The organism is Kitasatospora xanthocidica (assembly GCF_014656195.1).
Lineage (GTDB): Bacteria > Actinomycetota > Actinomycetes > Streptomycetales > Streptomycetaceae > Kitasatospora > Kitasatospora xanthocidica.
This window is the reverse complement of the sequence record NZ_BNBY01000028.1, coordinates 1-57,671: the sequence shown is the minus strand read 5'-3', so window position 1 is coordinate 57,671 and position 57,671 is coordinate 1. Positions and strand designations below refer to the sequence as shown.

Here is a 57,671-nt window from a genome sequence, read left to right as displayed (position 1 = left end):
CGACACCGAGGGCAACGAGATCAACTTCGACGACGAGGACGAGACGGCCGAGACCGTCGAGGCCCCCGCCGCCGAGGCCGCCGAGGAGAAGACCGAGGCCTGAGCCCCGGCAGCCCCCTGAGGCACACAGCGGGCCCGGACGCCGTCATGGTGTCCGGGCCCGCTGTCTTCCCGCCCGCGGGCCGTCGCGACCCTGCGCTCACAGCGAACAGTTCTGCGTGAGGGATTCTGCGGCCCGGCCTGCGCGTTAGGGTCCTTGGACAGCGACAATCACGACGTGATACCCGGAAGCTGTGCGACATCGTGACGGCCGTCGAGCGACCGTCCAAAACGACTGAGCAGGTGGCTAAGTGACGTTCCCGCAGATGCAGATGCCTGGCCCGATGGCGCCGCACGCCGCCGCTGGTGACGTGCTCGGCGGCCTTGGCGACCAGGTCTACAACCGGCTGCTGAACGAGCGGATCATCTTCCTCGGCCAGCAGGTCGACGACGACATCGCCAACAAGATCACCGCGCAGCTGCTGCTGCTGGCCGCGGACCCGGAAAAGGACATCTTCCTCTACATCAACTCCCCGGGCGGCTCGATCTCGGCCGGCATGGCGATCTACGACACCATGCAGTACATCAAGAACGACGTCGTCACCATCGCGATGGGCATGGCCGCCTCGATGGGCCAGTTCCTGCTGACGGCCGGCGCCAAGGGCAAGCGCTTCTCGCTGCCGAACGCCAACATCCTGATGCACCAGCCCTCCGCGGGCCTGGGCGGCTCCGCCACCGACATCCGCATCCAGGCCGAGCAGCTGCTCCGCACCAAGAAGCGGATGTCCGAGCTGATCGCCTTCCACAGCGGCCAGTCCTTCGAGCAGATCACCCGGGACTCCGACCGCGACCGCTGGTTCAGCCCGGAGGAGGCCCTGGAGTACGGCCTCATCGACGCGATCATGCACAGCGCCGCGGACGTCCCCGGCGGCGGCGGCACGGGCGCCTGAGCCTCGGCCCGGCCCACGAGACCACAGCCACAACGCCCCGGAGGACCAGAATCCCCATGAACATCCCCAGCCTGTCGTCCGCCCAGGCCCGCGTCGAGGACATGCGCGCGGAGGGCCGCTACATCGTCCCGCGCTTCGTCGAGCGCACCACGCAGGGCATCCGCGAGTACGACCCGTACGCCAAGCTGTTCGAGGAGCGCATCATCTTCCTCGGCTCCCAGGTGGACGACGTCTCGGCGAACGACATCATGGCCCAGCTGCTGTGCCTGGAGTCGATGGACCCGGACCGCGAGATCCAGATGTACATCAACTCGCCCGGCGGCTCGTTCACGGCCCTGACGGCCATCTACGACACCATGCAGTACGTGAAGCCGGACATCACCACGGTCTGCATGGGCCAGGCGGCCTCCGCCGCGGCCGTGCTGCTCGCCGCCGGCACCCCCGGCAAGCGGATGGCGCTGCCGAACGCCCGGATCCTGATCCACCAGCCGTACACCGAGACCGGCCGCGGCCAGGTGTCCGACCTGGAGATCCAGGCCAAGGAGATCTTCCGGATGCGCGAGCAGCTGGAGCAGATGCTCTCCAAGCACTCCAACAAGTCGGTGGAGCAGGTCCGCGAGGACATCGAGCGCGACAAGATCCTCACCGCCGAGGAGGCCGCCGAGTACGGCCTGATCGACCAGATCATCTCCACCCGCAAGACCTCGCTGACCTCCTGAGGCCGGCTCCCTCCGGGTCCGCGGGCGGGCACGGAGGACCCGTCGGGGCGGGGCACGCACCCCTGGTGCGAGTCCCGCCCCGACCCGTCGGCGGCGCCGTGCCACGGCATCTGTTCGGTATCAATTCGCCCAGGGCGTAGGGCAGACCCGGCGAAGAGGACGGAATCAAGGGCCCGGCAGAGTACCGTCGGATAGCGAGACCGAGCGCCGTCGGCGTTGACGGTCCACAGCACCAGGCCCCGGAACCCCTGCGGGGCCCCTGGCGAAGGGGAAGCACCTCGTGGCACGCATCGGAGACGGTGGCGACCTGCTCAAGTGCTCGTTCTGCGGCAAGTCGCAGAAGCAGGTGAAGAAGCTGATCGCCGGCCCAGGCGTGTACATCTGCGACGAGTGCATCGACCTGTGCAACGAGATCATCGAGGAGGAACTCGCCGAGACCTCCGAGGTGCGCTTCGAGGAACTCCCGAAGCCGCGCGAGATCTACGAGTTCCTGGACCAGTACGTCGTCGGCCAGGACCTCGCCAAGAAGGCGCTGTCGGTGGCCGTCTACAACCACTACAAGCGGGTCCAGGCCGGCGAGGCGGGCCGCAGCGGCGGCAACGGCCGCGAGGACGCCATCGAGCTGGCCAAGTCCAACATCCTGCTGCTGGGCCCCACCGGCTCCGGCAAGACGCTGCTGGCGCAGACCCTGGCCCGGATGCTCAACGTGCCGTTCGCGATCGCGGACGCCACCGCGCTGACCGAGGCCGGCTACGTCGGCGAGGACGTCGAGAACATCCTGCTCAAGCTGATCCAGGCGGCCGACTACGACGTCAAGAAGGCCGAGACCGGGATCATCTACATCGACGAGATCGACAAGGTCGCGCGCAAGAGCGAGAACCCGTCGATCACCCGGGACGTCTCCGGCGAGGGCGTGCAGCAGGCCCTGCTGAAGATCCTGGAGGGCACCACCGCGTCGGTGCCGCCGCAGGGCGGGCGCAAGCACCCGCACCAGGAGTTCATCCAGATCGACACCACCAACGTGCTGTTCATCGTCGGCGGCGCGTTCGCCGGCCTGGAGCGGATCATCGAGGGCCGCGCGGGTGCCAAGGGCATCGGCTTCGGCGCCAACATCCGCTCCAAGCGGGAGTCGGACGCCAGCGACCACTTCCGCCAGGTGATGCCCGAGGACCTGGTGAAGTTCGGCATGATCCCCGAGTTCATCGGCCGTCTGCCGGTGATCACCAGCGTGCACAACCTGGACCGCGAGGCGCTGCTGCAGATCCTCACCGAGCCGCGCAACGCGCTGGTCAAGCAGTACCGCAAGCTCTTCGAACTCGACGGCGTGGAGCTGGAGTTCTCCCGGGACGCGCTGGAGGCGATCGCCGACCAGGCGATCCTGCGCGGCACCGGTGCGCGCGGTCTGCGGGCCATCATGGAGGAGGTGCTGATGTCCGTGATGTACGAGGTCCCCTCGCGCCAGGACGTCGCCCGCGTGGTGGTCACCGGGGACGTCGTCTCCAAGCACGCCATCCCCACCCTGGTCCCGCGCGACATGATCAAGCGCGAGCGCCGCGACAAGAGCGCCTGACCGAGGCCGTTCCGCGAGAGGGGCCCCGCACCGGATCCGGTGCGGGGCCCCTCTCGCGTGCGCGCGCCGTCCGGCGCGGGCGCTACTTGGCGACGACCATGGCGTCGCGGATCGTCCGGGTCTTGGCGGCCGCCTGCTCCGCGGTGAGCGCCTGGCCGCCGCCACCGCTCAGGCTGACCTTGGTGAAGGAGACCCGGCCGGTGGTGGACTTGTCCGCCCACACGCAGATCGTCGGGCCGGGCTTGCCGAGCATGGTCGAGGTGCCGCAGGAGAGCTTCGCCCCGGAGTTGTTGGCGTCCTGCGCCGGGAAGTCGGCCATCGACGTGGACAGGCCGTCGCCGTCCTTCTTGGAGTCCTCGATGATCTGCGCGGGGTCGTTGAGGTTGCCGTAGACGCCGACCACCGAGAAGGTGTCCATCGGGTCCGAGCTCTTGCTGTAGCTGGCCACCAGGACCTGCAGGTCGGTGCCGAACTTGGACGCCCCGGGCTTGCTCATGTCGGCGGCCTGCTCCTTGGCCGACTTCTGGACGTAGCCGTCGGCCAGGGTCTGCGGGGCGGTGATCTTGTACTGGCCGCCCTTGTCGCCGCCGAGGAACTTCCACGCGGCGAAGCCGCCGCCGCCCAGCACCAGCGCGCCGATCACCAGGCCGACGACCAGGCCGCCCTTGCCCTTCCGCGGCGGCTGCGGGTAACCCGGCTGCCCGTACGGCGCCTGCGGCGGCACCCCGTACGGCTGCTGGGGCGCGCCGTAGGGCTGCTGCGGCGGGTAGCCGTACTGGGGCTGCGGGGCGCCGTAGGGCTGCTGCGGGGGCTGGCCGTACGGCGGCTGGCCACCGTAAGGCTGCTGCGGCTGTCCCTGCGGATACTGCTGTCCCTGGCCGTACATCTGCGTCTGTGCTCCCCCGCCGCACCCGCGGCCTGTCTCGGTGTGGAGTCGTTCCGTGTACGCCCGGTCAACCGGACGAACGCCCGGGCACGGTACCGCACGGCACCCGTCCGGGGCCCGTTCGGGCGCGGCGGGTCCACGGACCGAAAGCGGTTCGTGACCCGCCCCCACGGTTACGTAAACTGTGCGTCGTGACCGACACGACGAACCAGCGCCCCGTGAGCACCACCGGGGACGACGCGGCGACCCTCCCGACGACCTACACCCCAGCGGACGTAGAGGGCGAGCTGTACGAGCGCTGGGTAGAGCGTGGCTACTTCACCGCGGACGCCAAGAGCGACAAGCCCCCGTTCACCATCGTCATCCCGCCGCCGAACGTCACCGGCAGCCTGCACCTGGGCCACGCCTTCGAGCACACGCTGATCGACGCCCTGGTCCGCCGCAAGCGCATGCAGGGCTTCGAGGCCCTGTGGCAGCCCGGCATGGACCACGCCGGCATCGCCACCCAGAACGTGGTCGAGCGCGAGCTCGCCAAGGAGGGCAAGTCCCGCCACGACCTGGGCCGCGAGGCCTTCGTCGAGCGCGTCTGGAAGTGGAAGGCGGAGTCCGGCGGCCAGATCTCCGGCCAGATGCGGCGCCTGGGCGACGGCGTCGACTGGTCCCGCGAGCGCTTCACGATGGACGAGGGCCTGTCCCAGGCCGTCCAGACCATCTTCAAGAAGCTCTACGACGACGAGCTGATCTACCGCGCCGAGCGCATCATCAACTGGTGCCCGCGCTGCCTGACCGCCATCTCGGACATCGAGGTGGAGTACCAGGACGACGACGGCGAGCTGGTCTCGATCCGCTACGGCGAGGGCGAGAACTCCATCGTCGTGGCCACCACCCGCGCCGAGACGATGCTGGGCGACACCGCGGTCGCCGTCCACCCGGAGGACGAGCGCTACAAGCACCTGGTCGGCACCGAGATCGAGCTGCCGCTGACCGGCCGCCGGATCCCGATCGTCGCCGACACCCACGTCGATCCGGAGTTCGGCACCGGCGCCGTCAAGGTGACGCCCGCGCACGACCCGAACGACTTCGAGATCGGCCAGCGGCACGACCTGCCGAACATCGCCGTCATGGACGAGCACGCCGTCATCACCGTGCACGGCCCCTTCCTCGGCCTGGACCGCCTGGAGGCCCGCTCGGCGATCGTCGCCGCGCTGCGCGCCGAGGGCCGGATCGTCGCCGAGAAGCGCCCGTACACCCACTCGGTGGGCCACTGCTCGCGCTGCAAGACCACCATCGAGCCGCGGCTGTCCATGCAGTGGTGGGTCAAGGTCGGCCCGCTCGCCCAGGCCGCCGGTGACGCGGTCCGCGACGGCAAGGTCAAGATCCACCCGCAGGAGATGGAGAAGCGGTACTTCGACTGGGTCGACAACCTGCACGACTGGTGCATCTCGCGCCAGCTGTGGTGGGGCCACCGCATCCCGGTCTGGTACGGCCCGAACGGCGAGATCGTCTGCGTCGGCCCCGACGAGCAGCCGCCGACGGGCGAGGGCTGGCACCAGGACACCGACGTCCTGGACACCTGGTTCTCCTCCGGCCTGTGGCCGTTCTCCACGCTCGGCTGGCCGGAGCAGACCGAGAGCCTCGCGAAGTTCTACCCGAACTCCGTCCTGGTCACCGGCTACGACATCCTGTTCTTCTGGGTCGCCCGGATGATGATGTTCGGCCTCTACGCGATGGACGGCACCCCGCCGTTCCACACCATCGCGCTGCACGGCATGGTCCGTGACCAGAACGGCAAGAAGATGTCGAAGTCCTTCGGCAACGTGGTCAACCCGCTGGACTGGATGGACAAGTACGGCTCCGACGCGCTGCGCTTCACCCTGGCGCGCGGTGCCAACCCGGGCGTCGACGTGCCGATCGGCGAGGACTGGGTCCAGGCGGCGCGCAACTTCGCCAACAAGATCTGGAACGCCACCCGCTTCGCGCTGATGAACGGCGCCACCGTCGAGGGCCCGCTGCCCGCGCCGGAGGAGCTGACCGCGAGCGACCGCTGGATCCTGTCGCGCCTCAACAGCACCGTCGCCGAGGTGGACGGGCTGTACGAGGACTACCAGTTCTCCAAGCTCTCCGAGGCGCTGTACCACTTCGCCTGGGACGAGGTCTTCGACTGGTACGTCGAGCTCTCCAAGACCACCCTGGCCAAGGGCGGCCCGCAGGCCGACGCCGCGCGCCGGGTGCTCGGCGAGGTCCTGGACGTCACCCTGCGCCTGCTGCACCCGATCGTCCCCTTCGTCACCGAGACGCTGTGGACCACGCTGACCGGTGCCGAGTCGGTGGTCATCGCCGACTGGCCGCAGGACAGCGGCTTCCGCGACGCCGCGGCCGAGGCGGAGATCGCCACGCTGCAGCAGGTCGTCACCGAGGTCCGCCGGTTCCGCACGGACCAGGGCCTCAAGCCGGGCCAGCGCGTCCCGGCCCAGCTGGACCTGGACGGCACCACGCTGGCCGCCCACGAGGACGCGATCCGCTCGCTGCTGCGGCTGACCGCCCCCGAGGAGGGCTTCGCGGCCACCGCCTCGCTGCCGGTCGCCGGCGCCACCGTGGCGCTGGACCTCTCCGGCACCATCGACGTCGCGGCGGAGCGCAAGCGCCTCGCCAAGGACCTCGCGGCCGCCGAGAAGGAGAAGGCCCAGACCACCGCCAAGCTCGGCAACGAGGCGTTCCTCGCCAAGGCGCCGGACGAGGTGGTCGCCAAGATCAAGACGCGGCAGGAGGCCGCCGAGGCCGACATCGCCCGGATCACCGCCCAGCTCGCGGCGCTGCCGCAGGGCTGAGCCGCCACCGGCCCGTGAGGGGCCGCACTCCGCGACACGCGGGGTGCGGCCCCTTCGGCGTTTCGCGCCCCGTGCTCCCGGTTCCGCCTCGGGGGCGCTTTCGTTACGCCTAATAGCGCAGCAACATTGCTCCCTTCCGGCGAATATTCATCCTGGACCGGGTGAGGTCCTATTCCGAGCGAATTGATTCCGGTCTTGCCCGCGCGCGTTCGCCGAAGTTTGCAGGTCGGATGTGTACGGTGTGCACGGAGTTTCCGAAGGACGTTTCTTCCGAGCGTTCCTGCGGGGTGTTCCTGATGGGCGACGGACGGGAGGGCACGGCGTGGTGGTGACCGAGGAGTTGGCCGACGAACTGCCTGCCGAGATGGTCGAGGAGGCCAAGGCCAGGGCGGCGACCCTGCTGCTCGCCTTCCGGCACGGGAACCAGCTCGCGTTCGACCACGAGCTGGACCTGTTGTTCGCCGAGCGCGCCGAACGCGAGGTGACCACGCTGCTCGCCTGGATCGCCGCCGAGGCCGTCCGCAAGGCGTACGCGCCCGAGGTCGGCGACCGGGTGCTGCGGGCGATGGCCCGGCGCGCCCCGGCCGACACCGGCGCGGTCGCGGTGGACGAGGAGAGCGCGAACGCCGCCCGGCTGATCGAGGCGGTGGCGGCCGGCGAGGTGGGCGAGGTCCGCGGCCTGGTCGCCTCGACGGCCGACACCACCTTCCTGCTGGGCGGTCTGCTGCAGGGCGTGGCGATGATGCTGCCGCTGCTGCCGGAGGGCGAACTCGCCGAGATCACCGCCGAGTTGCGCCGTCGGCACGGCGCCGCCGCGCATGTGCCGGAGGCCCGGGCCGGGGTCTGAGCTCCGACCTGTTGATAACTCAAGTCCCCTTCGGGAAAAGCGACTTGCCCCACACGGTGGAGTGGATCGGTCCCGCGGTCAGGACACGCCTAGGCGGCGAGCGGCCGTGCCTCGGCGTCGGCGGGCTCGGCGAGCGCGGCGGTCAGCGCGGCGATCCGGGCCGAGGCCAGGCCGTCGCCGTACGGGCTAGGGGTGGCCGCCAGCCGGGCGAGGCGTTCGGGGGTGTCGGTGAGCCAGTCGCGGGCCAGCCCGCCCAGCTCCTCGCCCGGGCCCACCAGCGCGGCGAAGCCGGCCGCCACGGCCTCCGGGCGCTCGGTGGAGCGGCGCACCACCAGCAGCGGACGGCCGAGCACGGTGCACTCCTCCTGCACGCCGCCGGAGTCGGAGACCAGCAGCGCCGCGTGGCTCGCCAGGCCCAGGAAGTCGCCGTAGCCGACCGGCCCGGTGACGGCCAGCCGCTCCAGCAGGCCGTCCAGGCCGAAGCGCTCGACGGCGGCCCGGGTGCGCGGGTGCATCGGGAACAGCACCGGGGTGCCGGCCCGGGCGATCCGGTCCAGTTCGGCGAGCACGGCGCCGAGTGCCTCGGCGGTGTCGGTGTTCTCCGGGCGGTGCACGGTGGCCAGCACGTACCCGTCCGGGCGAAGCCCGTGCGCCGCGAGCAGCGCGGCGCGGGCGGCCGCGTCCGGCAGCTGACGGCGGACCACCTCGACGACGGTGTTGCCGGTGAGCGCGATCCGCTCCTCGGCCAGGGACTCGGCGCGCAGGTTGGCGACGTTGTCCCCGGTGGCGGCGCAGAGCAGGTCGGAGACGTGGTCGACCATCACCCGGTTGTGCTCCTCGGGCATCGCCCGGTCGAAGCTGCGCAGCCCGGCCTCGACGTGGACCAGCGGGATCCCCCGGGCGTTGGCGGCCAGCGCCCCGGCGAGGGTGGCGTTGGTGTCGCCCTGGACGACCACGGCGACGGGCCGGTCCTCGGCGAAGGCGGCGTCCAGCTGGCCCAGGGACTGGGCGATCTGGCCGGCCCGGGGGCGGCCGCCGACACCGGTGAGCAGCTCGGGCCGGGGCAGGTCCAGGTCGCGCAGGAAGCGCCCGGACATCGCCTCGTCCCAGTGCTGGCCGGTGTGCACCAGTCGGGTGGCGTCGCCGAGTTCGTGGATCAGCGGGGCGAGCTTGACCAGCTCGGGGCGGGTCCCGAGGACGACGGCGACGCTGGACGGGGGCAGACACGTGCTCATGCGGGGGCTCCGGTGGGGACGTGGGGAGGAAGCGAGGGGGGAGGGGCGGCGGCTCAGGACTCGAGCGCGGTGGGGGCGCCGAGGCCGACCTGCTCGGCGTTGCGGCGGGTCTTGGCCCAGCCGTTGCGTCCGAGCAGCATCCGGACGGCGGCCCGGGCCGCGACCACGAACAGGTGGTAGGCGTAGAGCCAGACCAGCACGCCCCAGAGCAGCCCGGTGAGCCGGCCGCGGTCGGGGTGGACGGCCCGGCGGTAGGCGAGGCCCCAGAACACCATCGGCAGCGTGGCGAGCAGGAAGGCGAGCAGCATCCACGGCCCGAAGCGGAGCTGGAAGTCGGCGGTCTCGGCGGGGAAGAGCACCAGCCCGGCGGCGGTGATCCCGAGCGAGAGCGGGAACAGCAGCACCAGCAGCACGCAGACCACGGGCTGCAGGAAGGTGTACATCACCTCGGCCTTGCCGGACCAGGTGTAGTGCGGGGAGCGCAGCACCCGGCCGGTGTAGCGCAGGCACTGCATGTTGCCCTGGGCCCAGCGGGTGCGCTGGGTGAGGAAGCGGCGCAGCGAGACCAGGCCCTCCTGGGAGACCTGGGTCTCGGTGACATGGGTGAGCCGCCAGCCGGCCAGGCGCAGGTCCAGGCCGGATTCGTAGTCCTCCAGCAGCGCGCGCTCGGGCCAGGGGCGGCCGGCCCGGCCCTCCTCGGCGGTGAGCGAGTCGAGGGCGGTGAGCCGGACGAACTGGCCGTTGCCGCCGAGGCCGACGCTGCCGGTGCGGCGGCGCAGCAGCTGCATGCCGGCGTTGTTGGCCTGGAACTCGACGTCCTGCATCCGGACGAGCGCGCGGGCCAGCGCGTTGGCGGCGCGGCCGCGCCCGGGCAGCGGGAGCTCGTCGTCGGCGTTGCGCATCCGGACGCCGATCTGGACGGCGCCGGTGTCGGGCCGGCCGAGCGCCTTGGCGTTGCAGACCCGGGCGAGGGTGCCGGGGTCGAGCTGGCCGTCGGCGTCGACCACGCCGATCACCACCCGGGAGCGGTCGGTGGACCGGGGCAGCCGGTCGGAGATCTCCCGGTAGGCGGCGTTGAGGGCGGCGCCCTTGCCGATCCGGGCGTGCGGGCGGCGGCGCTGGACGAGGTGGACGCGCGGGTCGCGGGCGGCCGCGGCGAGCACGAGCTCGCGGGTGGCGTCCTCGCTGTCGTCGTCGATCACCCACAGGTGCGCCTCGGGCGCGGCGGCCCGCAGGCCGTCCAGGGTCTGGGTGACCACGGCCTCCTCGTCGCGGCAGGGGATCACCAGGTGCCACTCGAAGGCGGCGGGGTCGCCGGGCTCGGCGGGCCGGCCGTGCTTGAAGGCGTGGCGGGAGCCGGCCCAGTACACGAGGAAGCGTCCGAAGACGAGCACCATGTAGCCGACGAGGGCCAGCGAGATCAGTCCGGCGACCCAGACGACGGCGTCCTGGCGAAGCTCGATCCACTCGTGCAGGGCGTCGGGCATGGCGCGGTGCTCCTTGTGATCAAAGGCTGGTGGCTCCTGTCGGCTGCGAATCGATGCTTCATTGCGGTTCAAACTCGCCAAAGAGATAGTAAAGCGATCAAACTGGAAGGTGTGGTGGAAGACCGGACAAAGTGGCCGTTCTCACCCCGGCCCTCGCCCCAGGCCTCACCCCAGCCCTCACCCCCGCTCTCACCCTGTGAGGACGCCCCGCCACCGCTCCGTAGACTGTGGACGTGAGTGACAAGGCCGACCCGAATCCGTACACCATCCGCCCCGCCGACGGCGGCACCGGAGACGCCCTGCGCGACGTCGAGGTGGAACTCTCCGAGCGCTGGCCGGAGAACAAGCTTGAGCCCTCCCTCGACCGGATCGAGGCGCTGATGGACATCCTGGGCCAGCCCCAGCGGTCCTTCCCCTCCATCCACATCACCGGCACCAACGGCAAGACCTCTACCGCCCGGATGATCGAGCAGCTGCTCAACACCTTCGAGCTGCGCACCGGCCGCTACACCAGCCCGCACGTGGAGTCCGTCACCGAGCGGATCAGCCTCGACGGCGCCCCGATCAGCCCCGAGCGCTTCGTCGAGGTCTACCGCGACATCGAGCCCTACGTGCGGATGGTCGACGCGGCGCAGCCGGTGCCGATGTCCTTCTTCGAGGTGCTCACCGGCATGGCCTACGCCGCCTTCGCCGACGCCCCGGTGGACGTCGGCGTGGTCGAGGTCGGCATGGGCGGCTCCTGGGACGCCACCAACGTCATCGACGCCGGCGTCGCCGTGATCACCCCGATCGGCCTGGACCACACCGACAAGCTCGGCGAGACCACCGGCGAGATCGCCGGCGAGAAGTCCGGGATCATCAAGTCCGGTGCCGTCGCCGTCGTCGCCCAGCAGCAGCTGGACGCCGCCCAGGTCATCCTGCGCCGCGCCGTCGAGGTCGACGCCACGGTCGCCCGCGAGGGCATGGAGTTCGGCGTGATCCGCCGCGAACTCGCGGTCGGCGGCCAGCTGGTGACGCTGCGCGGACTCGGCGGCGAGGAGTACGAGGACGTCTTCATCCCGCTGCACGGCGAGTACCAGGCGCAGAACGCGGCGCTGGCGCTGGCGGCGGTCGAGGCCTTCTTCGGCGTCGGCGGCGCCCGCGGCGGACAGCTCGACGTGGACAAGGTCCGCCAGGGCTTCGCCGGCGTCTCCTCCCCGGGCCGCCTGGAGATCGTGCGCCGCAGCCCCACGATCCTCCTGGACGCCGCGCACAACCCGCACGGCGCCCAGGCCACCGTCGCCGCGCTCACCGAGTCCTTCGGCTTCACCCGGCTGGTCGGCGTGATCGGCACCTCCGGGGACAAGGACGTGGCCGGCGTGCTGGAGGCCTTCGAGCCGATCCTGGCCGAGGTCGTCATCACCCAGAACTCCACCCACCGCGCGATGGACGTGGACGCGCTCGCCGCCCTGGCGGTCGAGGTCTTCGGCGAGGACCGCGTGCAGGTCGAGCCCAGGCTCGACGACGCCATCGCCGCGGCCGTCACCCTCGCCGAGGAGGAGGGCGACCTCGGCGGCGCCGGGGTGCTGGTCACCGGTTCGGTCATCACGGTGGGCGAGGCCCGCCTGCTGCTCGGGAGGAAGTGACATGAGGACGCTCTGCTCCTCGACGCTGATCGGCGAGGCGTTGCTGATCATGTTCGCGGCGCTGGTCGCGATGCGGCTCACCGACGTCTCCACCGGGGAGATCTGGACGGTCAGCGGCATCGCGATGGCCCTGTGCGTCGCGCTCTGCGGCATGATCGACCGGCCCGGCGCGGTGCAGATCGGCTGGGCGCTGCAGATCGGCCTGATCGCCGCCGGCTTCGTCCTGCCGACGATGTTCGGCCTCGGCGTGGTCTTCGCCGGCCTCTGGTGGTGCTCGGTGCACTACGGCCGCAAGGTGGACGCGTTCAAGGCCGCCCGCGCGGCCGCCGCCGAGGCCGCCGCCGAGGCCGCCGCCGCATAGGCCCGGCCGTAGCGGTCCGGGGGCCCGGACCAGCGCACCGACACGCCGTGTACGCAAGGTAACCTCTGCCGTGTCGGCCCACTCGTCGACCCGACCGTCCGTCGAACCGAATCCCCAGGAGACGCACCGTGTCCCAGCGCACTCTCGTCCTGCTCAAGCCCGACGCCGTCCGCCGCGGCCTGGCGGGCGAGATCATCAGCCGCATCGAGCGCAAGGCCGGCTGGCGCTTCGGCGCCGTCGAGCTGCGCACCTTCGACCGGGCGACGCTGGAGCAGCACTACGCGGAGCACGTCGGCCGCCCGTTCTACGAGCCGCTGCTGGAGTTCATGACCTCCGGCCCGTCGATCGCGCTGATCGTCGAGGGCGAGGAGGTCGTCAAGGGCATCCGCATGCTCGCCGGGGCCACAAACCCGCTGGAGGCCGGCGCCGGCACCATCCGCGGCGACTACGCGACGATCACCCGCGAGAACCTGATCCACGCCTCCGACTCCCCGGAGTCCGCCGAGCGCGAGATCAAGATCTTCTTCCCGGCCCACGCCTGAGCCGGCCCGGGCGACACGCCCGGAGGACCTTGGGACTGCCCCGGTCGGGACCATTGGCCCGGCCGGGGCATTCTTATCGGGAAATAGGGAACTGGGGGGGCCGACACGGCGTCCCAATCCTGGGAGAAGCGATCACGCTCCGGACAATGGACGGTATGCCCCACGTCGACGTCCGTACCGCACGGCGTGACTACGATGGACGCGACTCAAGGGCCCGGTAAGGCAGCTCAGCTGGTCTCCGCCCAAGCGTGGGCGCACGCAGTCGTCCACCCCCCATGAACTCCGAGCCCGGGAAGGCACCTACACCCCATGGCGAGCAACCTGTCGTTCATCGGCCGCGACTTGGCGATCGACCTCGGAACTGCCAACACGCTGGTGTACGTCAGGGGCAAGGGCATCGTCCTGAACGAGCCGTCGGTGGTCGCGGTGAACACCAACACCGGCGGCATCCTCGCCGTCGGCGCCGAGGCCAAGAAGATGATCGGCCGCACCCCGGGCAACATCGTCGCCATCCGCCCCCTCAAGGACGGCGTGATCGCCGACTTCGAGATCACCGAGCGGATGCTGCGGTACTTCATCCTCAAGATCCACCGCCGCCGCTACCTGGCCCGCCCGCGCGTCGTCGTCTGCGTGCCCTCCGGCATCACCGGCGTCGAGCGCCGCGCCGTCATCGAGGCCTCCTCGCAGGCCGGCGCCCGCCAGGTGCACATCATCGAGGAGCCGATGGCCGCCGCCATCGGCGCCGGCCTGCCCGTCCACGAGGCCACCGGCAACATGGTCGTCGACATCGGCGGCGGCACCACCGAGGTCGCCGTGATCTCCCTCGGCGGCATCGTCACCGCCCAGTCCATCCGGGTGGCCGGCGACGAACTGGACAACGCGATCGTCCAGCACATCAAGAAGGAGTACTCGCTCCTCCTCGGTGAGCGCAGCGCCGAACAGATCAAGATGAGCATCGGCAGCGCCTTCGGCATGGAGGGCGAGAAGGACGAGCACGCCGAGATCCGCGGCCGCGACCTCGTCAGCGGCCTCCCCAAGACCGTGGTCATCTCCGCCGCCGAGGTCCGCGAGGCCATCGACGAGCCGGTCAACTCGATCATCGACGCGGTCAAGACCACCCTCGACCAGTGCCCGCCCGAGCTGGCCGGCGACGTCATGGACCGCGGCATCGTCCTCACCGGCGGCGGCGCCCTGCTGCGCGGCCTCGACGAGCGGCTGCGCCGCGAGACCGGCATGCCGATCCACATCGCCGAGAACCCGCTCGACTCCGTCGCACTCGGCTCCGGCAAGTGCGTCGAGGAGTTCGAGGCCCTCCAGCAGGTACTCGACGCGCAGCCGCGCCGTTAGTACCAGCGCCAGCACCACCGCACATCCGACACTCGACTGACGGGCCGCCGCCCGGGCCCCACAGCCCCGGGCGGCCGCCAGGTACGAAGGGGCAGTACCAGCACCGTGAGGGACACACGAGAGAGCCGGCTGCTGCTCATCCTGCTGGTGGCCGTCGCCTTCGCGCTGATCACCGTGGACATCAAGGGCGGTGAGGACTCCCCGCTCGGCCCCGCCCGGCACGCGGCCGCCACCGTCCTCGGACCGGTCGAGCGCGGCGCCGCCACCGTCGTCGACCCCGTCGCCGACACCGTCCGGGCCTTCCGGGACACCGCGACCAACAGCGGCCGCACCGACCAGCTCGCCCGCGAGAACACCGAACTGCGGCAGAAGCTCGCCTCCTCCGACATGGCCGCCGGCCGCACCAAGCAGCTGGACGACCTGCTGCGCACCGCCGGCGCCGGCGGCTACACCGTCAAGGCCGCCCAGGTCATCGCGATCGGCCCGGCCCAGGGCTTCTCCTGGACCATCACCATCGACGCCGGCGGCGACGACGGCCTCACCCGCGACATGACCGTGATCAACGGCCAGGGCCTGGTCGGCCGGATCACCACCGTCGCCCCGACCACCGCCACCGTGCTGCTCGCCTCCGACCCCGGCTTCTCGGCCGGCACCCGGCTGGAGGGCACCGGCGAGATCGGCTTCGCCTCCGGCGGCGGCGACAGCCCGATGAAGGTCTCCCTGCTCAACGGCAAGGCCCAGGTCAAGGCCGGCGACCGGCTGGTCACCTTCGGCTCGCAGAGCGGCCGCCCGTTCGTGCCCGGCGTCCCGGTCGGCAAGGTCACCGAGGTCCAGGCCAACGCGGGCCAGCTGACCAAGACCGTCCTGGTCGAGCCCTTCGTCCAGTTCACCCGGCTGGACCTGGTCGGCGTCGTGGTCGTGCCCCCGCGCGCCGACCCCCGCGACGCCGTCCTGCCGCCGGCCCCCGCCGCGGGCCAGGGCCAGGCCCCCGCCGCGCCCGCCCCGGGCCAGGCCCCGGCCTCCGCGCCCGCCGCCCCGCCCGCCAAGCCCACTGGGGGGAACTGAGCCATGCGCCTCGCCCGCATCCCCGTCTCCGCCGTCCTGATGCTGTTCGGCCTGATCCTCCAGGTCAGCGTCTTCGGCCGGCTCCAGCTCCCGGGAGCCACCCCGGACATACTGCTGCTCGTCGTGGTCGGCCTGGCCATGGTCTACGGGCCCACCGGCGGCTGCCTGGTCGGCTTCACCGCCGGCCTGCTGGCCGACCTCGCACCGCCCTCCGACCACGCGATCGGCCGCTACGCGCTGGTGCTCTGCCTGATGGGCTACGCCGCCGGACTGCTGCGCCCCGACCACGGCCGCCAGCGCTCCGTCGCCAGCGCGCTGCTGGTGGTGGGCGCCGCGGCGGTCGCCTCCACGCTGCTGTACGCCACGGTCGGCGCCCTGGTCGGCGACACCGCGGCCCGGCACGTCGGCCTCGGCGGCCTGGTGATCAGCGCCCTGCTCTACGACCTGCTGCTGGCGCCGTTCGTGGTGCCGCTGGTGATGCTGCTCGGCCGCCGCTTCGGGCGCGACCCGGTGGCCGCCGCCGACGACGACGAGAGCGGCCCCGGCCTGGGCCTGGGCTCGCTGGCCCGCTACCGCACCACCCGCGAGGTCTCCTCCGGGCCGGGCTACCGGAAGCGGCGCGTGCCCGGCTTCGCCCGCCGCCCGTAACCGGTCCGGCCCCGACCTCCCGACTTCCCCGCACCCTGGAGCGCACGAGACGTGAGCAACATCCCCGAGACCGGCCGCACCCGGCGGGTGACGATCCGTCTGGTGGTGCTGCAGATCCTGGTGCTGTCGCTGCTCGCCACCCTCGGCGGGCGGCTGTGGTACCTGCAGATCCGCAACGCCAAGGAGTACACGGCCAAGGCGACCGGCAACCACATCCGCGAGGTGGTCGAACCGGCCGTCCGCGGCGAGATCCTGGACGCCTCCGGGCGGGTGCTGGCCGGCAACGAGACCCGCCTGGTGGTCTCCGTCAGCCGCACCTCGCTGCTGCAGCAGAAGGACGGCGGCAAGGCGGTCCTGGCCCGGCTCGCCGAGGTGCTCGGGATGCCCGCCAAGGACGTCCAGGAGAAGGTCCGGCTCTGCGACGCCAAGACCCCGCAGCCCTGCTGGAACGGCTCGCCCTACCAGCCGATCCCGGTGACCAAGGACGCGACCACCCAGCAGGCGATGCAGATGATGGAGCGCCGCGAGGACTTCCCCGGGGTCACCGCGCAGCCCACCGCCGTACGCCGCTACACCGGCGCCGAGGGCGCCAACCTCGCCCAGGTGCTCGGCTACCTCTCGCCGGTCACCGACGAGGAGGTCAGCAAGACCGCCGACAGGAGCGGCCTGGACCGGTACCTGCCCGCCGACCAGATCGGCCGGGCCGGCCTGGAATCGGTGTACGACCGCGACCTGCGCGGCACCGCCGGCATCACCAAGCTGGAGGTGGACAACCTCGGCCGGGTGATCGGCACCGCCGGCACGGTCTCCCCGAAGACCGGCGACAACCTGGTCACCAGCATCGACGCCCGGGTGCAGAAGGTGGTCGAGGACAACCTCGTCCAGGCCATGAACGACGCCCGGAACACCTTCGACAAGGTCACCAACCGCAACTACGAGGCCGACTCCGGCGCCGCCGTGGTGATGGACGTGCACACCGGCCGGATCGTCGCGATGGCCAGCGCCCCGACCTACGACCCGAACCTCTGGGTGGGCGGCATCAGCGGCAAGGACTACCAGTCGCTGACCAGCAAGGAGTCCAACTTCCCGCTGCTCAACCGGGCCATACAGGGTCAGTCCGCCCCCGGCTCGACCTTCAAGGTCATCTCCACCACCGCCGCCGTGCAGGCCGGCTACTCCCTGGACGGCACCTACCCGTGCCCCAAGAGCCTGACCATCGGCGGCCGCGAGTTCAAGAACTTCGAGAGCGAGAACTTCGGCTCCATCACGCTGGAGAAGGCGCTGGAGGTCTCCTGCGACACCGTCTTCTACGGCCTGGCGAACGACCAGTGGCTGAAGGACGGCGGCATCAAGCCGAAGAAGGAGCCGGCCGACTGGTTCTTCAAGACCGCCCACGAGTTCGGCCTCGGCGCCAAGACCGGCATCGACCTGCCGTCCGAGGTGACCGGCCGGGTGCCGGACCGGCAGTGGAAGCAGTCCTTCTACGACAACAACAAGGACGCCTGGTGCGCCCAGGCGAAGAAGGGCGGCACCAGCTTCTCGGACCAGATCGCCCGGGAGAACTGCGTCGACGGCTACCAGATGCGCGCCGGTGACGCCGTCAACTTCGCGATCGGCCAGGGCGACACCCTCGTCACCCCGGTCCAGATGGCCCGGATCTACTCGGCGCTGGCCAACGGCGGCACCTTCTACCGGCCGACCATCGCCAAGGCGGTGATAAGCCCGGGCGGGGACCTCGTCCGCGAGATCGCCCCGCAGGCGGACGCCAAGTTCCCCGGCGACGAGAAGCTGCTGAGCTACATCAACCAGGCCACCGAGGGCGTCGTCAAGAGCGGCACCGCGGCCTGGAAGTTCGTCCAGGCCGGCTGGCCGCAGGACAAGATCGCGCTGCACGCCAAGACCGGCACCGCCGAGGTCGAGGGCAAGCAGACCACCTCCTGGCTGACCACGTACAGCAAGGACTACGCGGTCGTCATGACGATCAGCCAGGGCGGCACCGGCTCCGGCGGCTCCGGTGACGCCATCCGCCGGATCTACCAGGCGCTGTACGGCGTGGACGACAAGGGCAACATCGACAACGGCAAGGCGCTGCTGCCCGCCCCGCAGGCCGAGCTGCCGAAGTTCAACCCGGACGGCACGGCGATCATCAAGCCGGTCGGGTACTCCGGCGGCGGGGCGGCGGGCGTCGCTGGTGCCCCGGTCGCCCCGGCTGCCTCGGCGCAGGCGGCCCCGGCCCCCGCGTCGGCCTTCCTCGACGAGGCACCGCCGACCGACCATCCGGCGTCGTACACCGCGGCCGACGCCGCGCTCGAACCCGGCCGCGGCCCGGGAAGGGGACGGGCATGACCTCCTACGGCTCCTACCGGCAGCTGCGGCTGGCCCCGCAGCGCAGAGGGGTCCCCAAGACCCTCGCCAAGGACTCCCCGCTCTGGCGGCTGGACTGGATACTGCTGCTGGCCGCGCTCGCCCTCTCGGCGGGCAGCTCGCTGCTGGTCTGGTCGGCCACCCGCGGGCGCGACTCCCTCACCCACGGGGACCCGCAGTACTTCCTGTACCGGCACCTGACCAACTTCGTGGTCGGGCTGGTGCTGTGCTCCGTCGTGATAGCGATAGGGAGCCGGCGTTTCCGCACCCTGGTGCCGTTCCTGTACGTCGGCGTGATCGTGCTGCTGGCGGCGACGCTCAGCCCGCTGGGCTCGACCATCAACGGCGCGCACTCGTGGATCCAGCTCGGCGGCGGCTTCTCGATCCAGCCCGCCGAGTTCGCGAAGCTGGCGATCGTCCTGGCGATGGCGGTCGTGCTGTCCGACCAGGTGGACGCGGGGGAGCGGGAGTTCCCCTCGCACCGGGCCGTGTTCCGGGGCCTGGTCTGGGCCGGCCTGCCGATGGCCGTCGTGATGCTGATGCCGGACGCCGGCTCGGTGATGGTGATGGCCGCGATCGTGCTGGGCATCCTGCTCGGCTCCGGCGCGGCCAACCGCTGGGTCCTCGGACTGCTGATGGCGGGCGCCGCCGGCTGCGTGGCGATCTGGAAGTTCGGGCTGCTCAGCAAGTACCAGATCGACCGCTTCGCGGCCTTCGCCAACCCACAGCTGGACCCCAACGGCGTCGGCTACAACACCGCGCAGGCCCGGATCGCGATCGGCTCGGGCGGACTCACCGGCAAGGGCCTGTTCCACGGGACCCAGACCACCGGGCAGTTCGTGCCGGAGCAGCAGACCGACTTCGTGTTCACCGTCGCCGGCGAGGAACTGGGCTTCGTCGGAGCGCTGGCGATCATCCTGCTGGTCGGCGTGGTGCTGTGGCGGGCCTGCCGGATCGCCCGGCAGGCGACCGACCTCTACGGCACGATCGTGGCGGCCGGGATCGTCGCCTGGCTGTCCTTCCAGGCCTTCGAGAACATAGGGATGTGCCTGGGCATCATGCCGGTCGCCGGCATCCCGCTGCCGTTCGTCTCGTACGGCGGGTCGTCGATGTTCGCGAACTGGCTGGCGATCGGGCTGCTCCAGGCGGTGCGCAGCCAGCGGCCGATAGCGGCCTGAGCGGCCTGAGCGGCCTGAGCGGGTGCGCGGCGGGGCCGGTCCGGGGAATCCCGGACCGGCCCTTTCGCTTTCTCTCCATTGGAGTTGACGTATCGTCAGGTCAACTGGAGCAGGCAGTCGGCGGCCGCGAGGACGGCGCGGGTCTGGTGCGCCAACTGCTCCTGCACCGGCACCCAGCGGGCGCCGAAGCGGTTGCGCAGCCGGTCCAGACTGTCGGCCACGACACCCCGGGCGCGCTCCCGGGCGGCCTCCGCGCCAGGGCCGCGGGCGTCCGCGAGCAGCCGCAGCAGCACCGAAGCGACCCGCAGCGGCAACCGGGCCGCGACCAGCCCGACGGTGGTCACCCGCGAACAGGAGAGCGGCTCGGGGCTCCAGCGGTCCAGCCACTCCTGCGCCACCCGCGGCGCCACCGCCAGACTGAACTCGGCGGTGCGCACCAGCGGGCCGTACGCCTCGTGGCCGTGCGCGGGGACCCGGGCGAGCACCGCCCGCAGCTCCTCGGCGCGCGCGGTGAGGTCCCGGGCGGCGGCCGCGAGGGCCCGCGGCCCGGCCGGGTGGGGGCGGCCGTCGCCGACCGCGTCCACCGCCCACATCGGCACCTCCAGCACGGCCGTGACCGCCCCCTGCCGGGCGGCGTAGGACCAGGTCGACAGCTCCGGCTCGTCCGGCAGCGCCCGGGAGGCCTCCCGGCTGCCGGGCGCCGGCATCAGATACGTGCCGGGGGCGGGGCTGGCCCAGCCGATCGCGTCGTAGGAGTCCACGTCCAGCGGCAGGCCGGCCCGCTCGGCGGAGCGGGCGAACCGCTCGGCCAGACCGGGCACCGGGCCGGTGAGCTGCACGAAGGCGCCGCCGAAGTCCACCCCGTGCAGCGAGCACTGCAGGAACGGGCGCAGCTCGTCGATCAGGCCGGTCAGCGCCAGGCTCTCCGGCATCGGCGGGCGGCCGCCGCCGGGGGCGGGCAACAGCTCCGGCTGCTCCTCGAAGGAGGGCCGGAAGAAGTGCTCGTAGTGGCGGCCCATGGTGAGCGGGCCGTCCAGCCAGCCGGCGTTCAGCGCGGCGCCGTCCGGGTCGAGGCAGAGCAGCAGGTGCCAGGACAGCCCCGGACGGGCGGGGCGCTCCAGCAGCAGCTCGGCCAGCCGGACCGCCCCGGCGGTGCCGATCGGCTCGTTCGGATGCGGGCCGCCGACCACCAGCACGGCGCGCGGGCCGCGGTCCACGGAGAGCAGCAGCAGCGGGCGCCCGGCCCGGGAACGGCCCACCTCGCGCAGCCGGCAGCGGTCCGGGTGGCGCAGGGCGAGCCGTCGGGCCGCGCACTCGGCCTGGGCCGCCGTGGGGTAGCGGGCCGGACGGGAGTCGAGGGGCCGGAGGGGGCGGATCCGCCGACCGGTGTCGGTCATGGTTCTCCTTGCGCCGGTCGTACGGCCCGCCCGGCGGCCGGGCGCCCTCGGCCGGCGCGCGGGTGCGCCGCCGGGCACGGGGCGCGGGCGGGGGACGGGCACCGCGGGCCGGGGACGGCGGCCGGGCGGACACGGGACGGGCCTGGTGAGGGTGGACGGGGCCGTGCGGGCGTGGGGGAGGGAGAGGGGCAGCGCCGGGGGGAACTCCGGCGAGGGCCCGAGCGTACGACCCAACTCCCTTGTCCGGAAGGGGTCCAGATGGGCCAGGCGGAGCCGTGCCCCTGGCGGGGAGCTGCCCTTGGCGGAGCCGTGCCCTGGCGCGGCCCTGCCCTTGGCGGAGCCCTGTCAGTACCGCACGGGCCGTCCGGGCGTGTCAACGGCGGACGGCGCCGGGCGGCGGGCGCGCACTGCGCGTACCGGGGCGGGCACCGAGCGGTCGGGTCGCGCCGGAGCGCGGTGGGCCCGCGCCCGGGGGCAGACGGTCCGATCCCCGGATTGGGCTACCCTTGAGGGTCACCCCTCCCGTGCCGACTCGCGGCACCGAATCACGTCGTAAGGGTTCCTAGTACATGACTGTCGAATCGGTCTTCCCACGCCTGGAGGCCCTCCTCCCGCACGTCCAGAAGCCGATCCAGTACGTCGGCGGCGAGCTCAACTCGACCGTCAAGGACTGGGACGCCTGCGACGTCCGTTGGGCACTGATGTACCCCGACGCCTACGAGGTCGGCCTCCCCAACCAGGGCGTCATGATCCTCTACGAGGTGCTGAACGAGCGCGAGGGCGTGCTGGCCGAGCGCACCTACAGCGTCTGGCCGGACCTCGAGGCGCTGATGCGCGAGCACAAGGTCCCGCAGTTCACCGTCGACGCCCACCGCCCGGTGAAGGCCTTCGACGTGTTCGGCCTCTCGTTCTCCACCGAGCTCGGCTACACCAACATGCTGACCGCGCTCGACCTGGCCGGCATCCCGCTGGAGTCCAAGGACCGCACCGACGAGGACCCGATCGTCCTCGCCGGCGGCCACGCGGCCTTCAACCCGGAGCCGATCGCGGACTTCCTGGACGCGGCGGTCGTCGGCGACGGCGAGCAGGCCGTCCTCGACATGACCGAGATCATCCGCGCCTGGAAGGCCGAGGGCCGCCCCGGCGGGCGCGACGAGGTGCTGCTGCGCCTGGCCCGCACCGGCGGGTTCTACGTGCCGAAGTTCTACGACGTGGAGTACCTGGCCGACGGCCGGATCGGCCGCGTCGTGCCGAACGCCCCCGGCGTGCCGTGGCGGGTGTCCAAGCACACCGTGATGGACCTGGACGAGTGGCCCTACCCCAAGCAGCCGCTCGTCCCGCTCGCGGAGACCGTGCACGAGCGGATGTCCGTGGAGATCTTCCGCGGCTGCACCCGCGGCTGCCGCTTCTGCCAGGCCGGCATGATCACGCGCCCCGTGCGGGAGCGAAGCATCACCGGCATCGGCGAGATGGTCGAACGCGGGCTGAAGGCGACCGGCTTCGAGGAGGTCGGCCTGCTGTCGCTGTCCAGCGCCGACCACACCGAGATCGGCGACATCGCCAAGGGCCTGGCGGACCGCTACACCGAGGACAAGATCGGCCTGTCGCTGCCGTCCACCCGCGTCGACGCCTTCAACATCGACCTCGCCAACGAGCTGTCCCGCAACGGACGCCGCTCGGGCCTCACCTTCGCCCCCGAGGGCGGCAGCGAGCGCATGCGCAAGGTGATCAACAAGATGGTGTCGGAGGAGGACCTGATCCGCACCGTCGCCACCGCGTACGGCAACGGCTGGCGCCAGGTGAAGCTGTACTTCATGTGCGGCCTGCCGACCGAGACCGACGAGGACGTGCTCCAGATCGGCGAGATGGCGAAGAACGTCATCCAGAAGGGCCGCGAGGTCACCGGCCAGAACGACATCCGCTGCACCGTCTCCATCGGCGGGTTCGTGCCCAAGCCGCACACCCCGTTCCAGTGGGCCCCGCAGCTGTCCGCCGAGGCCACCGACGCCCGGCTGGCCAAGCTGCGCGACTCGATCCGCGGCGACCGCAAGTACGGCAAGAACATCGGCTACCGCTACCACGACGGCAAGCCCGGCATCATCGAGGGCCTGCTCTCCCGCGGCGACCGCCGGGTCGGCGCGGTCATCCGGGCCGTCTACGAGGACGGCGGCCGCTTCGACGGCTGGCGCGAGTACTTCTCGTACGACCGCTGGATCGCCTGCGCCGAGAAGGGCCTGGCCGGCACCGGCGTCGACGTCGACTGGTACACCACCCGCGAGCGCACCTACGAGGAGGTGCTGCCCTGGGACCACCTGGACAGCGGCCTCGACAAGGACTGGCTCTGGGAGGACTGGCAGGACGCGCTGGAGGAGGTCGAGGTCGACGACTGCCGCTGGACGCCGTGCTTCGACTGCGGCGTGTGCCCGCAGATGGACACCCACATCCAGATCGGTCCCACCGGTAAGAAGATGCTGCCGCTGACGGTCGTCAACAAGTAGCCGCGGGCGTCGGCGGTGGTCGTCGGCGAGTGACGGTTCCCACACCCTGGGCCCCGGTCGGAAGGTTCCGGCCGGGGCCCGGGGCGTGGCTGACCAGGGGCGGAGCGAGCGGGGCGGTGGGGCGCGTACCCTTTGAGGTGACAGAGTCCGGGCAGTGGCGGGAAGACGCCGCGCCGGACGGGGACAACTGACTAAGGACTGAGCGACCCTGGCACGCCGTACGCCCGACGGTCCGCCGCCCGCGCCGACGGTGCAGCGGATTCGTCTCCGCTACACCAAGCGCGGCCGGCTCCGCTTCACCAGCCACCGTGACTTCCAGCGCGCCTTCGAGCGCGCCCTGCGCCGGTCGGCCGTTCCGATGGCCTACTCGGCCGGCTTCACCCCGCACCCCAAGGTCTCCTACGCCAACGCCGCCCCGACCGGGGTGGCCAGCGAGGCGGAGTACCTGGAGATCGGCCTGGCCGCCGTCCGTGACCCGGAGCAGTTGCGGGCGCAGCTGGACGAGTCGCTGCCGAACGGCCTCGACGTGATCGACGCGGTCGAGGTGCGCACCCCGAACTTCGTGGAGCGCCTGGAGGCCTCCGAGTGGCTGGTCAGGCTCGACGGCGTGGAGCCGGACGAGGCGGCCGGCGCCGTGGCGCGTTTCCTGGCCGAGGAGCGGGTCGAGGTCGAACGTGTCACCAAGAACGGCGTGCGGGTATTCGACGCGCGCGGCGCGGTGGCGGCGCTCGACGTCCTCCCGCCCCAGGTCGACGGCGGTGCGGACACGGAGGCCGGAACGGACCGCGATGTTCGGACCGGCCGTCCCTGTGCGATACTGCGCCTGGTAGTACGACACGCCACACCCGCCGTACGACCCGACGACGTATTGTCCGGTCTCCGTGCGACGGCCGACCTGGCGCCGCCGGTCCCCGCAGAGGTGACCAGGCTGGCGCAGGGGCCGCTCGACGAGGGGACCGGCACGGTGACCGACCCGCTGGCGCTCGACCGCGCCGCGGCCCCGGCCGGCTCGGAGCCGGACGCCGGGCCGCGCGCTACCGCGCCCGCCTAGCGGGCGGAGGCCGGGTCCAGTGCCTCACTGGACCCGATGGTCCTCCAGGGTTCCCGCGGCTCCCCAGGGGAGCGAGCGTCGTCGCAGCACAGGCCTGTCACCCGGGGCCTGCCGGCCAGGACGGCCGGTGGGCCCGGGGCCCCGTCCGGGAGCCACCCGGGGTTGGGGGACGGCGCAGCTTGGGAAAACCTCAGAAGACTGGTCAGACCAGAAGACTTTCGACACCCCGCCGAGCGCGGGGCGCCGAGCGAGACTACGAGCCCCTGTGCGGCCTCGCGTCCGCACGGCGGCACCGTGAACGGGTCCGGCCCGAGCATCCTCGAGATGCCGGCCACCCGCAGGTGCCGTGCCGTGCCCGGATGCGGAGCCCGGGGGCCTGACGGGAGATCCACCCGCATGCTCGATAACACCGATCCGCAGCAGACCGCGGCCACGGAACCGAACGAAACCACCGCGACCGGCGGTGAGGGCGCGTCCGCCGCGCCGCCGCGCCGTCGTCGCCGCGCGGTCTCCCGCCCGGCGGGCACCCCCCAGGGTGCGGCCGTCGAGGCGGCCGAGACCGTGGTGCCGGCCGAGGCGCCGACGACCGAGGCCGCTCCGGCCCCGGCTGCCGAGAAGCCGGCCGCCGAGCCGGCCGCCGAGAAGCCGGTCCGGGCCCGCCGGACCCGCAAGCGCGCCGAGGCCCCGGCCGGGACGCCCGAGGCGGCGCCGGCCGAGGCCGCCCCCGTCGCCGAGAAGCCCGCTGAGCCGATCGCCGCTCCGGCTGCCGAGCCGGTGGCCGAGAAGCCCGCCCGGGCCCGCCGCGCCCGCAAGCGCGCCGAGGCTCCGGCCGGTGCGCCCGCCGCCGAGGCCGAGGCGCCCGTGGTCGAGGCCACGGTCGTCGAGACCCCCGCGCCCGCCGCCGCCCCCGTCGCCGAGCCGGCGGCCGAGGAGGCCCCCGCCGCTCCGGCCCGTCGCCCCCGCCGCCGTCGCGTGGTCGAGGCCGCGCCGGTCGTCGAGGCCCCGGTCGAGGAGCCGGCCGCCGAGGAGCCGCAGGCCGAGGAGCCGGCCGTCGCCGAGGAGCCCGAGGAGGAGGCCGCCCCGGCCGCCGCCGCTCCGGCCCCCGCTCCGGTCGCCGAGGCCGAGCCGCCGCACCGGACGCGCCGCCGCGCCGTCCGCCCGGCCACCGCCGTCTTCCAGGCCCCGGTCTTCCAGGAGCCCGCCCCCTACGTCGCGCCGGCCGCGGCCGCGCAGCCCGCCGTCGCCGCCCCGGCCCCGGCGCAGGCTCCGGTGCAGGCCGAGGCCCCGGCGCAGGCCGAGTCCACCGAGGACGACGAGTTCGAGTACAGCGGCGTCGGCCGCCGCCGCCGGGTCCGCACCCGGGTCGAGCCGACCCGCCGCAAGGGCGCCGGCCGGTCGGCCGCCGCCAAGCCCGTCGCCGCCAAGCCGGTCGTCGAGGCGCCGGTCGTCGTCGAGGCCCCGGTCGAGGTGCCCGTCGTCGAGGCGCCCGTCGTGGAGGCCCCCGTCGCCGGTCCGGAGGCCGAGGACGAGTGGGAGGACGGCCGTCCGTCGCGCCGTCGCCGCCGGGGTGGCCGTCGCCGCCGTCGCGGTGAGGCCGAGGAGTTCGACGCCGCTGAGGCCGTCGAGACCGAGCAGCCCGTCGCCGAGGAGCCGGCCGCGGCCGTCCTCGACGAGGACGAGGACGACGACGACCTGGCCGCCGGCCTGTCCTCGTCGCGCCGTCGCCGTCGCCGTCGCCGCCGCAGCGGTGAGGCCGGCGCCGTCGAGACCGCCGAGACCACCGAGGACGGCGTCCGCACGGTGGTGAAGGTGCGCGAGCCGCGCCGCCGCTCCACCGAGCCGTCCTTCGACCCGGACGAGGTGCAGTCCATCAAGGGCTCGACCCGTCTGGAGGCGAAGAAGCAGCGCCGCCGCGAGGGCCGCGAGCTGGGCCGCCGCCGGGTGCCGATCATCACCGAGGCCGAGTTCCTGGCCCGCCGGGAGTCGGTCGAGCGCGTCATGGTGGTGCGCCAGAACGGCCTGCGGACCCAGATCGGCGTCCTCGAGGACGGCGTCCTGGTCGAGCACTACGTCAACAAGGAGCAGGCCACCTCGTACGTCGGCAACGTCTACCTGGGCAAGGTCCAGAACGTGCTGCCGTCGATGGAGGCCGCCTTCGTCGACATCGGCAAGGGCCGCAACGCGGTGCTGTACGCCGGTGAGGTCAACTTCGGTGCGCTGGGCCACGGCGGTCCGCGCCGGATCGAGTCGGTGCTGAAGTCCGGCCAGTCCGTGCTGGTGCAGGTCTCCAAGGACCCGATCGGCCACAAGGGCGCCCGCCTGACCAGCCAGATCTCGCTGCCCGGCCGCTACCTGGTCTACGTGCCCGAGGGCTCGATGACCGGCATCTCGCGCAAGCTGCCCGAGAACGAGCGCGCCCGTCTGAAGCAGATCCTCAAGAAGATCGTCCCGGACGACGCGGGCGTCATCGTGCGCACCGCCGCCGAGGGCGCCTCCGAGGAGGAGCTGACCCGCGACGTCCAGCGGCTGCAGCAGCAGTGGGAGGACATCCGCAAGAAGGCCGCCACCGGCAACGCCCCGGCGCTGCTGTACGGCGAGCCGGACATGACCGTCCGGGTCGTCCGCGACATCTTCAACGAGGACTTCACCAAGGTCATCGTCTCCGGCGACGAGGCGTGGAAGACCATCCACGAGTACGTCTCCAACGTGGCCCCGGACCTCGCCGAGCGCCTCCAGCGGTGGACCTCCGAGGTGGACGTGTTCGCCACCTACCGGATCGACGAGCAGCTGATGAAGGCGCTGGACCGCAAGGTCTGGCTGCCCAGCGGCGGTTCGCTGGTGATCGACCGCACCGAGGCGATGGTCGTCATCGACGTCAACACCGGGAAGTTCGTCGGCCAGGGCGGCAACCTGGAGGAGACGGTCACCCGCAACAACATCGAGGCGGCCGAGGAGATCGTGCGCCAGCTGCGGCTGCGCGACCTCGGCGGCATCATCGTGATCGACTTCATCGACATGGTGCTGGAGTCCAACCGCGACCTGGTGCTGCGCCGTCTGCTGGAGTGCCTGGGCCGGGACCGGACCAAGCACCAGGTGGCCGAGGTCACCTCGCTGGGCCTGGTCCAGATGACCCGCAAGCGGGTCGGCCAGGGCCTGCTGGAGTCCTTCTCCGAGGCCTGCGTGCACTGCAACGGCCGCGGTGTCATCGTCCACATGGAGCAGCCGAGCGCCCACGTGCACGCCCCGTCCGTCCCGGCGGGCGAGGCCGTCGGCGGCAAGCGCCGTCGTCGGGGCAAGGGCGGCGCGGGCCAGGAGGAGCCGCAGGCCGTCGAGGCCGCGGTGGCCGTCGTGACCGAGCCGGCGGCCGTGGAGGCCGTCGTCGAGCCGGCCGAGCCGGTGCGCGAGGAGATCGAGGGCCAGCTGGCTCTGGAGGTCCCGGGCGTCGAGGCCGTGGAGGTCGTGGAGGCCGTCGCGCAGGCTCCGGTCGTCGAGGCCCCGGCCGTCGCGGAGCCCGCGCCGGCCGCTCCGGCGGGCCGTCAGCGCCGCCGCGCGGTGCGTAAGGCGACGGCTCCGGCCGGTTCGCCGGGCACCGCCGAGATCGTGGTGCTCCAGGCGAAGGCCGAGGCGGCGCTGGAGGCGGCCCTGGAGGCCGCTGCCCCGGCCGTCGCGGAGGCCGCCGCCCAGGCCGTCGCCGAGGCGCCGGGTGAGCCCGTCGTGGTCGCGGAGGCCGTGGCCGTCGAGACCCCGGCCGCGGAGGCCGCCGAGGCTCCCGCCGCCGAGGCTCCCGCCGCAGAGGAGGCGCCGGCGCCGAAGAAGCGGGCCGCTCGCAAGACCGCCGCGAAGAAGACCGCCGCCAAGAAGACGACCACGGCGGCCAAGAAGACCACCGCCCGCAAGACCGCTACCAAGCGGACGAGCGCGGCGGCCAAGAAGGCCGCGGCCGCCGAGGGTGATACGACGGCCGAGTAGTGCCCACGCCCGGGGCGGGAGCCACTTCCGCCCCGGGCCGTGCGGGCCGGTTTGCCCCCCGGGCGGCCGGTCCGTATTCTTGACCACTGGCGTGTCTACGCCATGCTCCCGAGCACATCACCTTCCCGAGGTCACCGCGTTCGCGCGGCGAGTGAGGGAAGAGGCTCCTGTGTCCGTACCCAGGTGGCTGGCGTCGGGGGTTCCGACCGAGCAAGGAAAGCAGGTACCGCATGTACGCGATCGTTCGCGCAGGCGGCCGCCAGCACAAGGTCGCCGTGGGCGACGTGCTGGAGATCGACCGTATCGAGGCCAAGCCGGGTGACTCGGTCGAGCTCTCGACCCTCCTCGTCGTCGACGGTGACGCTGTCACCTCCGACCCGTGGGTCCTGGCCGGCGTGAAGGCTCACGCCGAGGTGGTCGACCAGACCAAGGGTGACAAGATCGTCATCCTGCGTTACAAGAACAAGACCGGCTACCGCCGCCGTCAGGGCCACCGCCAGCAGCACACCGCGGTGCGCATCACCAGCATCGACTCGGTCAGCAAGTAAGGGGATAGCGAGATATGGCACACAAGAAGGGCGCAAGCTCTACCCGTAACGGCCGTGACTCGAACGCCCAGCGCCTCGGCGTGAAGCGCTTCGGCGGCCAGGTCGTCTCGGCCGGCGAGATCCTCGTCCGCCAGCGTGGCACCCACTTCCACCCGGGTGCGGGCGTCGGTCGCGGTGGCGACGACACCCTGTTCGCGCTGACCGCCGGTGCCGTGCAGTTCGGCAACCGTCGTGGCCGCAAGGTCGTCAACATCGTGGCCGTCGAGGCCTGAGTCCCCGCGGACTCCCGAGTCGTGTGACGACTCACAGTGAGGGGTGGGCCGGAATTCTCCGGTCCACCCTTCACGCTTTACGCAGGTAGCAAGCAGACTCTCGCGCACTGGAGGCACACCCATGACCACCTTCGTGGACCGCGTCGAACTTCACGTCGCCGCGGGTAACGGGGGCCACGGCTGCGCCTCCGTGCACCGCGAGAAGTTCAAGCCGCTCGGCGGCCCGGACGGCGGCAACGGTGGGGAGGGCGGCAGCGTCATCCTCACCGTGGACTCGCAGGTCACCACCCTGCTCGAGTACCACCACTCGCCCAAGCGCAAGGCCACCAACGGCAAGCCCGGCGCCGGCGGCAACCGCACCGGCGCGGACGGCGGCGACCTCGTCCTGATCGTGCCGGACGGCACCGTGGTGCTGGACCGCGCCGGCAACGTGCTGGCCGACCTGGTCGGGCACGGCACCAGCTTCGTCGCCGCCCAGGGCGGCCGCGGCGGCCTCGGCAACGCCGCGCTGGCCTCGGCCCGCCGCAAGGCGCCCGGCTTCGCGCTGCTCGGCGAGCCCGGCGAGGCCCGCGACATCGTGATGGAGCTCAAGTCCGTCGCCGACGTGGCCCTGGTGGGCTACCCGAGCGCCGGCAAGTCCTCGCTGATCTCGGTGCTCTCCGCCGCCAAGCCGAAGATCGCGGACTACCCGTTCACCACCCTGATCCCCAACCTGGGCGTGGTCACCGCGGGCGACACCGTCTACACCATCGCCGATGTCCCCGGCCTGATCCCGGGCGCCAGCCAGGGCCGTGGCCTGGGCCTGGAGTTCCTGCGGCACGTCGAGCGCTGTTCGGTGCTGGTGCACGTGCTGGACTGCGCCACCCTGGAGCCCGGCCGCGACCCGCTGACCGACCTGGAGACCATCGAGGCCGAGCTCTCCGAGTACGGCGGCCTGGACGACCGCCCGCGCCTGGTCGCGCTCAACAAGATCGACGTGCCGGACGGCCAGGACATCGCCGACCTCACCCGCGCCTCCCTGGAGGAGCGCGGCTACCGGGTGTTCGAGGTCTCCGCCGCCTCCCGCAAGGGCCTGCGCGAGCTGAGCTTCGCGCTGGCCGGGATCGTCGGCGAGGCGCGCGCCGCCAAGCCGGCCGAGGAGTCCACCCGGATCGTGCTGCGGCCCAAGGCCGTCGACGACGAGGGCTTCACCATCACCGAGGAGGACGGCGCCTTCCGCATCCGCGGCGTCAAGCCGGAGCGCTGGGTCCGCCAGACCGACTTCTCCAACGACGAGGCCGTCGGCTACCTCGCCGACCGGCTGGCCCGTCTCGGTGTCGAGGAGAAGCTCTGGAAGGTCGGGGCGCACGAGGGCGACACCGTCATCATCGGCCCGGACGAGAACGCCGTCGTCTTCGACTGGGAGCCGACCATGGCCGCCGGCGCCGAGATGCTCGGCCGCCGCGGTGAGGACCACCGGATGGAGACCCAGCGCCCGGCGGTCGACCGCCGCCGCGAGAAGCAGAAGGGCCGGGACGCGGCCGAGGCCGAGTTCCTCGCCTTCGAGGCGCTGTCCAGCGGCCGCCAGGCCGCCATCGAGGGCGACGACGACGAGGACTGAGCGCGCTCGGACCGGGTCCGCTGGATCCGGAGCCCGCTGACGCGAACAGCTCCGGTGTGACGAACGGCCCCCGCCACCTCGACAGGTGGCGGGGGCCGTTCGTCGTGCTCAGGGGTGACCGGGCATCACTTGGTCCAGGCGGCCTGGACCTTGCTGATGTCGGTCGAGTCGCCGTAGCCGACCATCACCGGGGTGGCGCCGGCCTGGAAGCTGACGATGTCGCAGCCCTTGAACTCGACGCCCTTGGTGGCACCCGAGAAGCTCGGGGTGTTGCACTTGGCGACCGGGTTGGCGGCCGAGTTGGCGAACATCCCGAGGTTGCCGGCGGCGTCGTAGACCTTGAACTTGGAGTTCGGGGCGGCGAAGGTCAGCTTCGCGTCCGACATGTTCTTCATGGTCCAGCTGACGTAGAACAGCGCACGGCCGTCCAGACCCGCGGTGGAGGCCTTGGCGTCCTGGAGGTCCTTGACGGAGCCCGGGACGACACCGGTGACGGTGATCTCCAGCTTGGCGGCGGCGTTGAAGGTCTTGTCGGCGAAGTCCACGGTGGCGGGCTGGCCGAACTTCACCGAGGTGCCGGCCTGCGGCAGCTTGCCGCCGCCCGCACCGCCGCCCGCGGCGCCGGCCGTACCGGCACCGCCCGTGGCACCGGGGGTGGCCGTGCCTCCAGTGGCCCCGCCCGTGGCGGCGCCGCCCGTCGCGCCCCCGGTGGCCCCGCCCGTCGGGGCGGCGGTCGAACCGCCGGCCGCGCCCCCCGCGGTGGCGCCCGGGCCGCCGGTGGTCGGGGCGGGAGCGGCGCCGGTGGCGCCACCGGTCCCGGCCGGGGTGTCCGCGTTGTCCGGGCCGCAGGCCGCGAGGGACAGGGCGGTGGCCGCCGCCAGGGCGGCGACGGTCAGCTTGGTGGTGTACGAACGCATGATGCGCTTTTCTCCCGGGCGCGCGGCCGCGAACCGTTGCCGGCCTGCCCAGTGCGGCGCCGCCCTCTCGTGACAGGAAGGGTCGAAGACGAAATGGGTCCAGCGGGCAAGAAGCCGTCCCCCGATCTGGCTTTCGGTCAGGGACCATACCAGCCATCCGGATTGCCGTACGGGCTGTGGCACGTCCGTGACCAGGTCGGGTCCAGCCGGTGAAACGACCGCGGGGGACCTGCGCGAATCGCGTAGATTTCGGGGGTGACGGCCGGGCCAGGGTCCGCCGTACCCGCACCACACCGGAAGGGCGTACAGCGAGATGAGCCAGGACTCTCTGCGGGAGGAGGTGCTGACCGCACGGCGGATCGTGGTCAAGGTCGGCTCCTCCTCACTCACCACGGCGGCCGGCGGCCTGGACGCCGACCGCGTCGACGCCCTGGTGGACGCGCTCGCCAAGGTGCGCAGCCGCCCCGACGCCCCGGAGGTCGTCCTCGTCTCCTCCGGTGCCATCGCCGCCGGACTCGCCCCGCTCGGCCTCGACAAGCGGCCCAAGGACCTGGCCCGCCAGCAGGCCGCCGCCAGCGTCGGCCAGGGCCTGCTCGTCGCCCGGTACACCGCCTCCTTCGCCCGGTACGGCATCCGGGTCGGCCAGGTGCTGCTCACCGCCGAGGACGCCAGCCGCCGCGCCCACTACCGCAACGCCTACCGCACCCTGGACCAGCTGCTGGCGATGGGCGCGATGCCGGTCGTCAACGAGAACGACACCGTCGCCACCGCCGAAATCAAGTTCGGCGACAACGACCGGCTCGCCGCCCTGGTCGCCCACCTCGTCCGGGCCGACCTGCTGGTGCTGCTCTCCGACGTCGACGGCCTGTACGACGGCGACCCCTCCCGGCCCGGCACCAGCCGGATCGCCCGGGTCGGCGGCCCGCACGACCTCGACGGCATCGAGATCGGCAGCGCCGGCAAGGCCGGGGTCGGCACCGGCGGCATGGTCACCAAGGTCGAGGCGGCCCGGATCGCCACCGGCGCCGGCATCCCCGTGGTGCTCACCGCCGCCAGCCACGCCGCCGACGCGCTGGCCGGCCGCCCCACCGGCACCCTCTTCCTGCGCACCGGCGCCCGCACCTCCGACCGGATGCTCTGGCTGGCCCACGCCAGCAGCCCGCGCGGCGCCCTGCACCTGGACGCGGGCGCCGTCGACGCGGTCGTCTCCGGCGGTGCCTCGCTGCTGCCGGCCGGGGTCACCAAGGTCGACGGGGAGTTCGCCGCGGGTGATCCGGTGGACCTTCTTGGTGAAAACGGCCACATCGTGGCTCGCGGACTGGTCAACTTTGATGCGAGGGAGTTGCCCCGCCTGCTCGGCCGGTCCACCCGCGACCTGGCCCAGGAGTTCGGCGCCGCGTACGAGCGCGAGGTCGTCCACCGCGACGACCTGGTCGTTCTGCGCGGCTGACCGACCCGGGGCCTGTCTCTTGGGTTTCGTCGGATCAGGCCGCGGCGTCAGGGTGCGTGCATCGCAAGGCGGAGGAGGGAGTCCATGCGGAGCATCGGCGACCGACGACAACGCGGCGAGGTGCGTGCCCTGGCGTCGCGGGCCCGGCAAGGACCCGAGAGACAGGCCCCAGGGGCCGGCACCGGCCGCCGGCCGAGCGGCGCAGCGCGGACGGCGGGCCGCTCCGTACCCGGAGCGGCCCGGCCACGGGCGAGGAGGGGCGCAGCCGGACCGGTCGGCCGAGGGCCGGCGGGGCCGGTGGGGACGACACGAGATCGCCGAACAGGAGGCCGCCGGTGGAACGCAGGCGCGAGGCAGCGCTGACCGGAGGGACGGCGGGCCGGCGGCTGACCAGCATCGACGGCGGACGCGGGGACGGCCCCGCCGAGCCGGCCGGTCCGCCGCCCCAGGGACCGGGCGGGACGCGCAGGCCACGGCCCCAGCGCGCCGACGCGGCGGACCCGCCCACCGTGCCCGAGCAGGCACGGCTGTGGCACGTGGTGCTGAGCGTGGCCGGGCAGGTCACCCCGCTGTCCGCGCTGCGCGCCTCACTGGAACGGCTGGCGCACGACCACTCGTTCTTCCTGACCGCCCGCTACGCGGCCGACCACGCCGAGATCCGGTACTGGGAACAGGCCCGGGACCTGCACGACGCGGCGGCCATAGCGCTGCGGCTCTGGGGCGAGCACAAGGTCACCGCCAAGCTGCCGCCGTGGGAGATCGTCGGGCTGGAGGTGGTCGACCGGGCGACGTACCACAAGCGGGTGGCGGAGGGCTTCGGCGATCCGCCGCCGCACCTGGGCGGGGTGCACCCGTACTGAGGCGGGGCGCACCCGTACCGCGCGGGGTGCGTCGTTCTGAGGGGTGCGCCCGGACGTGCGCCCGGACGTGCGCCCGGACGGTGTCTCACCGGGCGAAATAGGGGATCGGCGGGGCGGGCGCAGTCGCTACCCTTGGCGGCATGACCAGCGACCTCGCCACCGCCGACAGCCCCGTCCTCGCCGTAGCGCGCCGAGCCCGGGAGGCCGCCGCCGCGCTCGCCCCGCTGCCGCGCAAGGCGAAGGACGCCGCGCTGGTGGCGATCGCGGACGCGCTGGTGGCCCGCAGTGCCGAGATCGTCGCGGCCAACGCCGAGGACGTCGCCCGGGCCCGGGAGGCCGGGACGGCCGAGTCGGTGATCGACCGGCTGACGCTGACCGACGAGCGGGTCGCCGCGATCGCCTCCGACGTGCGCGACGTGGCCGGCCTGCCCGACCCGGTCGGCGAGGTGGTGCGCGGCTACACCCTGCCGAACGGCCTGGACGTGCGGCAGGTGCGGGTGCCGCTCGGCGTGGTCGGGATCATCTACGAGGCCCGCCCGAACGTCACCGCCGACGCCGCCGCGCTCTGCCTCAAGTCCGGCAACGCGGTGCTGCTGCGCGGCTCGGCCTCGGCCTACCGCTCCAACACCGCGCTGGTCGCCGTCCTGCGGGACGCCGTCGTCGCGGCCGGGCTGCCCGCCGACGTGATCCAGCTGGTGCCGGGGGAGAGCCGGGAGTCCGTGCAGGAGCTGATGCGCGCCCGCGGCCTCGTCGACGTGCTGATCCCGCGCGGCGGCGCCTCGCTGATCCGCACCGTCGTCGAGGGCTCGACCGTCCCGGTGATCGAGACCGGCACCGGCAACTGCCACGTGTACGTGGACGCCGAGACCGACCTCGCGATGGCCGTCGGCATCCTGCTGAACTCCAAGGCGCAGCGGGTCAGCGTCTGCAACGCGGCCGAGACGCTGCTGGTCCACCAGGACGTCGCGGACGCCTTCCTGCCGCTCGCGCTGGCCGCCCTGGCCGGGGCCGGGGTGACCGTGCACGGCGACGAGGCGGTGCTCAAGGCCGCCGAGGGCGGCCCGGCCACCGTGCTGCCCGCGACCGACGAGGACTGGGGCGCCGAGTACCTCTCGCTGGACCTGGCCGCGGCCGTGGTGCCCTCGCTGGAGGCCGCCGTCGCGCACATCCGCCGCTGGTCCTCCGGCCACACCGAGGCGATCGTCACCACCTCGCAGGCCGCCGCCCGCCGCTTCACCCAACTGGTCGACTCGACCACGGTGGCCGTCAACGCCTCCACCCGGTTCACCGACGGCGGCGAGTTCGGCTTCGGCGCGGAGATCGGCATCTCCACCCAGAAGCTGCACGCCCGCGGCCCGATGGGCCTGCCGGAGCTGACCAGCACCAAGTACATCGTCACCGGTGACGGGCACGTGCGGGGCGAGGCGACGCAGACCGTCGGTGGCACCCAGGACGCCCGCTGAGCCGTCGCCGCGGGCCGTCCGTCACACGTGTGACGGACCAACTGCCGGGAGCCACAGACAAAACGCCCGACCGGTAATACGCTGAATCCGTGGCTGAGGATGTGGGGGGCTTGCCGTACCCCGACGGCGCCGACCACGGTGGTGCGGACGACGAGTTCGCCACCGTGGTCTTCGATGAGGCCTTCGTCCGGTCCGCCGCCGTGCACGAGCCGACCGCCAAGGAGCGGCAACTCGCCGCCGCCGAGGCCCGGTTCGAGTCGGACAGCGCGGGCCCGGGCTGGAGCTATGACGTCTCGGCCGGTGACGGGCTGCCGCTGGAGCTGCGCCCGTACCCGACCGGACTCGACGCGGACCACCTCTACCCCGACCCCTGGTCGGGACCGGGCCGGGCGGTCGACCGACCCGGCCGACGCCGGTGGCGGCGCGGCTACGACCCGGTGCGCGCCCGCGGCCGGTACGTGGCCCAGCAGCGCTGGCACCGGCCGGTGGCCTGGGTGCTCGCCGTGATCATGGGCGTGAGCCTGGTCGCGGTGGCGGTCGCGGCGATCTCCCAGGGCGTGGGCGGCTCCTCGGGCACGTCGCGCAGACCGGAGTCCGGCAGCAGCAGCGCCGGGGTGGACCAGCGTCCCGTCCCGGCCGAGCCGCCGCTGGTGGTCACCGCACCCGCCGGCTAGACCGGCCCGGACCGGCCCCGGACCGGCCCCGGACCGGCTGCGGCTGCCCCGGGTGCCGCCGGTCGGGTGGCAGTCGGAGGGCGGTCGGGCGGCGGTGCGGTGCGGGCCCCCGGCGGGTGGTCACGGAGCGTCCCCGGGAATCTGTGCGAGGACCCTCGTGGCGGCGCGGGTGTCCGCCTACCCTGGTGTTATGGGTGACCCGCGAGAGCCTCCTGAGGGTCCGCCCGAGGGCGGTTCCGGCAACGAGGACGAATTCCGGTCCGTCGTGTTCGACGAATCGTTCGTCCGGGCTGCCCGGATCCAGGAGCTGTCCGCCCGGGAGCGGCTGGCGGGCTCCTTCGGCAAGGCGACCCGGCAGCGGGTACGGCTCGGCCCGCTGGGCAGCGTCCCGCGCCAGGCGCTCGCCCTGCTGCTGCTCATCCTGTTCGCCTTCGGGGCCGCGGTGTACTTCGGGATCAGCTCGCCGAAGGGGATCCCGGCCCGGCCCGAAGGAAGCCAACTGACCGTCAGTCTGGTCGCGTTGAGCCCGGCTTCGGCCGTCCGCCCGGTCGCCGACCCGGCGAACCCCTTCGCCGCCCTGCCACCCGGGTACGGGGACGGCACGCTCGGGCTGAACACCCCGACCGGGGCGGCCACCGAGCACTTCGGCCGGGTCGAGGTGACCAAGGCGCTCGACACCGTCCAGCGCTACCTGGTCGCCTCCTCGCTGGCCCCGACCGCCCTGGTCCGGGGCGCCACCGCGGACGTCCGGGCCTTCGTCACGCCCGGTGAGCAGGCGGAGTTCGACGCGGGCGTGACCCAGCCGGTGGACGACCGGCACCACGCGGTGACCGGCTGGCTGGTCCGCTTCGACCCGGCCCAGGTCGCGCTGGCCTCGGACACCGTCAAGGTGGCCGGCGCGATGAGGATCGACGAGGCGGACAGCGGGACGCTGCAGATCACCACCGACCACACCTTCGTCTACGCGCTGAAGCCGGCCGGAGCCCCGGCCGGAGCGCCGGTCACCCTGGAGACCGTGCGGCGGCAGCTGACCTTCCAGTTCGACCGGGTCGACCTGGCCTCGGCGCAGCTGCGGCTGGTGGACTCGGTGCTGCAGGCCGGGCCGGAGCCCTGCGGCACCTCGATGGCGGGCTTCCTGCAGCCGGTGCTGGCCACCGCGCAGGGCACCGTGGTCGCGCCGCCGACGGCGGTCGACCCCGGCAACCACGCCCGGCCCGGGTGGCAGGTGTGCGGGGTGCTGGCGGGGAGCTGAGGGCCGGGGCCGCCGCGCCGGCGGAGGTTGAGGGGGCTCGGACGACTCGGATGGCTGGGTGGCCGGACGGCCGGTGACCCGGGTGGGTCACCGGCCGTCGGCGGTGTTCGGCGTTCGGTGCTCCGCGCGCCCGGAGCCCGCGCCCGGTGTCCGCGCTCGGCGGCCGGGGTTCAGCTGCCGCTGCGGTCGTCGGACCCGTTCGAGCCGTTTCCGTTCCCGTTCCCGTTCGAGCCGCCGCGGTTGGTGGCGCCGGTGAAGGTGTCGCGGAGCTTGCCGCCCACGGTCGCGGCGCCGCCGGCGACGTCCCGCAGCAGGCCCATCAGCGGGTCCTTGCTCTCCTTCACCGAGGTCGTGTAGTGGTCGGCGGCGGCCTTCCACTGCTCGCCGACCGAGGTGTCCCGGTCGTCCGAGCGGCGCGGGTAGGCGCCCGCCAGGATCGAGCGGTACTCGTCGCTCTCCGCCCACTTCTTCAGCTGGGCGACCCGGGTCACCGCGAAGGGGTGGGTCTGCGGCAGCACCTGGAGCAGCTTGAGCACGCCGTCGCGCAGGTCGCCGGCCTTCTCGTACTCCTCGGCCTGCTCCAGGAAGGCGTCGACGTTCATCTCGGCCAGGTTGTGCCCGCCGGCCAGCTTCATCAGGGCCCGCATGGATGCCTGGAGGTCCTGCCCGGCGAGCAGGCCGGCCCGGTCGCTGGACAGCTCCGCCTTGCGGAACCACTCCTTGAGCGCGGTGACCAGCGCCATGATCGCCAGGTTGCCGAGCGGCACCCAGGCGATCCGGGTGGCGATGTTGGTGAGGATCATCAGCATCGTCCGGTAGACGGCGTGGCCGGACATCGCGTGGCCGACCTCGTGGCCGATGACCGAGCGCAGCTCCTCCTCGTCGAGCAGCTCGACCAGGCCGCTGGTGACCACGATGATCGGGGTGTCGATGCCGATGGTGAACGCGTTGACCGTCGGGTCCTGGGTCACGTACAGGTCCGGGACCTGCTCCAGGTCGAGCACGTAGGCGGCGTCGCGCACCATGGTGTGGAGCTCGGGGAACTGCCGCTCGGAGGTCTTCACCGCGGTGGCCAGGAACATCAGCCGGATCGAGCGCTCGGAGACCAGGCCGGCGAGCTTTTTCAGGATGTCGTCGAAGCCGGACAGCTTGCGCAGGGCCACCAGCGCCGAGCGGTCCGCCGGGTGCTCCCAGGCGCGGGTGGAGATGCCGGGGAAGCGCTCGCGGCGACGGCTCGGGGTCTTCGCGGTCGTGTCGGTCATGGTCTGAGTACCTCCTGGTCGACGGCGGCCGCGGCCCGCTGGCCGGCCCCCCGCTGGTCTTCGCCTTCAACGACTGTCTGTGCAACGTCCGTGGTTGCGTACTCGTCCCCGGCGCCAGCGTACGCGCGGGCGGGGCGCGCCACAGGGGCCGGTGAGGGGTGCCGGTGTGAGGCCGGTTTACCCTGATTGCCCTGGACCACCGAGACCGGACCCGGCCGCGGTACCGAGCAGTTCGAGGAGCCCCCAGATGTCCACCGACGCGCTTGTCAGCCTGGCCGCGCCCATCTCCGACGAGGCCGGCCCGGGCCTCTTCCTGCGGATCATCATCGTCGCCTCCTTCGTGGGCGTCGGCCTGCTGGTCTGGCTGATGGCCCGCGCCTTCCGCGGAAACTAGACCCCGGGGCCCGGTGGCGACCGGCCTCGCGGGCCCCTCGGGTCCGGTCCGGGCCACCCCGGCTCACGCCCCTTCAGCGGCGGTGGGCCGCCGAGCGGTTGCGGTGCGACCCCCCGTACGATGACGGGTGGGCCCTCACCGGCCCGGAACAACCCCCAGGTCCGTTCACCGAGCCGAGAAGGTCCCGCCGACGATGAGCACTGCCGCCGCACTCCCTGTTCTGAACCTGCTCGCCGAGAGCGAGGGGGGCAACCACGACAGCCTGAACCCGGCTCTGACGGGTGGCGCCGCCCTGGTGATCCTGCTGCTCCTGCTCTTCATCACCACCCGCTTCAACCGGGACCGCTGAGCCCGCTCCGCGGACCGCTCGGGGAGCGTCCGGCCACCGGCCGGCCGCTCCCTCACGCATATCCGCGGACACCCCCCGGCGGGTGCGTGGACCGTCGCCGCCGGGGCCGAAACCGGGGTTGCCGTGGGGCCGTGGCCGGGGTTGCCGTGGGGCCGTGGCCGGGGGTCGTCGCCGGTCCGTAACCGGGGTCGTCGCCGGTCCGTCACCGGGTCTGCGGGCCGCCCCCACCGGGTCTGCGGAGGACCCCCACCCGGCCGTTCCCGCACCGTAACGGGTGTCGCGTAATGTGTGGCGGCATGGGAGAGCAGGCCGGGAATCCCGGCGGACCGGAACCGGTGAAGAAGCGCCTCGGCGTGATGGGCGGCACCTTCGACCCGATCCATCACGGCCACCTCGTCGCCGCCAGTGAGGTCGCGAGCGCGTTCCACCTGGACGAGGTGATCTTCGTCCCGACCGGTCAGCCGTGGCAGAAGAGCGACCGGCACGTCACCCCGGCCGAGGACCGCTACCTGATGACGGTCATCGCCACCGCCGAGAACCCGCAGTTCTCGGTCAGCCGGATCGACATCGACCGCCAGGGTCCGACCTACACCGTCGACACCCTGCGCGACCTGCACGCCCTGCACCCGGACGCCGACCTCTTCTTCATCACCGGCGCCGACGCGCTCGCCCAGATCCTGTCCTGGCGCGACTCCGACGAACTCTTCTCGCTGGCCCACTTCATCGGATGCACCCGCCCGGGGCACACTCTCTCGGACGCCGGGCTTCCGGTGGGCGGGGTCTCCCTGGTGGAGGTCCCGGCCCTGGCCATCTCCTCCACGGACTGCCGCAACCGGGTCGCCAAGGGCGAGCCGGTCTGGTACCTCGTCCCGGACGGCGTGGTCCGCTACATCGACAAGCGGGCGCTGTACGCGCCGCGCGGGACCTGAGCCAGGAGCGGCGCATGACGGATCGCAGCGGCGGCCAGCAGCGGCCGGAGGACTGGTCCACCGGGCAGTACCAGCAGCCGTACCAGGGTCAGGGCCAGGGTCAGGGCCAGAGCCAGGGGTATTCGCAGCAGCAGGGGTACGAGTCGTACGGGCAGCCGCAGTACGACCAGTACGGGCAGCCCGTCTACACCCAGGACCCGTACGGCTACCAGCAGCAGGGCTACCAGGGGCAGCAGGGCTACGACGGCTACCAGCAGAACGGTCAGGGCCAGGGGTATCCGCAGCAGCAGGGGTACGAGTCGTACGGGCAGCCGCAGTACGACCAGTACGGGCAGCCCGTCTACACCCAGGACCCGTACGGCTACCAGCAGCAGGGCTACCAGGGGCAGCAGGACTACCAGCAGCCGTACCAGCCCGAGGCTGCGGCGCCCGAGGCCGCCGCGCCCGCGCCCGCGCCCGTCGAGCCGGTGGCCCCCGCCGCCGTGCCGCCGCGCCCGCGGGCGAACCGGCCCGCCGCGGAGGCGGCGCCGGCGCCGGCCAAGGACCGGTCGCCGTCCGAGCAGGTCGCCGGGGCCCGCGGCGGCAAGGCCGGGAGCAAGGCGCCCAAGGACGGCTACACCACGGGCGAGTTCACCTTCGTCGACGAGGAGGCGGAGGAGACCGAGGACGTCATCGACTGGCTGAAGTTCGCCGAGTCCCGCAGCGAGGTGCGCGCCGAGCGCCGCCGCAAGCTGCGCAACCGGCTGATCGGCCTGGGCGTGGTGGTGGCGCTCACGGCGGGCGGTGTCGGCGGCTACCTGTGGTTCACCGGCGACAAGCCGACCGCGGCCGCCGCGGCCGGCGGGCGCCAGGTCAACGTCGTCCACCTGCGCGACCTGCAGGGCAAGGTGTCCAGCGCGCTGCTGGTCGACGACGCCTCCGGGAAGAAGGGCACCGTGCTGCTGCTGCCCGACAACCTGCGGCTGCCCGGCCCCGGCGACCCGCCGGTCACCACCATCGGCCAGGCCATGGACAGCATCGGCGCCTCGGCGACCCGGGACGGCCTGTCCACCGTGCTCGGCGCCCCGGTGGCCGGCACCTGGCGGCTGGACACCCCGTACCTGGAACTGCTGGTCTCCCAGCTCGGCGGGGTCCGGGTGGACACCAACGCCGAGACCCACGAGGGCGGCAAGCCGGACGGCAAGCTGCTGTCCGCGGCCGGGAAGAACACCATGCTGAGCGGGAAGGCCGCGGTCGCGTACGCCACCCTGCAGAACCCGGGCGAGAACCGGGACGCCCAGCTGGCCCGGTTCGGGCAGGTCATGGACGCGGTGGTGCGCACCATGCCGACCGAGTTCAAGGACGCCAAGGACGACGTGCACCGGATGAACGCGGTCCTCGACCCCTCACTGCCCGAGGACGCCCTCGCCGGGGTGCTCGTCCAGCTCGCCCAGCAGGCGAAGGGCGGCCACTTCGGCACCACCGCGCTGACCGTCAAGCCGGACGGCAGCCTGGACGAGGCGACCGCGGGCAAGCAGGTCAAGGACGTGCTGGGCGGCACCGTGAAGTCCGCGGCCGCCAGCAACGCCCCCGCCCGGGTCGCGCTGCAGGACGCCAGCGGCAACGACGCCGCGGCCGCCGCCGCGCAGGTCCAGATCGTCAACTCCGGCCTGACCTTCATCCCCGGCGGGGCCAAGACCGCCGCGCAGGCCACCAGTGAGATCCGCTACACCGACGACGCCCGACAGGGCGCGGCGAAGTCGCTGGCGACCAGCCTCGGCCTGCCGGACACGGCGCTGAAGAAGGTCACCGGGGACACCCAGAACGCGGACCTGCTGGTCGTGCTCGGCAAGGACTACCAGGCACCGAAGAACCCGTAGGACGGCGACGGACACCCGCGCGACGGCGGCCCGGCCCCCGGTGGCCGGCCCCGTCGCCCGGGCCGTGGGCGGTGCGGCGGCCCGGGCGGGCACGGGCGGGGCCCGGAAAACGGTTCCGGGCCCGCCCGGGCGGCGTGAGATCCTGGAAGGCGACCCCGGCCCAGTTGCCGGGGCGCGCCCCACGCAGCCGAGCCGGAAGATCACCGTGACCGTCACCGACCACAGCCAGCAGCTCATCAACGTCGCCGCCCAGGCGGCGGCCGACAAGCTCGCGCACAACATCATCGCCTTCGACGTCAGCGAGGTGCTGTCGATCACCGACGCCTTCCTGATCGCCTCCGCGAACAACGACCGCCAGGTCCGCTCGATCGCCGAGGAGATCGAGGACCAGCTGCGCGAGCAGCTGGACATCAAGCCGGTGCGCCGCGAGGGCGAGCGCGAGGGCCGCTGGATCCTGCTCGACTACCTGGACATCGTCGTGCACGTCCAGCACTCCGAGGAGCGCTCCTTCTACTCGCTCGACCGGCTCTGGAAGGACTGCCCCGAGCTGCCGCTGCCCGAGGACGCCCTGGCCTCGCGCAACCGTCCCGACGCGCACACCGACGAGGCCGGCAACGCCCTCGCCCCGGCCGACGACTTCGGCAAGCCCGAGGACCTGCACTGAGCCGCGGCGCGCGAGGCCCGCGCATCGTCTTCTGGCGGCACGGCCAGACGTCCTGGAACCTCGAGTCGCGGTTCCAGGGCACCACGGACATCGAGCTGACCGGCCAGGGCGTCCTTCAGGCCCAGCGGGCGGCCCGGCTGCTCTCCGGGCTCCGCCCCGACCTGGTGATCTCCTCGGACCTCAAGCGCGCCCGGCGCACCGCCGACGAGCTCGCCGCGGTCACCGGGCTCGACGTGACCCACCACGAGGGCCTGCGGGAGACCTACGCGGGCTCCTGGCAGGGCCTGACCAACGCCGAGATCCGCGAGCGCTTCCCCGAGGAGTACGCGGCCTGGGCGGCCGGCGAGCCGGTGCGGCGCGGCGGCGGTGGCGAGCTGGCCACCGAGGTCGCCGACCGCTCGGTGCCGCTGGTGCTGGAGGCCGTCGGCAAGCTGCCGGAGGACGGCACGCTGGTCGTGGTCAGCCACGGCGGGACGATCCGCACCATGCTCGGGCGCCTGCTGGACCTGGAGCCGCCCCAGTGGGAGCGCTTCGGCGGACTGTCCAACTGCTGCTGGTCGGTGCTCGGCCACGGGGCGCGCGGCTGGCGCCTGCTGGAGCACAACGCGGGCACGCTCCCGCAGCCGGTCATCGGCGACGACACCTGAGCGGTACGGCAGCGGTTCGGTAGTGGCGCGGCAGCGGTTCGGCACGGGCGTCCGGCGCGGGTCCGCGGGGGGCCGCAGGGTTCCTCGCGGGGGCCCGGTGGGGGCCTCGACGGAGGTCCGGCGGGGGCCTCACGAGGGCGGATTTCGCAGTTCCGGCCCTGACCAGCTAGAGTCTTCCTCGTTCGCAGGGAAGGAACGCGGCCCGGAAGGGAAGCGGGAGATCCGGTGAGTGCGGGGCTGTAGCTCAGTTGGTAGAGCGCTTGCATGGCATGCAAGAGGTCCGGGGTTCAATTCCCCGTAGCTCCACTCCGCATCGGCGGTCGTGGTCAGTCAGCCAGGGTCGTCCGTGTCGCGGGGCTGTAGCTCAGTTGGTAGAGCGCTTGCATGGCATGCAAGAGGTCCGGGGTTCAATTCCCCGTAGCTCCACAGCAGTTCGGAAGGCCGTCACCCGAGGGGTGGCGGCCTTCCGGCGTTCGCGCGCCCGTCACTGCTCGCAGACGTGCGTCCAGCCGCCCGGCGGCAGCGAGCCGAGCCGTTCCACCCGCTCCCGGTCCTCCGGGTCCGCCGGGAGGTACACCACGATGTAGCACTCCGGCACCCCCGGGATCGTCAGGTACGTGGCGTTCACCCGCAGCACCCCGAGCTGCGGGTGCCGGAAGATCCGCAGCCAGGTCTCCGGCGGCGCGACCTCCTGGCGGGCCCACAGCTCCCGGAACAGCCCGCTGCGAGCCGACAGCCGCTGCACGTGCTCCTCCCAGGCCGGCTCGCCCACGTGCTTGCCGTACGCCGAGCGCAGCACCGCCACCATCCGCGGCAGCGCCTCGTCCCGGTTCCCACACGGGTTGCAGCACGGCGGGGCGGTCAGCATGCACCAGAGGCTGTTGAAGACGACCCCGCCGACCGGGCGCATCCGCTCGGTGCCGAACAGCGAACGGTACGGCCCGTTGTAGCTCAGCACGTCGAAACGGGTGTTGGAGACCGCCGCCGGCAGCGGGGCGAGGGAGTCCAGGATCACCTGGATCGACGGGCTCAGCTCCGGCGGCGCCGGCTGCGCGTGCGGCGACGGGGACATCCCGGCCAGCCCGAACAGGTGCTCGCGCTCGGTGCCGTCCAGCCGCAGCGCCCGGGCCACCGCCAGCAGCACCTGCTCGCTCGCGTTGATCGGCCGCCCCTGCTCCAGCCACGTGTACCAGGTGACCCCGACCCCGGCGAGCTGCGCCACCTCCTCGCGCCGCAGCCCCGGCGTCCGACGGCGCAGCCCGGGCGGCAGCCCGACCTCCTCGGGGGCGACCCGCGCCCGGCAGGCCTTCAGGAAGCGGGCCAGCTCGGTACGGCGGCGGTCGCGCCCGCCCGCCGCGGTCGGGAGTTCCTCCAGCACGGTCATGGCCACCATCGTGCCGCAGCACCGGCGGGCGATACAGGTGCTGCCAGTACCAGGATCAGCAGGCTCTAACCACCAGTACCGGCACGGCCGCAGGCTGGCTGCCATGACGGACCTCCAGATCCGGCCCGGCGCGGTCGGCGGCACCACCGGAGCACCGGCCGTACGGCCAGGGCTGCTCCTCGCGCTCGTCCTGTGCGGGCAGTTCATGGCCGTGCTCGACGTCTCCATCGTCAACGTCGCGGTCCCCACCATCCGTACCGACCTCGGCGCCTCCGGTGCCGCCCTGCAGCTGGTCATCGCCGGCTACACCATCAGCTACGCCGTGCTGCTCATCACCGGGGCCCGGCTGGGCGCCCGCCACGGCTACAGCCGGATGTTCCAGCTCGGCCTGGCCGCCTTCACCGCCACCTCGCTGGCCTGCGGCCTCGCCCCGTCCACCGGCTGGCTGATCGCCTTCCGGCTGCTCCAGGGCGCCGGCTCGGCGCTGATGGTGCCGCAGGTGATGAGCCTGCTGCAGCGCACCTTCACCGGCGCCGCCCGCACCCGGGCGCTCGGCCTCTACTCGGCCGTCCTGGCCGGCGGCATGGCCCTCGGCCAGGTGCTCGGCGGCGTGCTGGTCAGCGCCGACCTGTTCGGCAGCGGATGGCGGCCGGTGTTCCTGGTCAACGTGCCGATCGGGGTGCTGCTGCTCGCCGCCGGCGCCCGGCTGCTGCCCCGGCTGCCCGGCGACGCCACCCGCGGCTTCGACGTCCCCGGCCTGGTGGTGCTCGGCGCGGCGCTCGGCCTGCTGGTGGTGCCGCTCGTCCTCGGCCACGAGCTCGGCTGGCCCGCCTGGGGCTGGGCGATGATCGCGGGCAGCGTGCTGCTGTTCGCCCTCTTCGTGGTGGTCGAGCGCCGGATCGCCCGCGCCGGCGGCCAGCCGCTGATCGCCGGACGGGTGCTGCGCGCCCCCGGACTGCGGCCGGCGGCGGCCGGACTGTTCGCGATCATGGCGGCCTTCGCCGGGTTCATGTTCGCCTTCGCCCTGCACCAGCAGGCCGGGCTCGGCCACACCGCCCTGGCGGCCGGGCTCTGCTCGGCGCCCGTCGCCGTCGGCTTCGGCCTGTCCAGCATGCACTGGCACCGGCTGCCCGGCCGGCTGCACGGCGCCCTGCCGACGGTCGCCGCGGTGCTCCTCTCCGGCGGCTACCTGCTGCTGGGCGTCCTGCTCGGCGACGGCGCCGGGATCGGGGCGGGGCCGCTGGCCGAGATGGCCGCGCTCGGCCTGGTCGCCGGCTGCGCGTACGCGCCGCTGTTCGCCCGGGCGCTCGCCGGGGTGGCGCCCGAGGACGCGGCCGACGCCAGCGGGGTGATGGTGACGGTCATCCAGCTCGGGCAGGTGCTCGGCGTCGCGGTGCTCGGCTCGGTGTTCCTCGGGCAGGTCGACCTGCCGGCGCCGGCCGCCGAGTCCGGGCACGCGCTGTGGACCACGCTGCTGGTCAACGCCGTCGTGGTGCTCCTCACCGCCGGCTTCGCGGCGCGTGGGCGGCGGGCGGCGCGGTAGGAGGGGCGTGCCTGGGGGCTCGGGGGCCGGGGCGGGGGCTTGGGCGCTGGGCGCCGGGGGACTTCGGGGAGGGGGTGGGGCGGGCTCCGGGAAACGGATTTCTGGAGCACGCCCCGGACCGTGTAAAGTAGTCGATGTCGCCAAGGGAAACCGGACGGAAACGGCCGAAAGACCAAGGCGACGAAGCAGGTCAAGGGGCTGTAGCTCAGTTGGTAGAGCGCTTGCATGGCATGCAAGAGGTCCGGGGTTCAATTCCCCGTAGCTCCACAGCAGTCGAGAGCCGCCTCCCGAAACGGGAGGCGGCTCTTCGCCGTTTCGACCGTGCCACCCGCGGGACGGCCGGGAATCCCGCTACCGTCGTGCCATGGCCGATCTGGAGCGAAGGCGGAACGAGGAACTGGCCCGGATACTCCACCAGCTCGGATGGAGTCCGGAACGGCTCGCCCGCGAGGTGAGCCTCGCCCTGCCGCCGGGCCTCGCCATCAGCTCCACCGCCCCCTACAAGTGGCGCGACCGCGGCATGGTGCCGCGCAGCCCGCACGACCAGGCGGTCTGCGAAGTGCTCAGCCGCACCCTCGGCATCGCCGTCACCTACGAGCAGCTCTGGGGCCGGATGGGCGGCCACCGCGGCGCCAAGATCCTCTCGCCCCGGCTGCTCACCGACCCGTGGACCGCCGACACCGCCCAGACCGCGCTGCGCGAGGCCGCCACCGACGCCGGTCCGGTCCGCCTCACCGACCTCTTCCGCAACGCCGACCTCGACCAGGCCGCCGCCCGGTTCACCTCCCCGCCCCCGCCCGTCGGCGGCGGCGAGGGCGCGCTGCGCGTGGAAGCCGCGCTGGTCGGCGAACTCGGCCTGTCCTACCGCAGCAAACAGCGACTCGAACGGTCCTGCGGCGGCGGCCTCGTCCTCGGCCCCACCAGGGCTGAACTCGCCATGCTCGCCAAGCTGCTGGAACTCGGCGCCTACGACGAACGGCTGGGACGCGAGCTGTACGGCACCGCCAGCAGGCTCGCCCGACTGGCCGGCTGGGCCGCGTACGACCTCGGCCACGACGCGGCCGCGCAACGCGCCTTCGTCGCCGCGCTGCGCGCCGCCCACGTCAGCGGCGACCCCCGGCTCGGCGTCGCCGTGCTCGGCGCACTGGTGGTGCTCGCCACCCAGGGCCCCGGCGGGCGCGGCCTGGACGCCGTCTCCGCCCTGGAGGGCGCCCTGGAGGCCCACGGCGCGGCCCTCGGCCCCACCGGCCGGGCCCGCCAGCTCGGCCGGCTCGCCCGCGCCTACGGCCGCCGTGGCGAGCCGGACCGGGCCGAGGCCGCCGCCGCCCGGGCCTTCGCCGAACTGGACGGCGTGCCCGGCACCGAGGAGGCCCGCGCCTCCCTCGCCGGCATGGTCGGGGAGGGGCGGCTGGCACTCGGCCGGGCCCGGCTCGCCAAGGCCCCGCTCGCCGAGGCGGTCGCGGGGCTCGGACCCGGGCGGGCACGCTCCAAGGCGCTGCTGATGGTGCGCCTCGCCGAGACCCACCGGCGGCTCGGCGACCAGCGGGAGGCCGCCCGCACCGCGGCGCTGGCGCGCTCGCTCGCCGCGGGGATGCAGTCGGAGCGGCTGGCGAAGGCGCTGCGGGACTTCGACGCGGCGGGGCGGACGGCGGCGCGCTGAGGCGGGGGCGTGGTGGCGCCGGGGTGCGGGGCGTGGGGGAGGGGGCGTGGGGGAGAGGCCCCGCTCGTGCGCGGCCCCGGCGGTATACCCAGCGGCGGGCCGGGCCGCTTGCGGTACCCTGAGCCCATGCGAACCGTGCGCCTGCTCCTTAGCCGGCCGCGCTGACCAGGACCGGCTGAGCCCTCGGGCGGTGCCGGAGTCGGCGTGGCGTCCCCTCCTGCGAGGGGCTTTTTTGTTTTCCGCCCCCGATCCCGTCCCGGGCCGGGCCCACGCGCCGGCCGCCTGCGCGGTTCGCCAACCGACACCGATGGAGCTTGAAGGACCATGAGCGAGACGACCCCTGCGTCCGGCGCGGCCGAGATCGCGACCGAGCCGTTCCGGTACAGCGCCGCGCTGGCGGCCGAGATCGAGTCCCGCTGGCAGGACCTCTGGGAGAAGGAGGGCACCTTCCACGCCCCCAACCCCACCGGTGCGCTGGCCGACCCGTCCGCCGGTGACGTCGCCGCGAAGCCGCACAGCTTCATCATGGACATGTTCCCGTACCCCTCGGGTGCGGGCCTGCACGTCGGCCACCCGCTGGGCTACATCGCCACCGACGTCTTCGCCCGCTACCAGCGGATGACCGGCCACAACGTGCTGCACACGCTGGGCTACGACGCCTTCGGCCTGCCCGCCGAGCAGTACGCGGTGCAGACCGGCACCCACCCGCGGGTCTCCACCGAGGCCAACATCGCCAACATGCGCCAGCAGCTGCGCCGGCTGGGCCTGGGCCACGACCCGCGCCGCTCGATCTCCACGATCGACCCGGACTACTACCGCTGGACCCAGTGGATCTTCCTGCAGATCTTCAACTCCTGGTACGACGAGACCGCCCGCAAGGCCCGTCCGATCGCCGAACTGGTCGCCCAGTTCGAGTCCGGTGAGCGCGAGGTGCCGGGCGGTCAGGCCTGGGCGGCGCTGTCCGCCGCCGAGCGCGACCAGGTCCTGGGCGAGTACCGCCTGGCGTACGCCAAGGAGGTGCCGGTCAACTGGTGCCCGGGCCTGGGCACCGTACTGGCCAACGAGGAGGTCACCGCGGACGGCCGCTCCGAGCGCGGCAACTTCCCGGTGTTCAAGTCCAACCTGCGCCAGTGGATGATGCGCATCACCGCGTACTCCGACCGGCTGATCGAGGACCTGGACCTGCTGGACTGGCCCGAGGCCATCAAGCTGCAGCAGCGCAACTGGATCGGACGCTCCGAAGGCGCCCGGGTCGACTTCGCCGTCGGCACCGACGAGAAGATCACCGTCTTCACCACCCGCCCCGACACCCTGTTCGGCGCCACCTACATGGTGCTGGCCCCCGAGCACGGCCTGGTCGACGCCGTCGTCCCCGCCGCCTGGCCGCAGGACGTGCCCGCCGAGTGGACCGGCGGCGCCGCCACCCCCGCCGAGGCCGTCGCCGCCTACCGGGCCGCGGCCGCCGCCAAGTCGGACGTCGAGCGCCAGGTCGAGGCCAAGGTCAAGACCGGTGTCTTCACCGGCGCCTACGCCGTCAACCCGGTCAGCGGCGCCCCCGTCCCGGTGTTCATCGCCGACTACGTGCTGATGGGCTACGGCACCGGCGCCATCATGGCCGTCCCCGCCCACGACCACCGCGACTTCGCCTTCGCCCGCGCCTTCGCCCTGCCGATGCGCTGCGTCGTCGAGCCGACCGACGGCCGCGGCGAGGACACCGCGCAGTGGGACGACGCGTTCGACACCTACGACTCCGTCATCGTCAACTCCGCCCGGTCCGCCGGGTCCGCCCGGGAGGAAGGCGACCTGTCGCTGAACGGGCTGAGCGTCGTCGACGCCAAGGCCCGCGCCACCGCCTGGCTGGCCGAGCGCGGCATCGGCGAGGGCACCGTCAACTACCGCCTGCGCGACTGGCTGTTCAGCCGTCAGCGGTACTGGGGCGAGCCCTTCCCGATCGTCTACGACGAGGACGGCGTCATGCACGCCCTGCCCGAGTCGATGCTGCCCGTCGAGGTCCCCGAGGTCGACGACTACTCGCCGCGCACCTACGACCCGTTCGACGCCGACTCCTCGCCCGAGACCCCGCTGTCGCGCAACGAGGCCTGGGTCGACGTCGAGCTGGACCTGGGCGACGGGCCGAAGAAGTACCGCCGCGAGACCAACACCATGCCCAACTGGGCCGGTTCCTGCTGGTACGAGCTGCGCTACGTCGACCCGGCCAACTCCGCCGCCGTCGTCGACCCCGCCAACGAGCGGTACTGGCTGGGCCCGACGGACACCAAGCCGGCCGGTGGCGCCGACCTGTACGTCGGCGGCGCCGAGCACGCCGTGCTGCACCTGCTGTACGCGCGCTTCTGGCACAAGGTGCTGCACGACCTGGGCCACGTCTCCTCCGTCGAGCCGTTCCACAAGCTGTTCAACCAGGGCATGATCACCGCCGACGTCTACCGCGACGAGCGCGGCTTCCCGGTGCCCGCCGCCGAGGTCGAGGAGCGCGGCGGCCAGTACTTCTGGCAGGGCGAGCCGGTCAAGCGCGAGGCCGGGAAGATGGGCAAGTCCCTGAAGAACGCCGTCGCGCCCGACGACATCGCCGACGAGTACGGCGCCGACACCCTGCGCCTGTACGAGATGTCGATGGGCCCGCTGGACGTCTCCCGCCCCTGGGACACCCGCGCCGTCGTCGGCTCCTACCGCTTCCTGCAGCGCCTGTGGCGCAACGTCGTCTCGGAGACCACCGGCGAACTGGTCGTCACCGAGGAGACGCCCGACGACGCGACGCTGCGCGCCCTGCACAAGGCGATCGACGGCATCCGCGGCGACATGGCAGGGCTGCGCTTCAACACGGCCGTCGCCAAGGCGATCGAGCTGAACAACTTCCTGGTCAAGCGCGGCTCGACGCCGCGGGTCGTGGCCGAGCAGCTGGTACTGATGGTCGCCCCGCTGGCCCCGCACGTCGCCGAGGAGCTGTGGCGCCGCCTGGGCCACGGCGAGTCGCTGGCGCACACCGACTACCCGGTCGCCGATCCGGCGTACGTGGTGGACGAGTCGGTGACCTGCGTGGTGCAGATCAAGGGCAAGGTGAAGGCCCGGCTGGAGGTCGCGCCGGGCATCTCCGACGCCGAGCTGGAGGCGCTGGCGCTGGCGGACCCGGCGGTCGTCGCGGCGATCGGCGGCGCGGAGGTGCGCAAGGTGATCGCGCGCGCCCCGAAGCTGGTGAACATCGTCACGGGCTGATTCGGAACCGGATTCCGGGCTGGATCCGAGGCCGATCGATCGGGCGGGCGTCCTTCGGGGCGCCCGCCCGGTGCTTTTGGTGCGCTGCTCCGTGGGGAGGTGGGGCGGGATGGGGTGGGGCGGGCTCGGGCCCTCGGGGAGATCCCGGATCTGTCCCTGATCTCCGGCCTTCCGGACCGTTCGGAGCCCCCTCGGGAGGGGACGGGGGCTACCGTGGAACCCTCGGCGATGCGGCCCGCGTTGGGCTCGGTGGGGCCCGAAACGGTGGCGGAAGGTGGCGCGCGATGGACGTGTTCGGCGTGATGATCGGCCTGGTCCTGCTTGTCGGGATCACGGTGGTCGCCCTGATGGTGATCGGCACGGTCAAGGCCGCCAAGGCCGTCGGCGCGAAGATCGAGAAGTACGAGGCCAACGCCCGGCGCGCCGTCGAGACCGCCACCCTCAAGGCGAAGACGTACACCAAGATCGGCCCGCCCGCGCAGATCGCCACCGTCCGGCTCGGCCTGCGGACCTCCCTCGACGGCACCCGACAGGTGCTGGAGGGCGGCCTCGCGCAGGACGGCCAGCTCGGCGAATCGCTCGCCCTGCTCACCCGGCTCGACGCCCACGCGGCGGAACTCGACGGCGAGCTCCGGGTGCTCGAACGCGAGCCGGACACCGCGCGGATCGCCGCCAAGCTCCCCGAACTGCGCGAGCGGGCGGAGCGGATCACGCACGCCGCTGAGACCATGCGCTGGGCCGCGCAGGACCGGATGCACCGGTTCGCGGACGACGAGCTGAGCCGGCTCAGCCAGGAGTGCGAGAGCGAGGCGGGGGCGCTGCGGCACTGGGACGGGTCGGGGACCGGGGCGGCGGGGGCCGGCGGTTCCGTTGGATCCTCGGGGTCCGGCGCGGGTTCCGGGTCCCGCTCCGGTGCCGGCGGGGGTGCGGCCCGGGCCCGACTGACGGACGGGAAGGGGCGGCCGAGCGCGGAGGAGCTGCTGGGGCTCGCCGATCCGCTGGCCAAGCTGGCGCAGCGGCTGCGGAAGCCGTCGACGGGGTCCTCGGCGGGCTGATCGTCCGGGGCCGGCCCTGGGCGGGGGCACACAGGGCGGCGCCTCGCGGGGACGTCGCGGGTACCTCCCGGGCGCCTCGCGGGCGCCTCGGGGCCGAGGCGCGGTCGTCCGCCGGCGGGCGCTGTCCTCGCGCACGGACGGGGAGTAACCTCCGCCTCATGCCCTCCGACCTCGCGCTCGTCACCGATTCCACGGCCTATCTGCCGCAGGAGGCCCTCGACCGGTACGGGATCACGGTCGTCCCGCTGAGCGTCGCGGTCGGTGACTCGGTCCTGAGCGAGGGCGTCGAGATCTCCCCGAAGGACGTCGCCGAGGCGCTGCGCGGCAAGCAGCGGGTGACCACCTCCCGGCCGAACCCGGAGACCTTCGCGGCCACCTACCGGGCGGCCGCCGAAGCCGGGGCGAAGGGGATCGTCTCGGTGCACATCTCCGGCGAGCTCTCCGGCACCGTCGAGGCCGCCCGGCTGGCGGCCGCCGAGGCGCCCGTACCGGTGCGGGTGGTGGACAGCCGACTGGTCGGGATGGCGCTCGGGTACGCGGTGCTGGCGGCCGCCGAGTCGATCGCGGCCGGGCAGGGACTCGCGGAGGCGGCTGAGGCGGCGACCCGGCGGGCGGCGACGACCAGCGGGTTCTTCTACGTCGACACCCTGGAACACCTGCGCCGGGGTGGGCGGATCGGGGCGGCGCGGGCGCTGCTCGGGTCCGCGCTGGCGGTCAAGCCGCTGCTGCACCTGGACGGTGGACGGATCGAGCCGCTGGAGAAGGTGCGGACGGCGTCGCGGGCGATCGCGCGGCTGGAGGAGATCGCGGTCGAGCGGTCGGGGGAGCGGGAGGTCGACATCACCGTGCACCACCTGGCGGCCGAGGACCGGGCCGAGCCGCTCGCGGAGCGGTTGCGGGCACGGGTGCCGGGGCTGCGGGAGCTGTACGTCGGCGAGGTGGGGGCGGTGATCGGCGCGCACGTCGGGCCGGGGCTGCTCGCGGTGGTGGTCGCGCCGCGCTGAGGGGGCCGGAGCGGGGCCGGGGGTTGGGGGTTGGGCGGGGGTCGAAGGGGTGTCTCGTAGGTTGTGTGGTCAACATCCGGGATCTACGCCCACTCGTGTGAGTGACCTTTGTTGTCCACAACCCCCGGGTTATCCACAGGCTTTCGGTAATTTCCACGCGTTCGCCGGAGGACTCCTACCGTCCTCGGCATGACGACGATGGGCCTGGGCGCGGCGAAGCGCCAAGCGATCAACGAGACGGTGCGGCTGCGGATGGCCGCGCTGCTCCCGACGGGCGACGAGCCGGTGGGAGTCCCTGGCGGTTCCTCGACACCGACACCGACACCGGCACCGGCACTGGCACCGGCACAAGCCCCGGGGGCGGCCGCGGGTACGGCAGCGTTCACGGCGGGGGAGCGGCCGGCGACGGGGCCGCCGGCTGGCCCGGCACCGCCGCTGCCGGGCGCGGATGCGGCGGATCCGGGCGTCGGGGCGGATCCACCGGACACCGGAGTGCGTCCGAAGGGCGGTCCGTTCGCTCCGTTCGCCCCGGCGATGGCGCTCGACCGGCGTGCGGTGGCCGGACTGGTCATCCTGCTGCTGTTCGCCGTGGGCTACGCGGTGCAGCACTTCTGGCTGGCCAGACCGGAGACCGTCGCCGTACCCGCGCTGGCGGCCGCCTCGGCGCTGGCGGGGGCACCCGCGCAGGCCCCGGGCGACACGGTGCCTGGGACCGGTCCGTCCGAGGTCGGCACCGTCGTGCCCGGTATCGGGGACGGGACAGGGAGCGGCGTCGGGCCCGGCGCCGGTGCGGCCGTCGTGGTCGACATCGGCGGGCGGGTCCACCTTCCCGGCCTGCACACCCTGCCCGGCGGCTCTCGGGTGGCCGACGCCCTGCGGGCCGCGGGCGGGGTACTGCCGGAGACGGACACCAGGAACCTCAACCTGGCCCGCGTCCTGACGGACGGTGAGCAGCTGATGGTCGGCGAGCAGGCCGCGGCCCCCGCCGCCCCGGCCACCGGGACCGGAAACGGACCTCCGCCGCCCGCCGCGCCCCGACCACCCGTCAGCCTCAACCGAGCCACCCTCGAACAGCTCGACACCCTCCCCGGCGTCGGCCCGACCCTCGCCCAGCGCATCCTCGCCTACCGAACCTCCCACGGCTCCTTCCGCTCCCTCGACCAGCTCCGGCAGGTCAGCGGCATCGGCGCCCGCACGTACGCGGAACTCCGTCCGCTGCTCACCCTCTGACGCTTCCCCGTCCCGTTCCGCCCGTTCCCCTCGCTCCGAAGGGAGGTACCGACGTGTCCGCTCCCACCACCCCGGTCCCGCACGCCCGCTCCTCGGGCGCCGACTTCCGGCTCCTGCTGCCCGCCGTCTCGGCCTGGGCCGTCACAGCGGCGCTCCTGCGTCTGGAGGCGGGGCACGAGGTCCCGGTCCTCGCGGCGGCGGGCGTCGCCGTCCTCGTAGCCGGCCGGCTGCTCGCCCGGCCGGGCGTCCTGCGCCTGCGCGGAGCCGCGGTGACTCTGGCAGCCGTCCTGCTCACCGCGGCGGCGGCCGCCATCGCGACCCCGCTGCACACCGCCGACCTGCACCGAGGCCCGCTGCCGGAGCTCGCCGACGCGGCCGAGCACAGCACGCCGCGCTCACCGGCGGCCACGCCCGCCCCGGCGGTGGACGTGGAACTGACCGTCGCCGGAGACCCCGAGATCCACACCTCCCGCGGCGGCACCACCGATGGGCGGACACTCCTCACCGTGGGCGCCGTGGCCGACCGTGTCGCCCTGCTCCCGTCCGGCCCCACCACCCGGACGCGCACACCGGTGACCGTCATGGTCCGAGGTGCGGACGCCGAGTCCTGGCAACGGCTGCTCCCGTCCGAGCGGCTGGCCGTGGAGGCCGAGGTGCAGCCGGCGGGGGAGGGCCACGACACCGAGTCCGCGGCGCTGCTGCTCGCCCATGGTCCGCCCCGGCAGCTGGCCCCGCCGAGCCTGCCGCAGCGCATCGCCGGACGGCTGCGTGAGGGCCTGCGCGCGGCCACCGACGGGCTTCCACCGGACGCGCGCGGGCTGCTCCCCGGCCTGGTCGTGGGGGACACCTCGCGCGTGCCCGACGACCTGGAGGAGGCCTTCCGGGCCACCGACCTGGTTCACCTGGTGGCGGTCAGCGGGGCCAACCTGGCGATCGTCCTCGGCGCGCTGCTGGGCGCGCCCGGCCGGGCCGGGACCCCGGAACGGCGCGGGCTGGCCGCGGTGCTGGGGCTGTCGCTGCGCACCGGCGCGCTGCTCGGCACCGGGCTGACCCTGGCCTTCGTGACGGTCTGCCGCCCCGAGCCCAGTGTGCTGCGGGCGGCCGGGACGGGGCTGATCGGCATGCTGGCCCTGGCCACCGGCCGTCCCCGCCAGGCGGTGCCCGCGCTCGCCGGAGCCGTCCTGGTACTGGTCCTGCTGGACCCGTTCCTCTCCCACTCGTTCGGTTTCCTGCTCTCGGTGCTCGCCACGGCCGGGCTGCTCGTGCTCGGCCCGCACTGGGCCGAGGCCCTGCGGGCCCGGCGCTGGCCGCACCACCTCGCGGGCGCCCTGGCGGCGACGGCGGCCGCGCAGGCGCTGTGCGCGCCGGTGACGGTGGTGCTGTCCGGGCACGTCAGCCTGGTCGGCATCCCCTGCAACCTGCTGGCCGAGCTGGCCGTGGCCCCGGCGACACTGCTCGGCTTCGGGGTGCTCGTCCTGCAGCCGGTCCTCCCGGCCCTCGCACATCTGCTCGCCGTCCCGGCCGGGGTGGCGGCCGGCTGGCTCGCGCTGGTCGCCCGGCGCGGTGCCGAGCTTCCGGGCGGCCAACTCTCCTGGCCGGGAGGCTGGTTCGGGACGGTCACGGTCGCATCGGCCGTCCTGGCGCTCTGCTGGTCCGTGCCCCTCCTGCTGCCCAGGAGAGCGGAGCCCGACATCCGGGCGCCGGCCCGCGACCGGCACCGAGGGGCACGGGTGCTGGTGACGGGGGCGCTGCTGGTGGTACTGCTGGCCGTCCTGCTGCGCCCACCGCAACTCACCCGGATCGCCACCGGTTGGCCCCCGCCGGGGTGGCGCCTGGCGATGTGCGACGTCGGCCAGGGGGACATGTTGGCCCTTACGGCGGGTGTGCCGGGCAGCGCGGTGGTGATCGACGCCGGGCCGGATCCGAACGCGGCCGACAGATGTCTGCGTGACCTCGGGATCACGACGGTGCCGCTCCTGCTGCTGACGCACTTCCACGCCGACCATGTCGAGGGTGTGCCAGGGGTGTTGCGGGGGCGCAAGGTCGGTGCGGTCGAGGGCACGACGCTGGACGAGCCGCCGGGCGAGGCGGCCCGGGTGGCGGGCTGGGCGGCCGGGGCCGGCGTCCCGCTGCTGCGGGCGGGGCGCGGTGAACGGCGCTCGATCGGACCGGAGTTGGCCTGGGAGGTGGTGTGGCCCGTTCCCGGGGCGGGCGTGGAGGCGCCCGGCGCGAACAACGCGAGTGTCGCATTGACGGTGTCACTGACAGGAGGACTACGCATGGCACTGCTCGGAGATCTGGAACCGCAGGCTCAGTCGGCCCTGTTGGGTCACCTGGGGAAGGTTGACGTGCTGAAGGTCGCGCACCACGGCTCGGCCCATCAGGACTGGGACCTGACCGGCGCGCTACGGCCCCGACTGGCCCTCATCTCCTGTGGGGAGGGCAATGCGTACGGTCACCCGTCCCCGAAGACGGTGGACCGGCTGCGCGCGCTCGGCGCGACGGTCCTGCGGACCGACCGGGTGGGCGACATCGCGGTGACGGGTGACTCCCCGGCCACGCTCGGGGTGTCCGTCCACCCGCAGCCGGCCCACACGGCCCACAAGTCGCGCCCCCGCGGCGCTGCCGACTCCGCGTCCCCCACCCGCCCCGGGCAGGCCCCGGGCACACCGCGGGCCCCGCCCAGGTGATCCCCGCTCTCCTCCTCCCAACCGTGGAGTGGGGTAGGGAAGGGGTTGGGGGTTGGGAGAGGAGAGCGGGAGGGGCCGGGCCCGGCCCGGCAGAAACGTTTCGGCGCGCTCCGGGCCCGGGCCCGGAG

At 73.2% G+C, this 57,671-nt stretch carries 45 protein-coding genes and 3 tRNA genes (1 of these 48 running past the window's edge); 41 read left to right on the top strand and 7 right to left on the bottom strand.

What is annotated here, in order from left to right; all coding sequences use genetic code 11:
• The 4 genes from tig to clpX all read left to right on the top strand — a co-directional run.
• A protein-coding gene (gene tig, locus IE332_RS33035; RefSeq protein WP_189923726.1) for a trigger factor crosses the window boundary here: on the top strand, positions 1-103 show its end. The gene continues 1,286 nt to the left of window position 1, outside the view; 103 of the gene's 1,389 nt are visible here — the last part of the coding sequence; its start codon lies off the left edge, out of view; the stop codon is at positions 101-103.
• Between the two features lie 268 nt (positions 104-371).
• Positions 372-989, top strand: coding sequence for an ATP-dependent Clp protease proteolytic subunit (locus IE332_RS33030; RefSeq protein ID WP_308437644.1), 618 nt, complete (start codon positions 372-374; stop codon positions 987-989).
• Between the two features lie 56 nt (positions 990-1,045).
• Positions 1,046-1,708, top strand: coding sequence for an ATP-dependent Clp protease proteolytic subunit (locus IE332_RS33025; RefSeq protein WP_189923724.1), 663 nt, complete (start codon positions 1,046-1,048; stop codon positions 1,706-1,708).
• A gap of 280 nt (positions 1,709-1,988) precedes the next feature.
• Complete coding sequence (gene clpX, locus IE332_RS33020) at positions 1,989-3,278, top strand: ATP-dependent Clp protease ATP-binding subunit ClpX (RefSeq protein ID WP_030058268.1); 1,290 nt, start codon at positions 1,989-1,991, stop codon at positions 3,276-3,278.
• Positions 3,279-3,360: 82 nt separating this feature from the next.
• Here the strand turns inward: clpX and IE332_RS33015 are convergent, their stop codons facing one another.
• Positions 3,361-4,164 (bottom strand): hypothetical protein, encoded by an 804-nt coding sequence (locus IE332_RS33015; RefSeq protein ID WP_189923722.1) that lies wholly within the window; start codon positions 4,162-4,164, stop codon positions 3,361-3,363.
• Positions 4,165-4,355: 191 nt separating this feature from the next.
• Here IE332_RS33015 and IE332_RS33010 point away from each other — a divergent pair, with 191 nt between their 5' ends.
• Both IE332_RS33010 and IE332_RS33005 read left to right on the top strand, forming a co-directional pair.
• The gene (locus IE332_RS33010; protein WP_189923719.1) at positions 4,356-6,992 is read left to right on the top strand and encodes a valine--tRNA ligase; all 2,637 of its coding nucleotides are present in this window, start codon (positions 4,356-4,358) and stop codon (positions 6,990-6,992) included.
• Between the two features lie 322 nt (positions 6,993-7,314).
• Positions 7,315-7,839 (top strand): hypothetical protein, encoded by a 525-nt coding sequence (locus tag IE332_RS33005; RefSeq protein ID WP_189923712.1) that lies wholly within the window; start codon positions 7,315-7,317, stop codon positions 7,837-7,839.
• Positions 7,840-7,928: 89 nt separating this feature from the next.
• Here IE332_RS33005 and wecB read toward each other — a convergent pair whose 3' ends face one another.
• Both wecB and IE332_RS32995 read right to left on the bottom strand, forming a co-directional pair.
• Positions 7,929-9,074: a non-hydrolyzing UDP-N-acetylglucosamine 2-epimerase gene (wecB, locus tag IE332_RS33000; RefSeq protein WP_189923710.1), complete on the bottom strand. Its 1,146-nt coding sequence runs from the start codon at positions 9,072-9,074 to the stop codon at positions 7,929-7,931.
• Positions 9,075-9,127: 53 nt separating this feature from the next.
• The gene (locus IE332_RS32995; protein WP_505744313.1) at positions 9,128-10,471 is read right to left on the bottom strand and encodes an XrtP-associated glycosyltransferase; all 1,344 of its coding nucleotides are present in this window, start codon (positions 10,469-10,471) and stop codon (positions 9,128-9,130) included.
• Between the two features lie 323 nt (positions 10,472-10,794).
• Between IE332_RS32995 and folC the strand changes: the two genes are divergently transcribed.
• From folC to rodA, 8 genes are all read left to right on the top strand, one after another.
• Complete coding sequence (folC, locus tag IE332_RS32990; protein ID WP_189923706.1) at positions 10,795-12,186, top strand: bifunctional tetrahydrofolate synthase/dihydrofolate synthase; 1,392 nt, start codon at positions 10,795-10,797, stop codon at positions 12,184-12,186.
• Between the two features lies 1 nt (position 12,187).
• On the top strand, positions 12,188-12,547 hold the full coding sequence (locus IE332_RS32985) for a DUF4233 domain-containing protein (RefSeq protein WP_189923704.1): 360 nt from the start codon (positions 12,188-12,190) through the stop codon (positions 12,545-12,547).
• A gap of 128 nt (positions 12,548-12,675) precedes the next feature.
• On the top strand, positions 12,676-13,089 hold the full coding sequence (gene ndk, locus IE332_RS32980) for a nucleoside-diphosphate kinase (protein ID WP_189923702.1): 414 nt from the start codon (positions 12,676-12,678) through the stop codon (positions 13,087-13,089).
• A 321-nt stretch (positions 13,090-13,410) separates the two neighbouring features.
• Positions 13,411-14,436 carry a rod shape-determining protein gene (locus tag IE332_RS32975; protein WP_308437643.1) on the top strand — a complete coding sequence of 342 codons (1,026 nt, stop codon included), beginning with the start codon at positions 13,411-13,413 and terminating at the stop codon, positions 14,434-14,436.
• A 105-nt stretch (positions 14,437-14,541) separates the two neighbouring features.
• Positions 14,542-15,501, top strand: coding sequence for a rod shape-determining protein MreC (gene mreC / locus IE332_RS32970; protein ID WP_189923698.1), 960 nt, complete (start codon positions 14,542-14,544; stop codon positions 15,499-15,501).
• A gap of 3 nt (positions 15,502-15,504) precedes the next feature.
• Positions 15,505-16,149, top strand: a complete 645-nt coding sequence (mreD, locus tag IE332_RS32965) for a rod shape-determining protein MreD (RefSeq protein WP_189923696.1) — start codon at positions 15,505-15,507, stop codon at positions 16,147-16,149.
• Between the two features lie 51 nt (positions 16,150-16,200).
• Complete coding sequence (gene mrdA, locus IE332_RS32960) at positions 16,201-18,495, top strand: penicillin-binding protein 2 (RefSeq protein WP_189923693.1); 2,295 nt, start codon at positions 16,201-16,203, stop codon at positions 18,493-18,495.
• Positions 18,492-19,691, top strand: coding sequence for a rod shape-determining protein RodA (gene rodA, locus IE332_RS32955; RefSeq protein WP_189923691.1), 1,200 nt, complete (start codon positions 18,492-18,494; stop codon positions 19,689-19,691). The genes mrdA and rodA overlap by 4 nt, the downstream gene beginning before the upstream one ends.
• Positions 19,692-19,786: 95 nt before the next feature.
• Here rodA and IE332_RS32950 read toward each other — a convergent pair whose 3' ends face one another.
• Positions 19,787-21,088: a M14 family zinc carboxypeptidase gene (locus IE332_RS32950; RefSeq protein ID WP_189923689.1), complete on the bottom strand. Its 1,302-nt coding sequence runs from the start codon at positions 21,086-21,088 to the stop codon at positions 19,787-19,789.
• Between the two features lie 569 nt (positions 21,089-21,657).
• Here IE332_RS32950 and IE332_RS32945 point away from each other — a divergent pair.
• The 6 genes from IE332_RS32945 to obgE all read left to right on the top strand — a co-directional run bounded on the left by IE332_RS32945 (position 21,658) and on the right by obgE (position 31,026).
• Entirely contained in the window at positions 21,658-23,586 is a 1,929-nt protein-coding gene (locus IE332_RS32945) for a TIGR03960 family B12-binding radical SAM protein (protein WP_189923687.1), read from the top strand.
• Positions 23,587-23,836: 250 nt separating this feature from the next.
• Complete coding sequence (locus tag IE332_RS32940) at positions 23,837-24,637, top strand: TIGR03936 family radical SAM-associated protein (protein ID WP_189923685.1); 801 nt, start codon at positions 23,837-23,839, stop codon at positions 24,635-24,637.
• Positions 24,638-25,033: 396 nt separating this feature from the next.
• Positions 25,034-28,606, top strand: coding sequence for an Rne/Rng family ribonuclease (locus tag IE332_RS32935; protein WP_189923683.1), 3,573 nt, complete (start codon positions 25,034-25,036; stop codon positions 28,604-28,606).
• 230 nt (positions 28,607-28,836) lie between these two features.
• Positions 28,837-29,154: a 50S ribosomal protein L21 gene (gene rplU / locus IE332_RS32930; protein WP_189923681.1), complete on the top strand. Its 318-nt coding sequence runs from the start codon at positions 28,837-28,839 to the stop codon at positions 29,152-29,154.
• Between the two features lie 14 nt (positions 29,155-29,168).
• Entirely contained in the window at positions 29,169-29,426 is a 258-nt protein-coding gene (gene rpmA, locus IE332_RS32925; RefSeq protein ID WP_030058248.1) for a 50S ribosomal protein L27, read from the top strand.
• A 121-nt stretch (positions 29,427-29,547) separates the two neighbouring features.
• On the top strand, positions 29,548-31,026 hold the full coding sequence (gene obgE, locus IE332_RS32920; protein ID WP_189923679.1) for a GTPase ObgE: 1,479 nt from the start codon (positions 29,548-29,550) through the stop codon (positions 31,024-31,026).
• Positions 31,027-31,151: 125 nt separating this feature from the next.
• On the opposite strand, the gene IE332_RS32915 is transcribed toward obgE, so the two are convergent.
• Complete coding sequence (locus IE332_RS32915; RefSeq protein ID WP_189923677.1) at positions 31,152-31,943, bottom strand: hypothetical protein; 792 nt, start codon at positions 31,941-31,943, stop codon at positions 31,152-31,154.
• Between the two features lie 313 nt (positions 31,944-32,256).
• On the opposite strand from IE332_RS32915, the gene proB reads away from it, so the two are divergent.
• The 5 genes from proB (at position 32,257) to IE332_RS32890 (ending at position 37,642) form a co-directional block, all read left to right on the top strand.
• Positions 32,257-33,393, top strand: a complete 1,137-nt coding sequence (proB, locus tag IE332_RS32910) for a glutamate 5-kinase (protein WP_229929096.1) — start codon at positions 32,257-32,259, stop codon at positions 33,391-33,393.
• 335 nt (positions 33,394-33,728) lie between these two features.
• On the top strand, positions 33,729-34,253 hold the full coding sequence (locus IE332_RS32905; RefSeq protein ID WP_189923675.1) for a DUF8830 family protein: 525 nt from the start codon (positions 33,729-33,731) through the stop codon (positions 34,251-34,253).
• 140 nt (positions 34,254-34,393) lie between these two features.
• Positions 34,394-35,716, top strand: coding sequence for a glutamate-5-semialdehyde dehydrogenase (locus IE332_RS32900; RefSeq protein WP_189923673.1), 1,323 nt, complete (start codon positions 34,394-34,396; stop codon positions 35,714-35,716).
• Positions 35,717-35,817: 101 nt separating this feature from the next.
• On the top strand, positions 35,818-36,390 hold the full coding sequence (locus IE332_RS32895) for an SCO2584 family spore wall biosynthesis protein (RefSeq protein ID WP_229929100.1): 573 nt from the start codon (positions 35,818-35,820) through the stop codon (positions 36,388-36,390).
• Between the two features lie 190 nt (positions 36,391-36,580).
• Positions 36,581-37,642: an SCO2583 family membrane protein gene (locus IE332_RS32890; RefSeq protein ID WP_189923669.1), complete on the top strand. Its 1,062-nt coding sequence runs from the start codon at positions 36,581-36,583 to the stop codon at positions 37,640-37,642.
• Positions 37,643-37,812: 170 nt separating this feature from the next.
• Here IE332_RS32890 and IE332_RS32885 read toward each other — a convergent pair whose 3' ends face one another.
• Positions 37,813-38,904, bottom strand: coding sequence for a M48 family metallopeptidase (locus tag IE332_RS32885; RefSeq protein ID WP_189923667.1), 1,092 nt, complete (start codon positions 38,902-38,904; stop codon positions 37,813-37,815).
• Positions 38,905-39,151: 247 nt separating this feature from the next.
• Between IE332_RS32885 and IE332_RS32880 the strand changes: the two genes are divergently transcribed.
• The 8 genes from IE332_RS32880 to IE332_RS32845 all read left to right on the top strand — a co-directional run bounded on the left by IE332_RS32880 (position 39,152) and on the right by IE332_RS32845 (position 44,172).
• Positions 39,152-39,298 (top strand): hypothetical protein, encoded by a 147-nt coding sequence (locus IE332_RS32880; protein WP_189923665.1) that lies wholly within the window; start codon positions 39,152-39,154, stop codon positions 39,296-39,298.
• Between the two features lie 193 nt (positions 39,299-39,491).
• Positions 39,492-39,647, top strand: coding sequence for a hypothetical protein (locus IE332_RS32875; RefSeq protein WP_189923663.1), 156 nt, complete (start codon positions 39,492-39,494; stop codon positions 39,645-39,647).
• Positions 39,648-39,931: 284 nt separating this feature from the next.
• A complete protein-coding gene (gene nadD / locus IE332_RS32870; RefSeq protein ID WP_189923661.1) occupies positions 39,932-40,576 on the top strand; it encodes a nicotinate-nucleotide adenylyltransferase in 645 nt (214 codons plus the stop codon).
• Positions 40,577-40,590: 14 nt separating this feature from the next.
• Positions 40,591-42,435 carry an LCP family protein gene (locus tag IE332_RS32865; protein ID WP_189923659.1) on the top strand — a complete coding sequence of 615 codons (1,845 nt, stop codon included), beginning with the start codon at positions 40,591-40,593 and terminating at the stop codon, positions 42,433-42,435.
• Between the two features lie 205 nt (positions 42,436-42,640).
• Positions 42,641-43,099, top strand: a complete 459-nt coding sequence (gene rsfS / locus IE332_RS32860; protein ID WP_189923657.1) for a ribosome silencing factor — start codon at positions 42,641-42,643, stop codon at positions 43,097-43,099.
• Entirely contained in the window at positions 43,096-43,746 is a 651-nt protein-coding gene (locus IE332_RS32855; protein ID WP_189923803.1) for a histidine phosphatase family protein, read from the top strand. The genes rsfS and IE332_RS32855 overlap by 4 nt, the downstream gene beginning before the upstream one ends.
• 233 nt (positions 43,747-43,979) lie before the next feature.
• A tRNA-Ala gene (locus IE332_RS32850) sits at positions 43,980-44,052 on the top strand.
• Between the two features lie 47 nt (positions 44,053-44,099).
• Positions 44,100-44,172 (top strand) — tRNA-Ala (locus IE332_RS32845).
• 58 nt (positions 44,173-44,230) lie between these two features.
• On the opposite strand, the gene IE332_RS32840 is transcribed toward IE332_RS32845, so the two are convergent.
• A complete protein-coding gene (locus IE332_RS32840) occupies positions 44,231-45,130 on the bottom strand; it encodes a helix-turn-helix transcriptional regulator (protein WP_189923649.1) in 900 nt (299 codons plus the stop codon).
• A 103-nt stretch (positions 45,131-45,233) separates the two neighbouring features.
• On the opposite strand from IE332_RS32840, the gene IE332_RS32835 reads away from it, so the two are divergent.
• The 8 genes from IE332_RS32835 (at position 45,234) to IE332_RS32800 (ending at position 57,543) form a co-directional block, all read left to right on the top strand.
• Positions 45,234-46,673, top strand: a complete 1,440-nt coding sequence (locus tag IE332_RS32835) for an MFS transporter (protein ID WP_189923647.1) — start codon at positions 45,234-45,236, stop codon at positions 46,671-46,673.
• A 194-nt stretch (positions 46,674-46,867) separates the two neighbouring features.
• A tRNA-Ala gene (locus IE332_RS32830) sits at positions 46,868-46,940 on the top strand.
• 97 nt (positions 46,941-47,037) lie between these two features.
• Positions 47,038-48,333 (top strand): NsdA family TPR-like regulatory protein, encoded by a 1,296-nt coding sequence (locus IE332_RS32825; RefSeq protein ID WP_189923645.1) that lies wholly within the window; start codon positions 47,038-47,040, stop codon positions 48,331-48,333.
• 324 nt (positions 48,334-48,657) lie between these two features.
• Entirely contained in the window at positions 48,658-51,564 is a 2,907-nt protein-coding gene (leuS, locus tag IE332_RS32820; protein WP_189923643.1) for a leucine--tRNA ligase, read from the top strand.
• 284 nt (positions 51,565-51,848) lie between these two features.
• Positions 51,849-52,619, top strand: a complete 771-nt coding sequence (locus IE332_RS32815; protein ID WP_189923634.1) for a hypothetical protein — start codon at positions 51,849-51,851, stop codon at positions 52,617-52,619.
• 158 nt (positions 52,620-52,777) lie between these two features.
• Positions 52,778-53,623 carry a DegV family protein gene (locus IE332_RS32810; protein WP_189923632.1) on the top strand — a complete coding sequence of 282 codons (846 nt, stop codon included), beginning with the start codon at positions 52,778-52,780 and terminating at the stop codon, positions 53,621-53,623.
• A 534-nt stretch (positions 53,624-54,157) separates the two neighbouring features.
• Positions 54,158-54,853: a ComEA family DNA-binding protein gene (locus tag IE332_RS42070; RefSeq protein ID WP_189923630.1), complete on the top strand. Its 696-nt coding sequence runs from the start codon at positions 54,158-54,160 to the stop codon at positions 54,851-54,853.
• A gap of 53 nt (positions 54,854-54,906) precedes the next feature.
• Positions 54,907-57,543: a ComEC/Rec2 family competence protein gene (locus IE332_RS32800; protein WP_229929094.1), complete on the top strand. Its 2,637-nt coding sequence runs from the start codon at positions 54,907-54,909 to the stop codon at positions 57,541-57,543.
• Positions 57,544-57,671: the final 128 nt, after the last annotated feature.

Bases quoted from the DNA above. Each gene is read 5' to 3' on its own strand.
- IE332_RS32840 (WP_189923649.1), bottom strand. From the start codon at position 45,130: ATGACCGTGCTGGAGGAACTCCCGACCGCGGCGGGCGGGCGCGACCGC.
- IE332_RS32945 (WP_189923687.1), top strand. From the start codon at position 21,658: ATGACTGTCGAATCGGTCTTCCCACGCCTGGAGGCCCTCCTCCCGCAC.
- wecB (WP_189923710.1), bottom strand. From the start codon at position 9,074: ATGAGCACGTGTCTGCCCCCGTCCAGCGTCGCCGTCGTCCTCGGGACC.
- IE332_RS32915 (WP_189923677.1), bottom strand. From the start codon at position 31,943: ATGCGTTCGTACACCACCAAGCTGACCGTCGCCGCCCTGGCGGCGGCC.
- obgE (WP_189923679.1), top strand. From the start codon at position 29,548: ATGACCACCTTCGTGGACCGCGTCGAACTTCACGTCGCCGCGGGTAAC.
- rplU (WP_189923681.1), top strand. From the start codon at position 28,837: ATGTACGCGATCGTTCGCGCAGGCGGCCGCCAGCACAAGGTCGCCGTG.
- IE332_RS42070 (WP_189923630.1), top strand. From the start codon at position 54,158: ATGGCGCTCGACCGGCGTGCGGTGGCCGGACTGGTCATCCTGCTGCTG.
- IE332_RS32810 (WP_189923632.1), top strand. From the start codon at position 52,778: ATGCCCTCCGACCTCGCGCTCGTCACCGATTCCACGGCCTATCTGCCG.
- IE332_RS32995 (WP_505744313.1), bottom strand. From the start codon at position 10,471: ATGGTGCTCGTCTTCGGACGCTTCCTCGTGTACTGGGCCGGCTCCCGC.
- IE332_RS32865 (WP_189923659.1), top strand. From the start codon at position 40,591: ATGACGGATCGCAGCGGCGGCCAGCAGCGGCCGGAGGACTGGTCCACC.
- IE332_RS32875 (WP_189923663.1), top strand. From the start codon at position 39,492: ATGAGCACTGCCGCCGCACTCCCTGTTCTGAACCTGCTCGCCGAGAGC.
- leuS (WP_189923643.1), top strand. From the start codon at position 48,658: ATGAGCGAGACGACCCCTGCGTCCGGCGCGGCCGAGATCGCGACCGAG.
- IE332_RS33030 (WP_308437644.1), top strand. From the start codon at position 372: ATGCCTGGCCCGATGGCGCCGCACGCCGCCGCTGGTGACGTGCTCGGC.
- IE332_RS32985 (WP_189923704.1), top strand. From the start codon at position 12,188: ATGAGGACGCTCTGCTCCTCGACGCTGATCGGCGAGGCGTTGCTGATC.
- IE332_RS32880 (WP_189923665.1), top strand. From the start codon at position 39,152: ATGTCCACCGACGCGCTTGTCAGCCTGGCCGCGCCCATCTCCGACGAG.
- IE332_RS33015 (WP_189923722.1), bottom strand. From the start codon at position 4,164: ATGTACGGCCAGGGACAGCAGTATCCGCAGGGACAGCCGCAGCAGCCT.
- mreD (WP_189923696.1), top strand. From the start codon at position 15,505: ATGCGCCTCGCCCGCATCCCCGTCTCCGCCGTCCTGATGCTGTTCGGC.
- IE332_RS32825 (WP_189923645.1), top strand. From the start codon at position 47,038: ATGGCCGATCTGGAGCGAAGGCGGAACGAGGAACTGGCCCGGATACTC.
- IE332_RS32935 (WP_189923683.1), top strand. From the start codon at position 25,034: ATGCTCGATAACACCGATCCGCAGCAGACCGCGGCCACGGAACCGAAC.
- IE332_RS32815 (WP_189923634.1), top strand. From the start codon at position 51,849: ATGGACGTGTTCGGCGTGATGATCGGCCTGGTCCTGCTTGTCGGGATC.
- rpmA (WP_030058248.1), top strand. From the start codon at position 29,169: ATGGCACACAAGAAGGGCGCAAGCTCTACCCGTAACGGCCGTGACTCG.
- IE332_RS32835 (WP_189923647.1), top strand. From the start codon at position 45,234: ATGACGGACCTCCAGATCCGGCCCGGCGCGGTCGGCGGCACCACCGGA.
- rodA (WP_189923691.1), top strand. From the start codon at position 18,492: ATGACCTCCTACGGCTCCTACCGGCAGCTGCGGCTGGCCCCGCAGCGC.
- IE332_RS33025 (WP_189923724.1), top strand. From the start codon at position 1,046: ATGAACATCCCCAGCCTGTCGTCCGCCCAGGCCCGCGTCGAGGACATG.
- IE332_RS32950 (WP_189923689.1), bottom strand. From the start codon at position 21,088: ATGACCGACACCGGTCGGCGGATCCGCCCCCTCCGGCCCCTCGACTCC.
- IE332_RS32885 (WP_189923667.1), bottom strand. From the start codon at position 38,904: ATGACCGACACGACCGCGAAGACCCCGAGCCGTCGCCGCGAGCGCTTC.
- IE332_RS32900 (WP_189923673.1), top strand. From the start codon at position 34,394: ATGACCAGCGACCTCGCCACCGCCGACAGCCCCGTCCTCGCCGTAGCG.
- IE332_RS32890 (WP_189923669.1), top strand. From the start codon at position 36,581: ATGGGTGACCCGCGAGAGCCTCCTGAGGGTCCGCCCGAGGGCGGTTCC.
- nadD (WP_189923661.1), top strand. From the start codon at position 39,932: ATGTGTGGCGGCATGGGAGAGCAGGCCGGGAATCCCGGCGGACCGGAA.
- proB (WP_229929096.1), top strand. From the start codon at position 32,257: ATGAGCCAGGACTCTCTGCGGGAGGAGGTGCTGACCGCACGGCGGATC.